We start from the raw sequence: 56945 nt of genomic DNA, 5'->3' as shown, positions 1-56945 counted from the left end.
GGCGGATCGCCCGCCACCGCTCGCCGTCCCAGCGCAAGTCCCAGCGGAACACGATCGGGCCGGTGGTGCGGGTCCCGTCGACCGCGGTGCCGGACAGCACAGCCAGCGTCAGCACGGTCGCCGTGGTGGTTCCCGGCTTGCCCTCGAACTGGTAACCCGCTGGCGTCAGAGTCAGCGTGGCCGACTCGGACGGGCCCACCGGCGCCAGACCGAGCGACGCCCGCTGGGCCGCGACCCCGTCGGCGATCGCGGTCCGCTGCTGGGCCAGCCATCCGGCCCTCGGTTCGGCAACCTGCTCAAGAGCGCGCAGGGTCGCGGCGGCGTCGAGGCCGGTCGCGATGCGGGTGTAGGCGTATGCGGCGGCGACCGCACCTGCGGCAGTCGCCGGGAACCCGATCGCGACGCCGTCCATTGTGCCGGTCGGTTGCGGCAGCAGCAGCGGCTCCCCGGCGGCCGGGATCCTCGGCGCCGGCGTGGTGCTGGGCATCGGCTCGGCGACGGCCGGGGCGGCGGCCGGCGCATCGTCGTTACCGGGCCAGGCGGCACGCAGGATCAGGCCGAGCGCGAGGACGGCCACGAGTGTCGAGCCAGTCAGGGCGATTACAGCGGACAGGCCGCGGCGTGGACGGTCGCCCAACAACGCCCGTGCGCCCGGGTCCATCGTCGTCCTCATGCCAGCGCGAAGCCGGTGTTGACGATGGTGACCGCGGACCCGACGACCACGGCACCCAGCACGGAGCAGATCAAGGCGACCTTCCCGCGTTCGGCCCACATCGGGCGTTGGCTGAGCATGCCCAGCGCGATCGCGGCACCGGCGCCGATGGCCGCGAGCACGCATGCGGTGAGCGCGAGGTACATCGCCCAGCTCATCAGGGTGTCGATGGCCTGTCCGCCGGGCATCCCGGAGCGGTCCGGGTCGACGGGCGGTAGCTCCGCGGCGAGCACCGAGAGGTCAGTTGCGATCATGATTTGCTCCTTCGCGCAGGCCCGGGTTCGGGCAAATGACGTGGCATCAGACAGCGTCGGGGAAGTGGGGTGGGGCCCAGCCGAGGTAGTACGCACCCCAGCGCTCCGCGATTTCGGACAGCGGGACGACGGAGATCGCACCGGGACGTAGGACGTCGTTGGACACGACCATCCCCTCGCCCAACGACAGCGCCACATGTCCGGCCGGATCATCGGTGGCCCAGAAGACCAGCGACCCAACCGGAGGCTCGGGGATCGGCGCGTACCGCTGCTCCGCAGTGACCCAGAAGTCAGCGGCGGTCAGGACCCCCGAGGCGCGGTAGCCGTAGGCCTGGGCGACGAAGTTCAGGCACCGTCGCTTCCAGACCGGCGGGCCCTGCGTCATCGCCACCGCCCAGCGCACCGCGTTCTGGCAGGAGCGCGGGTTCCCGCGCGCCAAGGCGAAGCCGCAGCCGGAGCCGACGTCGAGTGCCGGCAGGCAGTCGGCCGCCTGGATCTCCGTCGGGCCGGCCGAGCCGGTCTCATCGGCGGCAACGCTCTGGACCGGCCAGTCCGCGTCGGGGCCGTAGCTGGCCCGGCCCAGCGCGGCGGAGACGAGCTCGTCTGCCGTGCGTTCCCAGCGAGCATAGGCATCCGGGTAAGCGCTGCGCTGCACCGCCTGTACGACCCGAGTCAGGGGTCTGACCTGCCACCGCGGAACCTCGACAAGCCGGTCCAGGAAGGCGTGCGTGGCGTGGACCGGGTCGAGGACCTGGATCGGGGTGCCCCACCCCTGCGAGGGGCGCTGCTGAAACAGGCCGAGGGAATCGGCGTGGCCGTGGCGCAGGTTACGCAGCGAGGATTCCTGCAACGCGGCGGCAAGCGCGAGCACGGCAGCCCGGGCCGGCAGGTCGCGCTGCGCCACCGTGGCCACGATCGCGCGCGCATTGGCGGTCTGTTCGGTGTCGAGACCGGCGAGCCCCGTGCCTGAGGGAGTTTCAGATTCGATCGAGATGCTGCACGCGGGTGCGGCCTCGGCGAGTCCGCCCGCGGCGACAGCGGCTCCGAGCGGCATGGCCACCATCACCGACGTCACCGCCGCTGCGCACAGCGCAACTGTCATGACTCGCCCCCCGACGACTCATCCCCCGCCCGGTCCGCGCTCGGCAGACCGGGTGACGAAGCAGGCCTATCAGGGAATCCGCGACGTTCGCAGCGAAACGGACAAACTCGTCCGAACTCCGACGGCTCAGGCATCGGGCACGCCGCCGTCGGCTCGCGGGATGTAGGCGCAGACCTCGACCCGTTCACCGAGGAACTCGAACGCGACCCGGCACGAGCGCCAGGGATTGCCGCGCTCATCGGTGGCGGTGGAGCCGATGATCGTGCCGCCGAACCGGGCGGCCCAGTCGGCGAGATCGGGCAGGGCATCGACCTCCGGTCGGGTGTGCAGGACGACGCGGGGGCCGCTGGATCGCAAACGGGCGAAGGACAGGCTGGCGTGGAGGTCTCGGTTCTCATCGAGCAGGCGCCAGGCCAATTCGCAGGAGTCGGCAACCGGGCTGGTCGATCCGGGCGTGGTCATCAGCGGGGCGGTCATCATCGGGGCTCTCCTTGGAGGTCGAGGGATCGTCGGTGGGTCGTCGCCGTCGTCGTCGGCGGGAACGCATGCGCGGCTCCCGGTACCGAGCTCCGGTCCGTCGCGGATGGCCCGCCCACCACCGGCGGCTCCGCGGCGCCTCGCTGCGATGTGTGACGGGGCGTTGTGGCGGGCCGGGAATCGGTCGGAATGGCGGGTGGATCCGCACGGTGCCTCCGCTCATCGAGTGCGGCGATGGCCTCGATCTCAAGCCCGGGGTGCGGGTCTGTGGAAGGTGCCGGGGGGTTATCCAATCCGTGGATAACCCCCCGAAATGACCGGTTCGTGCGGCAAGGTGGCGGCCATCGAACCCCCGGGGGAGGGCGGCGATGGCCAAGAACAAGCTGCGAGCGGCGCGGGAGAACCGCGGCTGGTCACAAACCCGCTTGATGCGCGAGCTGACGCGGGCCGCAGGTGAGGTCGGGGTGACGTTGCCAGCCGACGACACGATGAGGACCGCGATCTCGCGGTGGGAGAACGGCCACCGGGTCCCCGAGGAGTTCTACCGCCAGCTGTTCCGAGCAGCGTTCGGGTTGACCGACTTCGACCTCGGGTTCGCCCCGATGGCGTTGCCCAGCCTGGGGCCGCCGGTCGAGGAGTGGCCCTCCGTACAGCCCGACGCGCTGGCTCAGTTCGAGACCATCCTCGCCGGCTACACCGCTCTCGATCATCTGGCCGGACACCGTCCGCTTCTCGTGGCCGTCACCGATCAGGCCGGCTTCCTCGAAGCGCGCGCTCGGTGGGCGAGCGGGGTTCAGCGGGAGGGGTTGCTGCGGCTGGTCGGCCGGTACGCGGAGTTCGCCGGGTGGCTGCACCAGGAGGCCGGGGATCACGACGCCGCAATGGCCTGGACCGACCGGGCTCTGGACGCGGCGCACGAGATCGATGACCTGCGGGCCATGGCGTACGTGCTGCACCGCAAGAGCAACATCGCGACCCAGGCCGGGCGTCCCGGCCGTGGAATCGGTCTGGCCGAGGCGGCCCTCCGCCGCCCGGCCGAGCTGCCGGGCACGTTGCGCGCGGTCGCGCTGCGGCAGCGCGCGAACGCGTTGGCGTTGCTGGGCGAGCGGCAGGACTGCGAGCGCGCGCTCGGGCAGGCGCTGGAAGCCGCCAGCGGGTCGGTCGGGGAAGGCCTAGGGGACCCGGCGGGCTACTGCACCCCGGCCTACGTGCAGTCGGAAGCGGGTGGGTGCTGGATTGTGCTGCGCGCTCCGGCCCGCGCTATCGCCCAGCTCGAGAGCGCTCTGACGCAGTGGCCGGCCGACCAGGAGCGGGACCGGGGCCTGTGCTTGTCCCGGCTCGCGCTGGCGCACGCGGTCGGCGGCGACCTGGACACGGGTGTGGCGGTCGGCCTCGACGCGACCAACGTGGTGCGGCAGGCCCCGTCGGCCCGGTCGATCGACCAGCTGCGTCAGGTGCGTGCCCTGTTGGCCGGGTCGCGTACGGTCAGGGGTGCTCAGAAGTTCGAAGCAGGCCTGGCCGATCTGACCGGCGAGGGCGCGGCATGAGGAGGGCCGGCGGGTGGATCACCTGCTCACCACCGCGACGACCGCGGACGAGCGCCGCCGCGCCGCCCGCATCGCCGTCCTGCCGGTCGGCAGCTTCGAACAACACGGCGATCATCTCCCGCTGATCACCGACACCGTCATCGCGTGCGTGATCGCACGCGAGATCGCCGCCGCGCACGATCTGCTACTGCTCCCGCCGATCACGATCTCCTGCTCCCACGAGCATTCCGCCTGGCCGGGGACGGTCAGCATCAGCGCGCGGACGTTGTACGCGGTGGTCACCGACATCGCCGATTCCGCCGCCCATACTGGCGCTGACAAGTTGCTGATCGTGAACGGGCACGGCGGGAACTACGTCCTCGGCAACGTTGTCCAGGAGGCGAACGTCGACGGGCCGCGGATGGCGCTGTACCCGTCCCGGTACGACTGGGATGCTGCCCGCCGCGAGGCCGGGATGGAGGCCACCAACAGCGAGGACATGCACGGCGGTGAGCTCGAGGTTTCGATCCTGATGCATGCCCATCCCGAGTTGGTGGGCGCCGGGGCCGGCGAGCTGGACCACCTGTCCGAGGACCGCTCGTTGCTTCACACCCTGGGAATGGCCGGTTACACACCACACGGCGTGATTGGCCGGCCGTCTCTCGCCACCGCCGATAAGGGAAAGTCCGCTTTGGAAGCGTTGCTTGCACGTTCGGCCGCGGCGCTCGAACTTCTCACGCCCGGTCGGCCGCAGGCTGGCTGACCGCCGTCGACATCTCTGTGGAGCCAGATGAGTAAGTGCGCGGGAGCTTCGCTGCCCTGTGCGCGGGGGGATGTGAATGTGCCGGTGCGCTCAGCGCGGTGAGGTGGCGGTCCGACTCCGGTGGTGCTGACGTGCCGTCAGCTTGGCCGTTTCCCGCCCACGTCCGCCAGGGTCCGTCAGCGTCCGCGCGTAGCCATGATGGTCCGTCAGGAGCGGCGGCGGTGACCTCGGAGCACACTGGGGGCTGTGTCGTCCGCAGACGTCGACTCCACTCTGGTGCAGGGAACTGCACGTGGGCCAGGGAGCGCTCGCGGAAGGCCTTGAGGTCGGTGTCGAGCTCGCCGCAGATCCGGGACACCTCGCTCCTGGAGATGCCGGTCCCGACCCCGAGGTTCTGGACCAGGTCATCGACCTTGCGGGTGGAGACGCCGTGGACGTAGGCCTCCATCACCACCGCGAACAGCGCCCGGTCGATGCGCCGGCGCCGCGCCATGGCATGTATGGCAAGGTTATCCCGGGCGGTCGGGCCAGGGCGGGCCACCCCGGCCAGGTAGAGCGGCGCGCTGTGATGCACGGACGGCAACGGCACGAACTCGGTGAACCCCCGGTCCGGTCCTGCCGCCAGGTCAGCAGCTTGAGGTACGTGACCCGGTGGGGCAGTGTCGACGTTGCCTTACCTCACAGCCAAGGACGAGCACCAACGGAATACATATGGATACGAGCTGACGTAGTGTCAGATACCTGACCCAACCTTCCATGGTTCGAGGGGATTTCCACGGCTCGTGAAGGCAGAGGCGTCGATCCGTCAGCGACGACGCGACGACGTCTGGGGTGGGAAGAGGTTCGAGGCGTTGCCGGCGAGGATCGCGCCGATGTCGGCGGGCGGCGGACCCGACTGCCGGATGTAGTTGGTACTGCGCGGGTAAGGCTCGAAGTACTCCAACGCGGGATAGTCGCTGCCGAGGAGCAACCGATCTGGTCCCAGAGAACGGCAGGCGGCGTGGAGGGCCACTTCCGAGCTGTGTGACACACTGTCGTAATACAGCAGTCTGGCGACGTCACCGGGGCGCAGTCCGGTGTCCTCGAGGGCGTGCGCGAGCTGGTTGTTCATCCGCTCCAGGTAGATCGGCATCACCCCACCCAGGTGCGGCACGATCATGGGGACCCGCGGGTATCTGAGCGGCAGCCGCCGCACCACGAGCTGGGCGGCAATCGTGGAGTCCTCCAGTAGTGCACCCAGGGGCCGGCAGCTTGCCCTTGGTCAGCACCCAGCGGACCTCGTCGTCGAGGATCTCCGCGGCGGTGCCGGGAATGCTGCCCAGACCGCCGGTTGAGCTTCCGTCAGCCACTCGCGGATCGAGACCCCGGTGCCGGGTCGCGCCGCGCCGTTGACGATCTCCATCGGGCTGAAGGCATGGACGTGCATGCCGGGACGCGCCGCTTGTCCTCCCGGGCCAGGTCGAAGTACGCCGTGCCGGGCGGGTCCGGGTCGATGCCGCCCTGCATGCACACCTCGGTTGCTCCGAGCTTCCACGCCTGCACCGCGCGGTCACCGACCTGTTTCACGGACAGGGTGTAGGCGTCGGCGTCGGTACGCCGCTGGGGGAACGCGCAGAACCGTCAGCCGGTGTAGCAGACGTTGGTGAAGTTGATGTTCCGGTTCACCACGTAGGTGACCGCATCACCGACGACGTCGCGGCGGATGGCGTCGGCCAGCGCGACCAGGGCCGCGAGCTCGGGATCGTCGCTGGCCATCAGCGCCAGGGCCTGAGCATTCGTCAGGTTCGCGGGGTCGGACTCCGCCGCCCGCAGCGCCGCGGCCACCTCGCCGTCCAGACGCGCCGAGACCGGACCGGTCCGTCCGGCGATGCGCACGGCCTGCTCGCGCACGCTGTCCCAGTCTCCGTAGGCGGCGTCGATGTCCGAGCGGGCCTCGGTGCGCCGGCCCTCGCCGTCGATGGCCGCGTGCAGGTGGAAGCGCCCGGTCCCCTCGATCCGGGTGCCCCACTGCGGGTCGGGCTCCTGCCACGGCAACCCGGTCGGGATGACGCTCGGCCGGGCCGGGCCAGGCCCGTGCCGGGATCGGCGAGCGCCTCGGTGCCGGGCGCACCCGGGGGTCAACCCGCAACCGGGCCAGCTCCTGGCGATCCGACTCGCAGAGCTCGGGCTCCTCGACCTCGCCGCGAGGCTTGCGGTTCCGGCTGATCCAGTTGCCCAACGTGCCTTCGTTGACCTTGGGGTCAAGTCCCGAGCTCGCGGGCCACCTCGGCGACGGGCCGGCCGCTCTCGCGCACCATCTCTACCGCCGCGTCACGAACTCCGGCGGGTACTTCGCTGGACGCCCCATCGGCTACTCCTCTCCTGGGCCAAAGCCCAAGATCAAAGTGTCCACGCAACCGGGTCAGCTCCACCGCGCGGCCGATCCGGCCGCCCTGCAGCACGACTGTGATGAATCCCGTGTCCGCTGAACCGGGTCAGCTCCAGGACGATCAACGACGTCGTTCCGATTCGGCGCTTGAAGAGCAGCGGCTGCGGATTTGCCATCCTCACAACAGTTCCAGAATGGTCGCGTTTGCCTGGCCTCCACCCTCACACATGGTCTGGAGGCCATACCGGATGTTCTCGTCGCGCATGTGGTGCACAAGGGTCGTCATCAGGCGGGCCCCTGAACCGCCGAGGGGATGACCCAAGGCGATCGCGCCTCCGAGCGGATTGAGCAGGGCCGGGTCTGCACCGATGTCCTTCAGCCATGCGAGTGGCACCGAGGCGAACGCTTCGTTGACTTCGAACGCGCCGATGTCCGTGAGTTGAAGGCCCGACTTTGCCAGCGCCTTCTCCGTGGCCGGCATTGGTGCGTGGAGCATCGGCATTGGAGAAAGGGCCGCCAGAACTGCGGTGTGGATCCGGGCCAGGGGGCGGAGTCCGAGACGCTCGGCGTTCTCGGAGCTGGTGATGAGGAGGGCGGCCGCTCCGTCGGAGATCTGGGAGGAGTTCGCCGCCGTGATGCACCCATCGGGTCGGAATGCCGGTGCGAGCGTGGCGAGCTTCGTGACGGTGCTGCCGCGTCGGATCCCCTCGTCGATGCTGATCAGGCCTTCCACTGTCGGAACCGGAACGATCTGGTCTTGGAATCGGCCCTCGTCGGTGGCACGCGCCGCCTTCTCATGGGACTCGAGCGAGAACTCGTCGAGTTGGGCCCGTGACAGTCCCCAGCGGTCGGCGATCTCCTCGGCACCGATTCCCTGGTTCGGGAACTCGACTCCGTAACGCTCGATGTACCTCTGCCCGAGTGGGTTGGCGATCATCGTCGAGCCCATGGGGACTCGGGTCATCGACTCAACTCCGCCGGCAACCACCATGTCGTAGTGTCCGGCGATGACACCCGCGGCGGCGAAGTGCACCGCCTGTTGCGAGGATCCGCACTGTCGATCCACGGTCGTGCCCGGTACTGACTCCGGCCAGCCCGCCGATAGCGCCGCAGTGCGGGCGAGGTCGAAGGTCTGCTCGCCGACCTGGTTTACGCACCCCCAGATCACGTCGTCCACGATGGCCGGGTCGATGCCGCTGCGCTGCGTCAGGGCGATCAGGACCTGAGCCGATAGGTCGGCGGGGTGAACACTCGCGAGCCCACCGTTCCGCTTGCCGATGGGTGTCCGTACTGCCTCGACGATCACGGCGTCGCGCATGATTTCTCCCAGGGTTCAGACGAACGGTTGAAGAGGTGAGGTGAAGGCCAAGGGTTCGAAGGACGAAGGGGTCAGGTCAGGTAGCGGTAAAGAACGCGCGCGACGCACGCCGGTTTTGCGCTGCCCTCAAGCTCGAGGATCACGTCGCTCGCGAGATGGATACCGCGCGCCACCGGCTCGGCGTGGGCGATCGTTCCGGTGAGACGGACGCGGGCCGGTAGCAGCACTGGCGCCGGAAAACGGACTCGCTCCATCCCGTAGTTGACGATCATGCTCTGGTCGTGAACTACGAGCACTTCGCTGAAGAGAGGAGTAATGAGTCCCACGCTCATGTACCCGTGGGCGATCGTCGTGCCGAATGGTCCCTTGGCGGCCCGTTCAGGGTCGACGTGGATCCACTGCCGGTCGGCCGTCGCGTCGGCGAAGGCATCCACCGCACTCTGCTCTACGGTGTACCAGGACGAGGGACCGAGGCCAAAGCCGATGTGGTCAAGGAGTTCCTGGGGCCGGTCGAGAATCAACCGACCCGGCGGGTCGGTGTTCAAATGCCGGCCATTTGTTGCGCGATCTCCAGGCGGGCCACGGTGAGGATGTGCACCTCGTCAGGACCGTCGACGATGCGCAGCGTTCGGGCGTGGGCGTAGTGGTGCGCCAACGGCGTGTCCTGGGACAGTCCGGCGGCGCCGAACGTCTGCATGGCGCGGTCGATCACCCGAAGGGCGGCTCGCGGTACTGCCACCTTGATCATGCTGATTTCCTTGCGCGCAGCTTTCGCGCCTACCTGGTCGATCAGCCACGCCGCGTGGAGGGTCAGCAGGCGGCTCTGGTCGATGTCCATCCTGGACTCGGCGATGTAGGAACGGATTAGGTCGCGGTCGATGAGCGAGGCCCCGAACGTCTGACGCTCCGCGGCGCGGCGGATCATCAGTTCGAGGGCGCGCTCGGATTGGCCCACGGCACGCATGCAGTGATGGATGCGGCCCGGCCCGAGCCTGCCCTGTGCGATGCGGAAGCCATCGCCCTCTTGCTGCAGCAGGTTGGAGGCCGGCACTCGTACGTCCTCGAACACGATCTCTGCGTGGCCGTCGCCTTCGTCATAGCCGAAGACACTGAGCGTTCGTTCGATCCGGATGCCAGGTCGGTCAAGCTCGACCAGCATCATGGAATGCCGCCGATGCTGAGGTGCCTCCGGGTCGCTGATCCCCATGAAGATCCCGATGGCGGAGTGCGGCCGGGGGCCGTTCGTGATCCACCACTTCCGGCCGTTCAGGACGTACTCGTCTCCGTCGCGGCGGATCGTGGCGCCCATATTGGTGGCGTCCGAGCTCGCCACTGCCGGCTCCGTCATGAGAAAACAGCTGCGGATCTCGCCTGCCAGCAGGGGCCGGAGCCAGCGCTCCTGCTGGTCGGGTGTGCCGAACATGGAAAGCACCTCCATGTTGCCCGTGTCCGGCGCGTTGCAGTTGAACACCTCGGGCGCGATCAGGCTGCGGCCCATCAGCTCCGCCAACGGTGCGTACTCGGCGTTCGACAGGCCAGGGCCCCATGCCGGATCCGGCATGAAGAGATTCCATAGTCCGGCGGCCTTCGCGTCGTGCTTGAGCTCCGCGATTACAGGCGGCTCGTGATGGCGGGTTGGGAGGGCGTTGAGCTGCTGTCGGTAGATGGCCTCGGCGGGGAGCACTCGCTCGTGCAAGAAAGCACGCACCTGTCCCTGCAGGTCACGGCTGCGCTCGGTATTTGAGAAGTCCACGGAGCTCCTTGTCGTCAAGGCATTATTTCATCCGACTGGAAGGTTGACAATATGCCGTGGGGGGTGGAGCCTGAGTGTGACGGTGTGGCTTGGTCAAACGCGGTGGAAGGGGACGGCTGTGACGCTGACGGTGGAGTCTGGGGTTGCCCCGGCGCAGGGGCGGGTGTACGCCGAGGGTGATCCGGAGATGCCGGCGGAGTTCCGTGAGCTGCTGGTGCGGATGTTGAGCCATCACCTGGAGAACTCGACGAATCCGCAGTACACGGCGTTGCTGAACCAGCTGTGGGAGCGGGGGATGACCCTGATCCCGGATCAGCGGTTGAAGGTGACGTTCGCGAAGTTGATGCAGCAGGAGGTCGAGCACGGGGCGATCACGGCGCGGATTCTGGAGGGTCTGGGGGTGGGCCCGATTGATGCGCCGATTCAGCAGTATTTTTTCCACCTGCCGATCGAGTCCTTCTGTGATCTGGCGTTCTTCAATGGCGTTGGGGACCGGGTGGGCTGTTACATCGGGGAGACCTGGGAGGGGGTGCCGTACCGGCCGTTGCTGGAGGTGGCGGACCGGCTGCACAAGGACGAGGTCTTCCACGCGACGTTCGGGATGAACAACTTGCGCCGGATCGTGGCCACGCCGGAGGGGTTGGCGGAGGCGAATGAGAGGATCAAGATCTGGTGGCCTGCCGCGCTGGACATGTTCGGTCGGTCGGACTCGTCCTTCTCCGACGCGTATGTGCGTTGGGGCTTGCGCAAGAAGAACAACGCTGAGCTGCGCGAGCAGTACATCGCCGATACCCGGCCGATGCTGGACAAGCTCGGCATCACCGTGCCGGATGACACCGCCAACCGGCGCTACCTCTGATGGTGGCTGCGCGGCTCGGGTCGTGGGCGGTCGAGGTCACGCGGCCCCATCCGCGAATGACGCTGTTCGACGTGAGCCTGTCCGACTATCGCGAGTTCTTCGCGGTGGCTGAAGGGGAGCATTCGCTGACGATCGTCATGCATGAACCGGACGCGATCTACAAAGAGGCGCAGGTCTTCGTCTTCCCGAAGCCCTATGGGTGGCGCGACGACCTTGACGATGACGAGGCCCTCCAGCAGGTGTGGCAGGCGGTCGGGGTCGTTCGATGAGCCCCGCGCATCCTTGCGCGATGCCGTTATGACTCGGACGGCACTGGTCACCGGCGGATCCCGCGGCATCGGGGCCGCCGTGGTGTGCCAGCTCGTCGCGCGCGGGATCGATGTCGCCTTCACCTACCGCGGTGCGCTTGATGCGGCAGAGAAGGTGCTTGCCGATTGCGAAGGCGCCCCAGGCCGCGCGACCGCCTTCCACTACGACCTGCTGGAGTCTGACCCGCAGGAGCTTGTCCGCTCGACCGCCGTGTGGGGGGGTGGACTGGACGCCCTCGTCCTCAACGCCGGGGTTTGGGCCGGCGGGCGGTTGACCGAGATGGACCCAGTCGATTGGTGGGCGGTCATTGAGGCGAATCTGCGCGGAGCCGGGCGGCTTGCCGCTGCCGCCGTGCCGATCCTCAACGCCCGCGAAGGTAGCTCGATCACCTTCGTCTCCTCCGCGGTCGCGTTGATCGGGTTTCCCGGTGACACCGCCTACGCGTCGGCGAAATCCGCGATGGTGGGGCTGGCCCGCTCACTGGCGAAGGAAGTGGGCCGGGAAGGCACGCGGGCGAATGTCCTGGCACCGGGCTTCGTTGAGACCGACATGACCGCGCAGATCCCCGATCGCAGTCGGGCGGGGATCCTGCACGCTACGCAGCTGCGCCGTTTCGGCACCGCCGACGAGATTGCGCAGGCCGCGGTGTTCCTCGCCATTGACGCGACCTATTGCACGGGTGCCGTGCTCACCGTGGACGGGGGCTGGTCATTGTGAGTACGTCTGCGCCGCCCGAGAAGAGAATCATGCCGCGGCGCCCGGCCGTGGTCATCATCCCTAGTGGGAGAGACATGAGGGACCGAACATGAGAGTCGATGCCGCCGGCACACTTGTTTATGAGGGTGAGGAGATCGTGTCGGCCACGCAGCTGCGTAAGTTGGCCGAGGCGATCGATACACCTGCTGCCACGGAGACCGCGACCCTAGTCCCGTGGTTCGGCCCCACGGTCGCCGGTGAGAAGCAGTTCGTCGAAGCATTGGACCTAGATCTGTCCCGCGCTCTTCTCGCGGGTCTCAGCTACGAGTGGGTGCGGCCCTTCGTAGCCGACGAATCGGTCGCCGTCCGCGTCCTGATCGCGAAAGTCTTCGACAAGGGCACAAACCGGTTCGGGGTGGTGGTCACCGAATTCAGCGACAAGTCAGGACAGCTGATTCACCGTCAGAACGCCACCTTCATTGAGTCGATCGGAGCCTGACGATGCCATTGGAATCTCGGACAACGGCTCCGATCAGCCGCCTCCAGATCGCGCGCTACGCCTGTGCGGTCGGCGACTTCAACCCCGTGCACGTGGACGAGGCCTTCGCGGCTAAACGCGGACTGCCGTCGGTGATCGCGCACGGTCCGCTCACCGCCTCCCTGATCCTCGACCTGATCGCGGACCAGGTGGGGCCCGACGCCATCCGAAAGTTTGACGTGCGCCTGGCGGCGCCGGTCTTTCCCGACGACGAGCTCACGGTCGACTTTGGCGGCGAGGGCATCATCGTGCGCAAGGCCGACGGCAGCGTGGCGGCGAAAGTGACCCTGGAGGTGGCCGAGTGACGACCTACCAGCACTTGCTCGAAGAAGATCTGGACAAGACGATCCGCATCCTCACCCTCAACCGTCCCGAGCGGCTGAACGCCTGGAACACCGCGATGCGCGCCGAGTTGCGGGACGCGGTCGAGCGCGCATCGGAGGATCCCGACCTGCGGGTGCTGATCCTTACCGGCGCCGGCCGGGCGTTCTCCGCCGGCGAGGACGTCAGTGACATGCCCGAACTCGCCGCGATCGGGACGCGGGGCTTCCGTTCAGTCGCACGGCGGATCCACGACGTGTTCGACACCATCGAGGCGATGGAGATCCCGGTCATCGCTGCTATCGACGGTGTCGCCGCCGGCGGCGGCTTCGAACTCGCCTTGTCCTGCGACTTCCGAGTGCTCGGAGAGAGCTCGCGGCTGGTGATGCCAGAGGCGAAGGTCGGCCTGATCCCGGGCTCGGGTGGCTGCTCACGGCTCGTCCGCTACGTCGGGCTGGGTCGCGCCAAAGAGCTGGTGATGCTCGGCGCCAACCTTGACGCGGCGGGAGCCACTGCCGCCGGGCTGGCGACCCGCGTCGTAGCTGGTGGGCAGGCACGCGAGGCCGCCATCTCCCTGGCGCAGGACCTCGTCGCGCGCGCGCCCCTCGCCATCGGCATGGCCAAGTTAGTGCTGAACACCTGCACGGACGTCGACAGTGAGACCGGTCGTCGGCTGGAACGCCTGGGACAGAGCGTGCTCAAGACCACGAACGACCACCGAGAGGGCGCGTCCGCGTTCATCGAGAAGCGGGCCCCGCAATGGAGCGCCACCTGATCTGCCCCGTCCGCCCGACCTTCAGGTGTGGAGAATACAGTGATCGAATCCCCGCAAGGCGATGACCGGTACTGGAACAAGCTGACCCAGACGGCGCCGCGAGAAGTGTTGGACGCACACCATCTCGGCCGTCTGCGCCGCATGGTGGGCTGGGCCTATGAGAACTCCCCGCTGCATCGACGGCTCTATGACGAGGCGGGCATCAAACCGGCCGACATCCGCACCTGGGATGATTACCACTACCGTCTTCCGTTCACGGACAAGCCCGATTACCTCCGCGATCAGGAAGAACACCCGTCCGGTTTCGGGGGGACGGCCCTGGGCCCGGACCGTTGGCAGCAGTACTTCCACACGACGGGCACGACGGGGCGCTTCCTCAACGAGACCTTCACCGAGTACGAGATGCAGAAGGCGGGGACCCAGTACTGCTACGCGCTCTGGGACTATGGAGTGCGGCGCGGTGACTCCATGTACTTCTGCTTCAACTGGGGCAGTTGGATCGGTCTCTGGAGCTTCTACTGGGGTGCGCGTACCCTCGGGCTCCGCGTCATCTCAGGCGGTGGGAGCAGCACTCTGGAGCGAGTCGAGCAGATCGTCAAGTACAAACCCACCATCGTCGTCGCGACCCCAACCTACTTGCTGCATCTCACCGAGGTCGCGGAGGCGAACGGCATCGATCTGCGGTCGGCCGGCGTTCCCATGGTCGCCGGCGGAGGAGAGGCGGGCCTCTCGATCACCGCTACCCGCGAGCGAGTGTCCGAGGCCTGGAACGTCGGGGATCGAGTGATGGATGCCTACGGTGTCGGGGAAGCCCTGTCGATCGCCCAGTCCTGTCGCGAGTGGGGTGGCGGGGTCCATGTGATCGAAGACAACATCCACTCCTACATCGTGGACCCCGAGAGTGGCGAGCCCCTTGCCGATGGTGAGGTGGGCGAGCACGTGATCACCAGCTTCTCCCGCTTCAGTCAGCCCTTCATCAAGTACCGCACGCACGACCTCGTGCGAATGGACCGGAACCCGGACCACGGCTGCGGATGGACGTTTGCCCACCTGCCCGGGGTGGTGCTGGGCCGCGCGGACTTCATGGTCACGATTCGCGGCGTCAACGTGTACCCCACCGCGGTGGAGAACCTCCTGGGGGAGGTGAGCGGCCTGTCCAACCATTACGAATTGCACATCACGCGGGAGGCCGGCTTCGACCGCATGCTGGTGAAAGTGGAGAAGGACGGGGCGTCGCCGCGGGCGGCGCAGGAACTGGACAGCGAATTGAGCGAGCTCCTCCGGAAGTCGATCGGGGTCCGGCTGGAGACGGAGATTCTGGCCCCCGATGCTCTACCGCGGTACGAGCTCAAAACGAAGCGGGTGTTCGACCACCGAGCCGCCGAGGAGCGTCCCGCGGCCAACCTGGGAGGAGCGACGCGGTGACGGCAAGTGGCGACGTGTCATTCGGTGCGGACGGCCAACTGACCCGGCTGCTCGACGTTCGTGAGGCACTGCGATCTGAACAGCAGGCCGCTACAAGCCCGGGTGTAGCCCGAGCTCTCGAGACCGCCGACTACTACCTGTTCATCGCCTTGAGTTATCTCGGCTACGTCGACCATCTCTTCCCGGAGCAAGACAGGGCTTTTAAGCCACTGACGGCAGAGGGGGCGTCGTAGCCCGGCTGCGGGCCTGGCTCCGACCGCTCGGTCGACCCCGGGGCCAGCGCCACGTACGCCTCGACCGCTCTCGTCTACCTGCTGTCGGAAGCTGCTGATGCAGGCAGACCGGCGCACACAGCGCCCGCCCTCGGCCTGATGCGCGTAACGCGTTGGAAAAGCCCGCACCGCCCCGATTGACATGATGAAAATCACCAACCATGCTACCTTCCAGTCGGTAGAACAAATTCTTCATGGGCGTGCCGCGCTCGATGTGGCCGCACCAGACCGCCCCCAACCGTGAAGGAACACGATGACAACCAACGCCGCTTCTCCGCTTGCGGAAGCCGCCGCGGCCGCGGGCTGCCCGTTCCGCCCGGATTTCGATCCGTTCGACGACCCGTATCTGTCCGATCCCTACAGCTGGCTTGCGGAAGCTCGAAGCCAGAGCCCCATCTTCTACAGCCCGGAGATCGACTACTTCGTGGTCACGCGCTACGAGGACATCCGGAATATCTTCCGGAACCCCGAGGTCTTCTCGCCTTCCCCGACCACCGAGCCAATGACCCCCCCGTGGCCCTCCACGATGGAGGAGTTCGCCAAGTGGGGCCGCGCCATCCAGTACGTGACCGGCCCGACGCTGGTGAACGAGGACGAGCCGGAACACATGATGCGGCGCCGGCGGATCACGCCACCGTTCCTGCCGAAAACGGTGGCGCTCCTGGAGGAGCATGTCCGCGAGTACACGACCGACTACATCGACCGTTTCGTCAAGCGCGGGCACGCCGATCTCGTGGACGACTTCGTCTGGGAGATCCCGGTACGCGTGCTGTTCCGGCTCATGGGGGTGCCGGACGAAGACGCGCACTACGTCAAAGAGTTCACGGCGGAGCGGGCGCTGTTCAGCTGGGGTCGCCCGAGTGAAGAAGTGCAGAACCGGATGGCCGGCGAGGTCGGAGCGTTCGCCCAATACTGCGAGCGCCACATCGCTCGCCTTCGCGAGAAGTTGGGCGACGACGTCACCAGCACCCTCATCCGCTTCAGCGACGAGGATCCGGAACTGTTCCCGGAACTCATGGTGCACAGCTACCTGCTGAACTTCATGTTCGCCGGGCATGAAACCACCACCTCAGGTTCCGCCAGCGGCTTCATCAACCTGTTGCAAGACCGAAAGCAATGGCAAATGGTGTGCGAAGACCGCTCGCTGATCCCCAACGCGATCGAGGAGATCCTCCGGTTCAATCCGCCGATCAACGCCTGGCACCGCCGCGCGCTGAAGGCCACCCAGGTCGGCGACATCGCCATTCCCGAGGGGGCGCGGCTGCTCCTTGTGATCGGATCCGCCAACCGGGACCCGGATCGCTTTCCCGACCCCGACCGATTCGACATCACTCGGCCCGACGCCAAATTCCACCTATCCTTCGGCGTCGGAAATCACACGTGCCTCGGTGCCCCGGTGGCCCGCCTCGAGATGCGTGTCTTCCTGGAAGAGTTGACCCGTCGGCTCCCACACCTGGAGCTGGTGCCCGACCAACAGTTCGAGTTCAGCCCGAACGCCAGCTTCCGCGGTCCGCGGCATGTGCTGGCCACCTGGGATCCCTCCCAGAACCCCCTTCCCCAAGACCGCCCGTAACACCGCAGGCGGCGCGCCCGCCGCCGATGCGGCAGCCTCACGCCCTCACGGCCCGATCAGGAGAAGTCATGCTGAACCTTAGATGGCGGAGCCCGCGGGTGACGCGGTCCGCGGCGATTGTGTCCGCCGGCGTCGTGCTGATCAGCGGCTGCTCCATGCGTGTGCCCGCGGACACGGTCGTGTCGCAAGGAGCGGCCCCGGGTGCGCAGACGACCGGGACAACCGGCGCGCCCGGTACCACCACGGCGGCCACGGACACCACAGGCGCGATCGCGCCAGCCCCGGGCGCCGCCGCGCCGGGAGCCTCGGATACTGCAGCGGGCGCGGCCGGCGCGGGCGCCGGTGCAGGAACCGCAACGACGGCCGGTCAGGGCGGCGGCAGCGGCGGTGCCGGCTCGGGGAAGCCCGCTGCCTCGGCCGGCCAGGGCGCGACGGCAGGCGGAACCGGCGGCGACATCGCGATCTCCGGGCCCAACTCGCAAGGCGTCACGGACACCGAGGTCAAGGTCGGCGTTCTGGCGCCCATCTCGGGTGCGGCGGGCTTCCTCGGGCAGAACGAGGTAGACGGCATCAACGGGTACTTCGGGATGCTCAACGCCAAGGGGGGCGTCAAGGGGCGGACGTTCCGGACGGTAGTTGTGGACACCGCGTTCGACCCGGCGAACGAGGCCACCGGCGCCCGCCGCCTGGTCGAGCAGGAGAAGGTGTTCGCCCTGATGGGGGTGCTCGGTGACTCCCCCGCCCCGTACGTGACCAGCAAGGGCATCCCGAACGTGGTGGTGGGCATCACCCCGCCCGCTTACTCCTCGAAGTACCCAACCACCTACCCGGTGACGCTCAACACCGTCGAATCCGTCGTCTCGATGGCCAACTACTTCATGAAGGTCAAGAAGGCACCGATCAAGACGGTCGGGATTCTCTACGACACCCAGAACATGGCGATCAAGCCCTGGCTGGACTTCATGGTGAAGGCGTGGGAGGTCCACGGCGTGAAGGTCGTGAGCACGGACGCCTTCAACCTCTCCGACGCCAACTGCGACCAGATCGTCACGAAGATGCGCAACCTCAAGATCGACTTCTGGCAGGCGGGCCAGTCGCTGGGCTGGCCGATCTGTCTTGCCGCCGCGGCCCGGCAGGGCTACAAGCCGCCGTTCGGCATCGGCGGACCGTACAGTGCCGACGCCAAGTTCGTCGGCGGGGCCGGCCAAGGGTCTAACGACGTCTACGCGCAGACGGTTGGGGTCCAGATCGCCATCAACACCGGGCAGCCCTACCCGCAGGCCAAGAACAACCGCGCGCCGGAGGTCGACAACTACGTCAGCTCGATGAAGACCTACGGGCCGAACAGTTCCGACATGAGCTCCCTGGAGAATATCTGGACCCAGACGAGCTGGGCGATGGCCAAGTTGGTTGCCGAGGCGGTGTCCAAGCAGTCCCAGGCGATCACCTGGAAGGGCGTGAACCAGTACATCCAGAGTTTGACGAACTGGGAGTCCGGTCTGGTGCAGCCGGTGTCGTTCAAGCCCGAGTGCAAGACTGGCGGCAAGACGTGGATCTTCCAGTGGAAGCGCCAGCCTGACGGCAGCCTCGTGCAGAGCGATTGGAAGCCCTACGGCGGCGTCGCGAACTATCCGGACTCCCTGGCCAACCAGATCCTGCCCGGCGCGGGTAAGTGCCTAACAGGCAAGATGGCTGACGCGGGCCTGCAGTGACGTCCTCGTCCTCGAAGCTGCACCGTTTCCGGGCCGCCCCGGCGGTCCGGAGACGCCCGGCCATCATCGCGGTCGCTGTCCTGGCGTCTGTCGTGGCGGTGCCTGCAGTGTTCGCGCTGCAGTCCGAGGGCTCGGCCCAGTCCGACGGGGACGATAGGGCGGCAACGGTGGCCTACTACCAATCCGTGCGTCAGTCGATGGCTCCGTTGGTTCAGCACCTGCGTGTATTCCCCGCGACCCTGCAGGGACTGGCCAGTTCGGACGCGGCGGTTTCGCCCGCACTCGCGACTTCCATCGCGACTTGGGAGGGCGACTACGCGACCGCCCGCGATCTGGTCCGGCGGTTGACTCCCCCGGCTCAGACCACGGGCGCCGTCGAGGCGGCCCGCCTCTACGAGACCGGCGCCATGCTCTATGTCGAGGCGGCGCGGGCCGCCTCCGCAGCGGTGAGCGCGGCCGCACCGGCCCCGCGGAAGGCGACTGCGATGCAGGGTGAGCGGCTCTACACGCTGGGTGATCGCATGTTCGACAGCGCGTTCCGCCTGTTGAACGCTGGTAGTGCGCTCTCGCCCAGCGAGTTCCGGTTCCCGCCGGCCGTACCCGGCGATGTCGAAGCTCCTCGGACTCCGGGTCCGGTGGCAGCTGCCGGCCCGGTGCCGGCGCCCGCTCCGCCCGATGTCTGGAGCCGGGCCCACGCGGCAGATCTGGCCCGCGTCGCGGAGATGACACGCGACGCGTCGACCACCAGGACCGTTTTCGATGATGCACAGCGTCAGCTTGCCGCTCCGGTGAGCGACCCGGTGGCACAGGAAGCGGTCAACGGTCTGCGCCTTGCGGTCCTCGTGCTCGGTGAAAGCGCCGAAGGGGACGCGGAGAACCATCGGGTGCCGGAGCAATCCGAGCGGCTGACACTGATCGGCACGCGGCTGTGGAACTCCGCGCTGGGCCTCCTGGGCTCGGCTTCGGGATTCGTGGATGCGTCCCTCACTCTCCCGGGCGCCGCGTCCGAGGACCTCCTCCTGCAGGGCGGTGCGTTCGACGGGCATCCCCCCACCCTCAACCCGGGTGATCCGGTCGACAAGGGTTTGCCGGGAGGACTCCCCGTGCTCGACCCCATGGCGTTGATCGGGCAATGATCGTGACTCCAGATCGCACCACGCGGGCGCCGAGGCCCCAGGCGCAGCCGCTGAGCCGGCGGACTGTTGACGACATTCGGGCAAGTGCCAGTCGCGTGCGTGCCTGCGGTCAGGTGCCCACGCAGGATGGAATGAGGTGGATGCCGTGACCATCGTGGTCCAGCTCCTCATTGTCGGCATCATGGTCGGCACGTTGTACGGCCTGATCGGGTCGACGCTCACGCTGATGTTCCGGTCCACGGGCATCCTCTCCTTCGCCCACGCGGGTTTCGCCCTCACCGGGGCATACCTGTACTCGGGGTTCTCGTGCCCGAGCTCGACGGGCACCGAGTGCGGGCAGCCGACCTTCCCGCATCCGTGGATCGCGGCCGGGGTCTGCATCGCGGTGACGACGGTGGCCGGGCTCGTGGTGGAACGGCTCGTCATCCGCCCGCTGGAGGGCTCGGACATCATTCGGAAGTCGATCGCGACCGCGGCGGTTCTCGGTCTCGCCTCGGGCATCATGTTGCAGATCTACGGCCCGCAGCCCCGCGGCGTGCCCCAGGACCAGGAGTTGTTCCCCTCCGGGTCCTTCACGATCGAGGGCGTGGTCGTCGACAACCAGCGACTGGGGATCCTGATCGTGTCTGCCTCGGTCATGCTCCTCATCGCGGCAGTCCTGTCGCGCTCCTGGTTCGGCCTTGGGGTCCGTGCAGCCGGCCAGCGACCCGACGTGGTCCAGCTCTTCGGTGTCAAGCCCGCCACGACCTCCCGTTTCAACTGGGCCCTCGGCGGCGCCCTGGCCGGGTTGGCCGGCGTCCTGATCGCGCCCGTCAGCGTGGTCAACATCGGCACCTTCTCCTTCCTGTTGGCGAAAGGCGTCGCCGCGGCGCTGCTGGGCGGCCTGGTCTCGCTGCCGCTCACGTTCGCGGGCGGGCTGCTCCTGGGCGCGGTTGAGGCCCTGACCCCTTATTACTTCGAGCAGACCGGCAGTGCCACCGTTGGCATCGCCGCAGTGACCCTGCTCAGCGTGGGGATCAACCGGCGCAAGATCGCGCAGCTGGCTGCCGTCGGCGGACGGTCCACCGCTGCTGCGCCCGGACCGGCGCGGCTACGCGCAGCCATTGCCATCGCCGGGGCCTCCAGCGTGACGCGTCGCGTGCCGCGGATTGTATGGTTCGTGGCCGGGCTCGCTTTCCTGTATTACCCGTTGACCAGCGCCTACTACGGGTCGATCGGGCTCGCCTGTGTCTTCTGGGCATTGCTGGCCCTGAGCGTGCTGCTGCCCGCCGGTGACGGCGGCCAGCCGACGTTCGTGCAGATCGGATTCGCGGGCATCGGGGCCTACACCGCCGCCTCGCTGCAGCAGAACGACATGCCGTTCGGGTGGGCGGCGCTCATCGCGATCGGCGCCGCGCTGGTCGCGGGCTTGGTTGTCGGCGCGCTGACGCTTCGGTTCCGCGGGGCGGCCTTCGCGATCCTCTCCCTGACCTTCGGGGCGATGATCAGCGACTACGTCCTCAATCTCAACTTCATGCGTACCAGCGCGGGGAACCCGACGTTCTTCGGTGTCGACCTGTTGGTGAGCAACTACGCCTTCGCCGTCGCCTTCGGACTGTTCGCGGTCGCCACTCTTCTGGTATTCAACTTCCGGCGGAGCGCGCTCGGCGTCAGCTTCCGAACCCTGCGATCGGGAACCAACCTGCTGTCCACCTTCGGCGTGAACGCCGCCCGGCTCGAGCTGGTGGTGTTCACCCTCTCGGCCGGTATCGCCGGTGCAGCCGGCGTCACCTACGGACTGCTCGTCAGCAGCTTCACCACCTTCCAATTCATCCCGCTGATCGGTGTCATCGTGCTGCTCGCCGCCTTCGTCGGTGGGCTACGCAGCCTGCTCGGCCCCGTGATCGCCGGGCTGATCTTCGGGTACGGCCCGGTGCTCGCCGCGAACCTGTCCTCCGCGGACGCCAACGCCTTCCCGCAGATCGCCAGCAGCGCGCTCGCATTGATCCTGGTCGTCGCGGCCCCGCAGGGACTGGCGAGCATCGGCGAGTGGGCTCGGGAGAGCCTGGTCCTCGCGGGCTCCACGAGCCCGTCGGCAACGTTCCGCGGCCGGAAGGTCCCTACGAGTGCCCGGCCCTCCGACCCGGTTTCAGCGACTCTGCGGCGCCCGACGGAGGACCGAGCGACACTGGCTGCGGGACTCGAACGACCCCCGGCTGTGCCGTCGCGGCCGCCCCAGCGACGGCTGGTCACCTCCGGGACCCGCACCTCCCTTGGTGACTACTCCGAGCAATCCATTACGCCCACCTCTTCCGCACAGGAGCGCAAATGAACGTCCAACGTGGACTCCGCCGCATGAGCTGGGGCACAGCCGGACTCGGTGCTGTGGTCGTGACGCTGGGCACCGGCATCGCCGTGCTCCCCGGCTCCGCCTCGGCGGCGACCGGTCACTACATCACCTTCGATAGCCGCGCATCGGGTGCGATCTTCGATTTCACGGCGCTCGTCCCGGACGTTCTTCCACTGGAGGCCACGGGCGGCATTCTCGCCGCCACCGCGTCGGCCCGGCAGGGCCCGCTCGCGCTGGGGATCGCCGGCGTGGCGCCCGTGCCCGCCCTGACCAGCCTCGGAATCATCGTCCCGCAGAAGGACCCCGTCACGGGGCAGCCCATCCCGCAGCAGATCCAGGATGGCGCACGCAGCGTCGACTACACGAAACTGCCCAACTACTGCCAGGCATCGTTCCCCGCGTCCGGGACCACAACCACCGAAGCCTCCTGCGGGGGCCCGGCCCAGGACGACCCTTCCCTAGGTTTCACCCTGGACGCGGCGTCGGGCCGTGTCTCGGCCACTGGCGATCCGGATGAGGCCTTGAGCGCGGTCACCGAGGCACTTTCTCGCGGAGCGGGTGCCGGGGTTTCACCGGTCGGAGTGAGGATCTCCAACTACGAGGCTAGGGCCGCCGCGGGCCTGAACACACAAGGCATACCCGAGGCTCTGTCGTCGGCGACCATCGCCGGCTTCCGGTTGCTCGGGGACACCGTGCGCCTCGACGGGATCCACTCCGAAACTGACATCGCCTTCGACGGCACCAAGGAGGGCTACGCCGGGACCTCCAACTTCTCGGTGCAGAAGGCATCGATCTTCGGGGTTCCGGTCACCATCGACTCCCAGGGCTTCACTATCGCCGGGGAGAACGCGGGTGACCCCGCCGCGACCAGGGCGCTGATCGACCAGCTCAACAGCGCCTTCAACGTCGAGCAGTTCACGCTGCGGACATTCCCCCCAACGGCGCTGACCCGCGACGGCTCGAAGGTCTCCATGTCCAGCGGAGGGATCGAGTTCAGCTACCTGACCGACGCCGTGCGCTACTCCGGCCGGATCGGTTACACCACCGCATCGGTAGTCGCAGTCCCCACTCCGGCCGCCGCCGGTGGCTCCACCGACACCGTCGCGGGCGCGAACGGGGGAACCGCACCCGCCATGTCAGGAGCCGGTGCCGCCAACCCTGTGGCGGCAGGTATTGACGGCGTCAGCGCAGCGGCCGGCATCGGCGCAGTACCGGAGGTCACCGGGACCGTGCCCACAGCAAACGTCCCGCCGCCGGACGGCGTCGCGGGGTTCGCCCAGCAGGCAGGCAATGCGGTGCTGCTCTCCGGGATCCCGGTCGGAGCGGTTGTCGCGCTCCCCGCCGAGGACCTAAACGACCTTTATGTCGCCTTCGCTGCCGTCGTCGCTCTGACCGCCGTCCTGTGCCGCGTCCGCGCGATTCCGTTCCTTCGCCGCGGCGATGCCGGGTAGCACCCGCCGCCGGGCGGAGGTCAGATCCATCCGTATCCGAGAAGTCAGGAGCCCCGACACATGAGCCAGCGAGACGCAACCCTCCGCCAGGACCACATACTGCTTGAGACTGAGCCACCGACCTTGCTTGAGTCCTCGAGTAGTTCGCGCGGCCGAAAGGCGCCCCTGAAGCTTGACTGGCGACAGGCGGCTGGCATCGGGCTCGCCATTCTCGGGCCATTGCTGATGATTCTGGGGTGGTACGGCCTCAGCGGAACCAACCGGACGGCGGAGCAGCTGTCGTATTTCCTGTCCGGAGGTGTGGGCGGAGCGGCACTGCTTGCCTGCGGGCTCGCGCTGCTCATCTCCTACGAGCACGTCGCCGACCGCGAGAGCATGGCTCGGCTGGTGGAGCGGCTGGACCGACTGGAGTTCGGGCTGGCGTCCGAGTTCGACGCACTGCGCGCCGACCTGAACGGCCGCCGGCACTCCACCGGCGTCTGACGTCACGTCAGGTTTCAACTCGCTCAGGAGGAAACCCATGTCCGTGCGGCAAAAACTCCGTGACTCGTTGGGACGGGGGCCAAAACACCGCCCGACAGGAGTGGCGGCCCGCCGGGTACCCGCCCCGGACATCGAGGCCGGGTCCTTGCTCGAGGTGGAGGGTATTACGGTTCGGTTCGGCGGTGTCGTCGCCAACAACGACGTCAGCTTCCACTGTCGCGAGGGGTCGATCACCGCGCTGCTCGGGCCGAACGGTGCGGGCAAGACCACCATGTTCAACGTCATCAGCGGTCAGCAACGTATCGCCTCCGGCTCGGTTCGGTTCGCGGGTACCGACATCACTAGCGCGCCGAGCCACGTCCGGGCACGTTTGGGGATGGGACGTACCTTCCAGAACCTCTCGGTCGTTGGCGAACTCACCGTGCTGGAGAACGTGCGCGTCGGAGCGAGCCGCTTCGCCTCCTATGGCGTCGGGTCGGCGATCCTGGGGCTGCCCCATGTCGCGCGCTCGGACCGCCGGACGACGAACGTCGCGCGGCAGGCGATCGAAGCCGTGGGCCTTTCGGAACTCTCCGACACCCCAGCGTCGTCCTTGCCATACGGCGATCTCCGTCGACTGGAGCTCGCGCGGGCCCTGTGCCTCAGCCCGCGCCTGTTGTTGTTGGACGAGCCGGCCGCAGGCCTGGACAACACCGAGAGCCGTGACCTGGTCCGCGCCATCCGCGGGATCCGGGACCACTGGGGCGTCACGGTGCTCCTGGTTGAGCACGACCTCGAACTCGTGCGCTCGGTCTCCGAGTACGCCTATGTCCTGGACTTCGGAACGCTGCTGGCCGGAGGGGCGACTCGGGACGTGCTGAATGATCCCGCGGTGGTGGCCGCGTACGTCGGCCACGCGGACACCAACACCCCGGCGGGGGTGTAAGTCGTGCTGGAACTGCGCAACGTGTCGGCCAGTTACGGCCAAATCGCGGCGGTGCGTGAGGTCTCGGTTTCCCTGGAAGCAGGTCAGTGCCTCGCGCTGCTCGGCCGCAACGGAGCGGGGAAGTCCACGCTCTTGAAGTTGATCGCCGGTGTGATGAGCCCCGGGTCGGGCTCGGTCCACTGGAACGGGGTGGACCTCAGCGCGGAACCCCCCGAGCGACGGCTGCACGCCGGGATTGTTCTGGTGCCCGAGGGTCGCGGCATCTTCCCCGCCTTGTCCGTCGAGGAGAACCTCCGGATGGGCGCTTATTGGGAACGACCGTCAGCCTCGGTCTACCGGGCGCGATACGACCAGGTCGTTACCTACTTCCCGAAGCTGAAAACTCTGCCCAAGCAGGCGGCTGGGAGTCTGTCGGGCGGGGAGCAGCAGATGGTCGCGGTTGCCCGGGCGCTCATGAGCGACCCGAAGCTGCTGCTGCTGGACGAACCAAGTCTCGGCCTGGCCCCGATGGTCGTCGAGCACCTGTACGAGGTGTTCGGCGCACTCGTCAAGACATCGATGACCATCGTCCTCGTCGAGCAGTTCGTGGAGTTCGCCCTCAAGCTGGCCGACGAGGTCGTCGCCCTCAACAAGGGCGAGATCGTGCTGACGGGCACCCCGGCCGAACTCATTTCCAACCCAGTGCTGTCGGAGGTGTACATGGCCGGGCACGTCGGCCAGGAAGCCACGCAGGCCGACCTGGCGCTCGACGGGCACTGACCCATGGGAGCCCGGACCGGCGATTCAAAGGGAGAAGCGATCCGCCGAAAAGAAGGCATGACCGTCGGTCCAGACGGCCTGCTCCTTCGTTGGGTTCCAGGACGGCCGCCGCGGCAACATCATGCTCGCGCTGGGCTATGCCGACCACTTGCCCTACCTGCGCCTCGCTGCGCATCTGAATGGACGTCAGTTTGACCGTCTGGATCCAGGACCACAGAGGCCTCGGCGGGCAGGGCCGACGGTTTCGGATAGCGACGCTCAGTTCGCGCTACGACGGGTGGGTCGGTCCGCCACGCGACCTGAACGAGCGCATCGCCAAATATCAAGAACTCCACCTCGCGACCCCCCAATAACTGATCTCCGTAGGGGCCCGCGCGCAAGCGAGCGCCCCTCGACGTCACTGCTTTGGGTCGAACTGAGAGCACCTACATGCACAGACGAAGCGGAGTCCGCATGGCAAATTCCTGGTTCGAGACGGTCGCTGAGGCGCAGCGGCGGGCCAAGCGGCGGTTGCCGCGGTCGGTGTACAAGGCGCTGATCGCCGGGTCGGAGCAGGGCCTGTCCCTGGAGGACAACCTGCGCGCGTTCGGTGAGCTGGGGTTCGCCCCGCACGTGGCCGGGGGGTCGGCCAAGCGTGAGCAGGGCGTGCGCGTGATGGGCCAGGACATCTCGATGCCGGTCCTGATCTCCCCGACCGGTGTGCAGGCCGTCCACCCCGACGGGGAGGTCGCGGTGGCCCGCGCCGCCGCCGCGCGGGGGATCGCGATGGGGCTGTCCTCCTTCGCGTCCAAGCCGCTCGAAGACGTCGCCGCGACGGGGGTCCCGACCTTCTTCCAGCTCTACTGGTCCGGGTCCCGCGAGACCCTGATCGGGCGGTTGGAGCGGGCGAAGGCCGCCGGGGCCGCGGGCATCATCCTGACGCTGGACTGGTCGTTCTCCCACCAGCGCGACTGGGGTTCGCCGTCGATCCCGCAGTCGATCGATCTCAAGACCGCGGTGAAGTTCGCCCCCGAGGTGGCGATCCGTCCGCAGTGGCTGCTGGCGTTCGCGAAGACCGGCAAGCTGCCGGACCTGGGCGTGCCGAACGTGCGCCCGCGGGCCGAGCCGTCGCCGGGGTTCTTCGAGGCCTACGGCGAGTGGATGATGACCCCGCCCCCGTCCTGGGAGGACGTGGCCTGGCTGCGCTCGCAGTGGGACGGGCCGTTCATGCTCAAGGGCGTGTGCCGGGTCGATGACGCCAAGCGCGCGGTCGATGCCGGGGTCTCGGCGATCTCGGTGTCCAACCACGGCGGGAACAACCTGGACGGCACCCCCGCGGCGATCCGCGCGCTGCCCGCGGTCGCCGACGCGGTGGGTGACCAGATCGAAATCGTGCTCGACGGCGGCATCCGCCGCGGCAGCGATGTCGTGAAGGCGCTCGCCCTCGGCGCCCGCGCCGTCATGATTGGCCGCGCCTACCTGTGGGGCCTCGCCGCCAACGGCCAGGCCGGCGTCGAGAACGTCCTGGACCTGCTCCGCGCCGGCATCGACTCCACGATGCTCGCGACCGGCACGTCCGACGTCTCGGAGGTCACGCGCTCCGACGTGCTGATGCCCGACGGCTTCGCCCGCACGCTCGGGGCGTGCTGACAGATTATTGTTCGGCGGTTCGGTTGAAATATTTGCTGGCACTATTAGAGTGAGGGACCCCAGGGGCACAGCCCGCTGGTCCTTCGTCCCGAGGATAGAGGGCAACGCGATGACAGAACGGTCGTTCACCGTCCGAGGGGCGCGGAACGGGAGCCAGGTGTTCGTCACCTGGACCGACGGCCTCGTATCGGGCGATCCACCTACCGTAGATCTGATCCAGGTCGAGGCCGAACTCGCAGCCCTGCACCCGTCCGACGCCCAATCGTGGAACCGAGTAGGGGGCTTCGGTGACCTCGGCGACAGCCCCTTGAACGATCCTGACAACGCCTGGAAGATCATCTCCAGCGTGCTCGACACCGTCTCGTCGGTCGACGGGCAGGCCCCCGAGGCGGCAATGTCAAGGGCGTCGCGGCGCCCAGAGTAGGGGCCGAAGAGAGGGTGGATCACGTGGCTTTGTCGACGCCTGAGCAGGCTGGACCCACCAAGCGTCCGCGAGGCAGGCCACGTCAGACCGAACGCAGCCCAGAGTACAAGGCCCGCCTTGACCAAATTGTCCAGGCCGCGGCCGATGTCTTCCACGAGGTGGGTTATGACGCCGGCTCCCTCGAGGATGTCGCTGCGTCGCTCGACCTGCGCAAGGCGAGCCTCTATCACTATGTCGGCAGCAAGGCGAAGCTGCTCTATCTCGTCTTCGACCGAGCCCTAAACCTTGCTCTCCGCAGGCTGACCGACATCAGCTCGCAGTACAACGACCCGGCCGAGCGACTCGCGGTTCTGGTGGCCCACCAGGTCTCGGTGCTCGCCCAGGAACGGAGCATGTTCTCCGCGTTCTTCGGGGCGCGCCCTCGTCTCGACGAGCAGTTCGAGCGCCAGATCCGAACACTGGAACGCCAATATCTGCGCCACTACGTCGATGCGGTGCACGCGGCGATGGACGCAGGCGTGATTCCGCGCGGCAACGCCTACTACACGGCCCAAGGCATCCTGGGCATGTCGAACTGGATCTACACCTGGTTCGACAGCGAGACTGACGACTGGGCGGAGGTTTCCGACCACTTCATCCGGTTGATCCTCGGCTCCTCGACGACGTCCACGCTCGCGTCCTCGACGGATCTGATTCACCGCCTCGCGGATTTGGACGAGGCGCCACCGCCCGCATAAGCAGCCGCGCCGAAGGTCGAATGCTGTGTTCTCACCTTCGGGAGTGCCGCGCCTTGGCGGAATCCACCGGGAAATATTTCATCCGACTGGAAGGTTGACAATATGCCGTGGGGGGTGGAGCCTGAGTGTGACGGTGTGGCTTGGTCAAACGCGGTGGAAGGGGACGGCTGTGACGCTGACGGTGGAGTCTGGGGTTGCCCCGGCGCAGGGGCGGGTGTACGCCGAGGGTGATCCGGAGATGCCGGCGGAGTTCCGTGAGCTGCTGGTGCGGATGTTGAGCCATCACCTGGAGAACTCGACGAATCCGCAGTACACGGCGTTGCTGAACCAGCTGTGGGAGCGGGGGATGACCCTGATCCCGGATCAGCGGTTGAAGGTGACGTTCGCGAAGTTGATGCAGCAGGAGGTCGAGCACGGGGCGATCACGGCGCGGATTCTGGAGGGTCTGGGGGTGGGCCCGATTGATGCGCCGATTCAGCAGTATTTTTTCCACCTGCCGATCGAGTCCTTCTGTGATCTGGCGTTCTTCAATGGCGTTGGGGACCGGGTGGGCTGTTACATCGGGGAGACCTGGGACGGGGTCCCGTACCGGCCGTTGCTGGAGGTGGCGGACCGGCTGCACAAGGACGAGGTCTTCCACGCGACGTTCGGGATGAACAACTTGCGCCGGATCGTGGCCACGCCGGAGGGGTTGGCGGAGGCGAATGAGAGGATCAAGATCTGGTGGCCGGCCGCGCTGGACATGTTCGGTCGGTCGGACTCGTCCTTCTCCGACGCGTATGTGCGTTGGGGCTTGCGCAAGAAGAACAACGCTGAGCTGCGCGAGCAGTACATCGCCGATACCCGGCCGATGCTGGACAAGCTCGGCATCACCGTGCCGGATGACACCGCCAACCGGCGCTACCTCTGATCCCCGCGGCGTAGCTGATGGGATCGACCTCGACCGAGGGCCTCCTCGATCTGGCTAGCCTAGAAGCCTGGCTCCGCGCTCAAGGTGTCGCACCCGAGGGCCCGCTGACCGCCGCGCAGATCCAGGGTGGCCGCTCCAATCTGACCTTTTTTGTCGCGGACGCCCGCGGTCGGCGTTGGGTGCTGCGCCGGCCCCCGCTCGGCCACGTGATGGCGACGGCGCATGACGTTGCGCGCGAGGTCAAGATCCTCCGTGCTCTGCGGGGCGTGGTTCCGGTCCCGGCCGTGGTCGGGTTGGATACCGACGCGTCCGGTGTGCCGTTCTACGTGATGGAAGAGGTCCCGGGGCGCGTTATTCGTACCGCGTCCGATGTGGAGGACCTTCCGCCAGGGGCGCGCGCCGAGTGTGGTCGCTCCCTGATCCGGGAGCTTGTGGCCCTTCACGCCGTCGTGCCGGAGTCGGTCGGGCTGGGTGACTTCGGCCGCGGCACCGACTATCTGCCGCGGCAGATCGCGTTGTGGCAGCGGATGGGCGACCAGTACCGTGCCGGGCCCTACGCCGAGGCGGATGCGGCGCGTGACCGGTTGTTGCGGGCCGCCCCGCAGCAGGAACACGTCGCCCTGGTTCACGGCGACTACCGGCTCGACAACATCCTGGTCGACCGGGCCGGAAGCCTGCAGGCGATCCTGGACTGGGAGCTGTGCACCCGGGGCGACCCGTACGTCGACCTCGCCGTGTGCTTGTTCTACTGGACGGATCCCGAGGACGTCCTCCACCCCTTCGGCAACCCTGCCACTGTCCTCCCGGGGTTCCTGACCCGCGAGGAACTTCTCGCGGAGTACGTCCAGGCCGGCGGGCGAGCTCTGCCGCGCCCCGACTACTACATGGGCTACGCCGCGTGGCGGCTAACCCTGGTCTTCGAAGGGGTACTCGGGCGATTCCGTGCCGGAGCCTACGGCGCGTCCGAGCCCGCCGAGGAGGAGCGGCTGGCTGGTGTGATCAAGCGTCTCATCGAGACTTCTCACGATCTTCTTGACCGGGACGAGGCGCGCGGTGCGGGTTGACCTCACGACCCGGCAGCTGGAGGTCGTCAAGGTTTGCGACCCCGCGGACCGGATCCGCGAGCTGCACCTCGCCGACCCTTCGGGGGTTGACCTGCCGTCCTGGCAGCCAGGGGCGCACATCGATCTGATGCTTCCCTCCGGCTTGGTGCGGCAGTACTCGCTGTGCGGTGATCCGGAGGATCGCTCGTTGTATCGGATCGCGGTTCTGCACGACATCAACGGCCGCGGCGGCTCCCGTGAGATCCATGAGACCAACTTGCTCGGCAAAGGGCTGGGGATTCGCGGGCCTCGCAATCACTTCGAACTGGTAGCGGCCCCGAACTATCTGTTCATCGCCGGCGGGGTCGGTGTGACTCCCTTGCTCACCCAGGTCCGTCAGGCCAGTCGAGCGGGTGCGCGCTGGATGTTCGCCTATGGGGCCAGGACGCGGCACGCGATGGCGTTCGTGGACGAACTGGAGCAGTTGCCCGGGGGCGCGCTCGCGCTTTATCCCGAGGACGAGGTCGGCTTGATCCCGGTGGACGACCTGCTGCGCGGATCACCGGACGGCCTGGTGTACTGCTGCGGCCCCGAACCGATGATCGGAGCCGTTGAAAGCGCGTGTGCGAGCCTGGGGCGGCGGGCAGACCTGCACTTCGAACGATTCGCCCCCGCGGCAGAGAAGGCTCCGCAGGTGGGTGGCCTGCATGAGTTCGAGGTCGAGATCAACTCCACCGGTGAGGTGTTTCAGATCCCGGCCGACCGCTCGATCCTGGACGTGCTCCGCGAGGTGCGGACGGACCTGATGTCTTCCTGCGAGGAAGGGTTCTGCGGCGCCTGCGAGGTAGGAGTCGTCTCAGGCCTTCCCGAGCACCGCGACACCATCCTCACCGACGAGGACCACGAGAAGAACGAGACCATGATGATCTGCGTGGGCCGGTCCAAGACGCCGCGTCTTGTCCTCGACCTGTGACAGCGGCACGACGACAGCCGCGGAATGGGTGGTCTGAATGACCAGCGACGAGGTGTTGGTGGAGGCGGCGGGTCCAGTGGTCCGGGTGATGCTGAACCGGCCGGACAAGCGAAACGCGCTCAACGAGAGCGTTGTCCACCGGTTGACGACGGTGCTGGATGACCTGGAGGCTGACCCGTCCTGTCGTGCGATCGTCCTGGGCGGGGCGGGGCGCTCGTTCTGTGCGGGCGGGGACATGGACGCAAACATCGACCTCGAACCCGACGCCGCGCGAGCCGAGAGCCGTCACCAGGCGTTCCTCGCCGCGGCGCGGCGCCTCCGAGACCTACGTAAGCCCACGGTGGCGGCGGTGCAGGGAGCAGCGATCGGCGCGGGTGCGTCGCTGGCGCTGTTGTGCGACGAGATCGTCGTCGAGGCCGAGACCCGGCTCGGCTTCGGGTTCCTGCGTGTCGGACTGCCTCCCGACCTGTTCTGCGCCGCCACGCTCCAGCGGCGGGTGGGTTGGACCCGAGCTGCCGACCTGCTCCACTCCGGCCGCCTGGTAGGGGGACCGGAAGCGGTCCACATGGGGCTGGCAACCCACCTGAGTAGCAGGCCCGCACAAGACGCGGCGATCGAGCGGGCCGCCGATCTCGCCGCGCTGTCGCCATACGCCTTCGCTGCGACCAAGGCGCTGCTGCGAGCGGCTTGGAACGGTGACGCAGGCGCCCACAGTGATCTGGAGGCGGCACTTGTCGGTGTGGCCACAACCACGCCGGAGTTCCGGGCCGCCACCGCGAAATTCCGTTCGTGAAAGGCCTCGACGAGCCGGCCGCTACGCGCGCAGCGGTCAAGCCGGCACGCCCGAGTGGCACCGACCGCCCGGTTAGCTTTATTTCGTCCGACTAGTCAGTTGACAAGCCGCCAGCGCCGCGAGACGCTTTTGGTCAGGACGTGAGCGAACTCACCTCAGTCTGGATCGACGCTGCGGCGTCTGCCTCGGGAGGCCCCGAAAGTGATCAACCACGAGACCCTGTTTATCGGTGGCGGGTGGGTCCGGCCCGCTGGTTCTGCCACCATCACCGTTCGCTCCGCCAGCACGGAGCAGCCGATCGGCTCGGTGCCCGAGGCCATAGCGGCCGATGTAGACGCGGCGGTGGATGCCGCGCGGCGGGCCTTCGACGACCCCACGGGTTGGGCGAGCTACGAACCGGCCCAACGGGCGGCGATCCTCGAAAAGTTAGCGGTGGGCCTGGGTGAAGCGTCCGAGGACATCACCCGCCTCATCAGCCAACAGAACGGCATGCCAATTTCCGTCGCTCGGATGATCGAGGGCGGCTTCCCGGGCGCGCTGCTCTCGTTCTACGCGAACATGGTGCGCGACCAGGCGGCTGAGGAGCGGCGCCCTGGGTTGCTGGGCGGTCGAACGATCGTGCGCCGGGAGCCGGTCGGCGTCGTCGCTGCCATCGTGCCCTGGAATTTTCCGCAGACCTTATTGTTCTCCAAGCTTGCCCCGGCACTCGCCGCTGGGTGCACCGTGGTCGTCAAACCCTCGCCGGAAACGGTTCTCGACATTTACCGCCTGGCGGAGGTCATCGCCGCGTCCGACATTCCTGCTGGCGTGGTCAACATCGTTCCAGGGGGACGTGAGGTCGGCGCCTACCTGGTCAAGCACCCGGGCGTCGACAAGGTGGCCTTCACCGGGTCGACGGCCGCAGGGCGTCAGATCGCGGAGGAGTGCGCCCGTCTGCTCCGGCCGGTGACCCTCGAACTCGGCGGCAAGTCCGCGGCCATCGTGCTCGACGACGCTGAGCTTGAGCACAGCATGCAGAACCTGTTCGGCGCCACCATGTTGAACAACGGGCAGACCTGCTTCATCAGCACTCGGATCCTGGCTCCGCGGTCCCGTTACGACGACGTGGTGGCGGCGTTCAGCGCCTTGGCTTCCAACGCCGTCGTGGGCGACGCCCTGGACGAGACCACGATGATCGGGCCCATGGTCTCCAGCAGCCATCGGGAGCGGGTCGAGGGCTACATCGAGCAAGGCAAGAACTCCGGGGCCCGCCTCACCGCCGGCGGCGGCCGCGTCGATCGCGCGGGGTGGTTCGTCCAACCAACCGTGTTCGCCGATGTCGACAACGCCGCAGCCATTGCGCAGGAGGAGATCTTCGGGCCTGTGCTGAGTGTCATTCCGTACAGCACCATCGACGAAGCGGTCGCGCTCGCCAACGACTCCAGCTACGGATTGGGCGGAACCGTCTGGTCCGCCGACGAGGAGCACGCGACCGCGGTCGCCCGTCGCATGCAGACCGGCACTGTCGGGATCAACCATTACGTTCCCGATCCCGCTGCCCCCTTCGGTGGGGTGAAGTCCAGCGGGCTCGGCCGCGAGTTCGGGCCCGAGGGCCTTGCCAACTATCAGCGCCTGCAGTCCATCTATCTGCCGCCGGCCAATTAGGCCGGCCCAAGATTCAGCCCGAGTGCACAAGGAGAGCAGAGCATGAAGACTCGCGCCGCGATTCTGTGGGACCGTCAGAAGGACTGGGTCGTCGAGGAGATCGAGCTGGACCCGCCCAAGCGGGGGGAGGTTCTGGTCAAGATGGGCGGCAGTGGGCTGTGCCACTCCGACGAGCACATCCGCAGCGGGGACCTGCCCTGGCCGCTTCCGATGATCGGCGGTCACGAAGGCGCCGGGACCGTCGAAGAGGTCGGCCCGGACGTCACCTGGCTCAAGCCGGGGGACCGGATCATCTTCGGGTTCATCCCGTCCTGCGGTCGCTGCGCGGCCTGCTCGGTGGGGATGCAGAACCTGTGCGAACTCGGGATGTATCTGGGCGACGGGACCCAGATCTCCGATCACACGGCGCGACACCACGCCCGTGGGCAGGACGTCGGCCTGATGTGCCTGCTCGGGACGTTCGCCGACCACACCGTGGTTAGCGAAGCGAACTGCATCAAGATCGACGATGACATCCCGCTGAACACGGCGTGCCTGCTCGGCTGCGGTGTCATCACCGGCTGGGGCTCCATGGTCAACACCGGCGAGGCCCGACCGGGAGACACTGCCGTCGTCGTCGGAGTCGGCGGCATCGGGATCAACGCTGTCCAGGGCGGAGTCTCCGCCGGTGTTGAGTACCTCGTCGCCGTGGACCCCGTCGAGTTCAAGCGAGACATGGCGCTGAAGTTCGGCGCGACGCACGCGGTCGCCACCAACGAGGAGGCGACCGAACTGGTCCGCGACCTGACCCAGGGCAGGATGGCCAACGTGGTGGTGAACACGATGGGTGTCGGCGAGGGCGACCAGATCGGCGCGAGCCTAGGCATGGCCGGCAAGCGCGGTCGGGTGGTCATCACCAACCTGCACCGCGCCGCCGAGACCTCGGTCGCCATGAGCGCGCTGGACATGGTCCTGTTCGAGAAGCAGCTGCGCGGATCGTGCTTCGGCTCCGCGAATCCACGCGTCGATATCCCGCGCTTCCTGCAGCTGTACCGCAACGGCAAGATCAAGCTCGACGAGCTGGTGACCAAGCGCTACACCCTGGACCAGGTCAACGAGGGCTACGACGACATGCTCGAGGGCCGCACGATCCGCGGCGTCCTCTCGCTGTAGCGGCGCCCTTAGCGGATCGAAGGTAGAAGTCATGGACGTCTTGCGCTACTACAGCGTCAACGTGCTCGTGGGGATCGCCATTCTCGGCTTCGCACTTGGCGGGCAGTGGGCATGGCTGGGCATCGGCGTCTTCCCGGTGCTCCTGCTGCTCGACACCGTTCTGCCGCCGGATACGCGAAGACGGCGGGTCGGGGTCCCCCGGTGGGTGATGGATGTACCGCTGTACCTTCACGTCGTCCTGATGTGTGTGATGTGGGGGCAGTATCTGTTCGCCCTGGCGGACTGGCAGGGCGGCGGCAGTGATGTCAGCGGCTGGGACGTGCTGGCCATGTCCGCCACGGTCGCCTGGGTCGGGGTTCTGCCGAACCTGCCGATCAATCACGAGCTTATGCACCGGCGTCATTGGTTCCCGTGCGCCGTATCGAAGATCCTCGGCACGTTCTACCTGGACCCCAACCGCGACGTCGGCCACCGACTCACGCACCACTTAGAGCTATGCACCGCGGCCGACAGTGATACGCCCTACCGCGGCCAGACGATGTACACCTTCCTGTGGCAGGCGACCTACGGCGCCTACAAGGATGCCGTGGTCACCAGCCTGCGCTCGCTGCGCAAGCGGGAAAAGTCCGTGTTGCACTACAAGAACGCCCTATACGTAGAGTTGGGTCTCCTGCTGACTCTGCTCGCGCTGGCGTGGGTGGCCGCATCATGGGCGGGGGTCGTTGTGGTCTTCGCCGCGCAGCTGGCGTCGAAGCTGATCTTCGAGGGCTTGAACTACCTCCAGCACTACGGGCTCGTCCGAGTGCCGGGAACCTCAGTGCGCAAGCACCACGCCTGGAATCACCTGGGCGCGGTCATGCGTCCGGTGGGGGTGGAGATCACCAATCACATCAACCACCACCTGGACAGCCGGCACCGGTACTACGAGCTCGAGCCGGAGACCGACGCCCCGCAGATGCCCAGCGCCTTCCTGTGCTACGTGTACGCCTTCGTCCCGCACCTGTGGTTCGAGAAGATCGCCAAGCCGAAGCTCGAGGACTGGGACAAGCGATTCGCCTCGCCGGCCGAACAACGCCTGGCGATGGAGGCCAACCGGCGCGCCGGCTGGCCGCAGTGGTTGGACTTGCCCGAGGCGCCGGCCGAGTCTCGGCTCACCACCAGCAGCGTGTAGCACCGGGCGGACGAGCCGTGCGGCGCTCTTGATGATCGCCGCACGGCTCCCGCCGGGCTGGATGGGCCACCCCATCGACCACAACATCTCACCGAATCGAGGGCAGCGGGCCATGGGGCGTCTCTTCGGGCGCAGCGACGTGCGGGACGAGCCCCGGCACGTCAGCATCGCGCAGGCCGGGAAGAAGTTCGTCGCGCCGGGCAAGGACTCGATCCTCAACGAGGCGCTCGCGGCCGGGGTTGCCTTCCCGCACAGCTGCACGGTGGGAACATGTGGCACGTGCAAGGCCAAGTTGCTGAGCGGCAAGGTCCGGGAGATCACCGACTCCGCGATCGCCCTGTCGTCCGAGGAACTCCGCGACGGCTACATCCTCGCGTGCCAGAGCATCGCGCGGCGGTCACTCGAGCTCGACGTGGCGGGGATGGCTGACCTCCCCGACCATCCCTTGAAGCATCTGGGCGCTGTCGTCGCGGCCCAAACGATGCTGACACACGACATCGTGCAGATGACGATCGAACTGGACGACCCGTTGGAGTTCACGGCCGGCCAGTACGTCGAGCTCAAGTTCGACGAGTTCTCTGGTCCGCGCTCCTACTCGTTCGCCGACGCCCCCTCCCGCTGCGATGGCAGGACGCTCAGCTTCTTCGTCCGTCACGTGCCCGGCGGAGAGTTCACGGACTGGCTGTTCGGAGGAGACCGATCCGGCGAGCGACTGACCGTCACCGGGCCGCTCGGCAACTTGTGGTTGCGGCCGTCCGACGCTCCGGTGCTGTGCGTCGCTGGGGGGAGCGGCCTCGCGCCGATTAAAGCGATCCTGGAGGATGCCATGGATGCGAGGACCGCCCGCTCGGTGGTGCTCGTGTTCGGCGCGCGCCAACAACGGGATCTCTACTGCCAGGAGCAACTCGATGCGCTGGCCAAGGGCTGGAACGGCACGTTCGACTACCAACTCGTTTTGTCCGAGGAGCCGCCAAACTCCACCTGGACGGGGCCGCGCGGTCTCGTGACGGACGTCGTGGCGGCCTTGCCGATGGAGTTTCTTCAGTCCTGCGAGGTGTACACCTGTGGGCCGCCGGTCATGATCGATGCTCTCGAGGAGGCGGTGATGTCGGTCCGCTCGGGGTCGGGATTTTTCCACGCCGATCGCTTCGTCACTCGTCGCGGCGGTTCCGGCTGATCCTTGCCCGCAACGTTGATGCGTTGTGTGATCGCTAGTGCTGAGCATGCTTGCTGAGAGGTTTCTCTTGTCTTCAGACGTCCTCGCGGGCGGCGGACCCCTGCGGGGACTGCGCGTAGTCGAGCTCGGCGGTATCGGCCCAGGCCCGCACGCGGCCATGTTGCTGGCCGATCTCGGGGCGGACGTGATCCGCGTCGAACGGCCAAGCGGCGGGCTTCAGATCATTCCTCCGGGGCAGCGGGACTGGTTGCTTCGCGGTCGGCGGCTGGTGGTGGCCGACATGAAAACCGACGTGGGTCGAGGGGCCATGTGGGGCATGCTCGACCGTGCCGACGTGCTGATCGAGGGTTTCCGTCCCGGAGTGGCCGAGCGTCTGGGTATTGGCCCTGAGGCCGTGCGCGTGCGCAATCCTGGGCTCATCTATGCCCGGATGACCGGGTGGGGTCAGGACGGCCCGATGGCGCTACTGGCTGGGCACGACATCAACTACATCGCCGTCACGGGAGCACTGAACGCCTTCCGAGTGCAGGGAAGTCGTCCCGTTCCCCCGCTGAACATGGTCGGTGACTTCGGCGGAGGGTCTACGTTCCTCGTGCTGGGAGTGCTGGCCGCGCTGTGGGAGCGCGAAAAGTCCGGGGCCGGGCAGGTCGTGGACGCGAGTATCGTGGACGGCACGTCAGCTCTGCTGCAGGCGATCTGGAGCCTGCGGGCGGCGGGGACGTGGACGGATACCCCGGCCGCCAACCTTCTGGACACCGGGACGCCCTTCTACGACACCTATGAGTGTGCTGACGGCAAATATGTAGCCGTTGGCGCATTGGAACCTCAGTTCTACGCCGTGCTGCTCGCCGGGCTCGCCCTGAAGTCCGAGGACTTGCCGGACCAGTACGACAAGGGCGGCTGGTCCATGCTGCGCCAGCGGTTCGCCCAGACGTTCGCCTCCCGAACTCGGGACCAGTGGGCGGAGCACTTCGCCGGCAGCGATGCGTGCGTGACGCCGGTGCTGAGTTTCGCCGAAGCCGCGAAGTATCCACACCTCGTGGAACGCAGGACCCTCGTCGAGATAGACGGCGTTGTCCAGGCGGCCCCCGCTCCGCGATTTTCCCGAACTGTGCCTGCGATCCCCGCCGCGCCCGCGACTGAGCCGTGCGCTGTGTCCGAGGTGCTTCGGGAATGGGTGCCGAGGTGAGGAACCGCCGTCCCGGCGGGCGTTGGTGCAAGTAGTACCGGCCGATGTAGCTGAGTAGATGCCGACGAAGGAGCACCGGTCCGTGGCGTCTGCGCACGAGAGGAATGGGAAAGCATGACGATAGCCAACGGTCGAACCGCCTTAGTTACCGGCGGAGGGCAAGGGATCGGGGAGACGATCGCCCTGCGTCTTGCGGCGAGTGGGGCGTCGGTGGCTGTCCTGGACCGTAATGCCGAGGCTGCTGATGACGTCGCGAGGTCGATCAATGCCTCCGGGGGCAAAGCCATCGCGGTCGAGGCCGATGTGACGGACCGAGGCGCGGTCGCCGCCGCCGTGGATCAGACGGTGGCGGCCTTCGGGGGCCTGCACATCCTGGTGAACAATGCCGGAGTCACTCGGGACAACTTGCTGTTCAAGATGACCGACGACGACTGGTCGCTCGTGGTGGACGTACACCTGCGGGGCGCGTTCCTGTGCACGCAGATCGCTCAGAAGCACATGGTCGACGCCCAGTACGGCCGAATCATCAACATGTCCTCGCTGTCAGCACTGGGCAACCGCGGACAGGTCAACTACTCCGCTGTCAAGGCGGGACTGCAGGGCATGACCCGGACCCTCGCGATCGAGCTCGGGCCCTTCGGCGTCACGGTTAACGCGGTCGCCCCCGGCTTCGTGGAAACCGCGATGACCGCAGCCACAGCCAAGCGGCTCGGGGTGTCCATGGATGAGTTCAAGAGCTCCGTCGCCGCCACGCTAGCCGTTCGTCGGACTGGGGGGCCCAGCGAGATCGCTCACGCAGTGGCCTTCCTCGCCGCCGACGAATCCTGGTACATCACCGGTCAGACGCTGTATGTAGACGGTGGTGCACGGCTTGGGTGAGAGGCCTCTGGGGGCTTCCCCCGTTTCGTGAGAGCAATGCTTGAGGCCTGTGGATCGGCCCGCCGCTTCGGGTGCGTGGTCAATGCACCCCGCCTCGTCGCCCAGGAGCGGCCCGGAGCGACTTTCTTCGACGGCAAGCGAGCTGAACATCCCGACGATGTGACGGCTAATCAGGAGGCAGCCTGAGATTTCTCATCCATAGTCTTGACGATTGCTCCCGCGCCGATCGGCGCCACGGCAGGAGTTAAATAGACCGCCCCAGGATCCCGTGGATCTCATACAAGTCGGCGATACGCACAGCCTGGTCTAACGGTGCGACTCAAGACCTCCAAGTGATGTGAATCCTTAGGCGGCTTCACCTTCCTCGGAGGGCGCGTCTTACCGCTTAGATCAAGCCGTCGCGCCGAAACGTCAAAACGTCCGTGGGCACCACAGCCAGCGAACCCAGATTTGCGGGCGTCGGCGTCGTCCGCCTACTACGGTTCAATAAGGGAGCGCTATGACCGCCGCCATTCTGCCATTCGGCAAGTACGAGCCCGAGATCGACGAGGGCGTCTTCCTGGCCCCGACCGCAACGATTATCGGCCGTGTTCGCATCGAGCGGGACGCGAACATCTGGTTCGGCGCTGTTCTGCGGGGAGACCTCGGCCCGATCCGGATCGGTGAGCGATCCGTAGTCGAAGACAACTGCGTCCTGCATGCTGATACCTGGTTGGCGGAGGACGTCCTCATCGGTCACTCCGCCGTGGTGGAGCAAGCCACCGTCCACGCCGGTGCTTTGGTCGGCAGCGGCTGCACGATTTTCGAGGGCGTCGAGATCGGCGCGGGGACGATGATCGCCGCGGGCTCGGTGGTGCGTGGCCCGCTGGTCATCCCGCCGGGGGTCCTCGTTGCGGGTGCGCCCGCCCAGATCAAGAAGCCACTCGGCGGCCGGGCGGCCTGGTGGGTGAAGAACGCGGCGCCGGCATACAGTCGGTTGGCTCGCGCCTACCAGGACGGATTCACTGATGAAGAGCTCGCTGAGATGTCCGAAGTTCCACGCGGGACATGAGAGGCGACAGAGGTCGCGGTCAATTCTGACGTGGTGTCATGCAATTAGAAGGTTGTCCGGTCATCGTTCAGCCCGTACCCGACCGCGCCTCGCCAGTGCTTTCGCCCGTAGTTTCGAGCATCTTGCTCAACCGGGCGACGAGGTCGCGCATCTCGCTGAGCTCGTCTTCGCGTGCCGCCGCGCCCGGGGTGGCAGCAATAGCTGGGCGTGATCGAAACGCGTCCAGCGCGTCGAGGGCGGCTTGGTCCGCGCCGGGGAGGGCGTGGAGGTATTTGCCGGTGGTGGCGATGCTGCCGTGGCCGAGTCGTTCTTTGACGACTTGGAGGTCGGCTCCGCCGGCGAGGAGCCAGGAGGCGTGGGCGTGGCGTAGGCCGTGGGGGGTAACTCGGAATCCAATGTCGGCGGCGGCGACGGCGGGGTCCCAGATGTTGGAGCGGAACCACCTGTTGGGGATGTGCCCGTCGGTGTGGACTTGCCGGGGTCGGCGTGGGCTGTCCCTGCCAGCGGCTCGTCGAGCGGCGCGGTAGGAGGCGACGGCGTCTTTGCAGTGCCGGCAGCGGCAGGGGGCGGACTGGTAGGCAGTGAGGGTGCCGTGCTGATACTGCCGGCCCATGACGTTGGGTTGGGTGAGTCCGAGAGTCTCGGGGTCGGGGAGTTGTGCTGGCCTGCGGTGCGGCGTTTCGGTGGGGGCCGGGCACGGGAACAGCAGGTCGCCCGGGCCGAGCCGATTGGACTTGATGTGCGCCCGGATCTGCTTGACGAGGCGGACGGTCAGGGAGAGCTGTCGCCACTCCTTGTCTTTGGGGTAGTCCTTGACGACGAACCGCACGCCGTCGGGCCGGCCTCTCGCTTTGAGTTCGACGACGGCCCGGGAGACCGTCAGGACTCGTGCCTTCGGGTCGAGGTCGCGGGGCCGGAGCTCGGTGAGTTCTCCCCAACGTAGCCCGGTCTCAATTTTCGTCTCGACCAGCAGGCGCATGGTGTCATCGTGGAGAGCGGCGTAGATCGCGTCGTACTGCTCGACGGTGATGATGCGTCGCGGCTTGCGCGCGACGGGAGGGGTCTTGACGCCTCGGCCGGCGTGGATCAGGACGACCTGGTCGTTGAGGGCGGTGGTCAGGATCGCGTCGAGGACGACCTTCGCCTCCCGGATCGTGGGTGGGCGGGCCCCGTGCTCGTTGTGCAGGTCGGCGATCCATTCGCGCACGTGATGGGGGATCAGCTCGACCATCCGGATGTGGCCGAGGCCGGGGAGCACGTACCTGTTGAGCAGGTACCGGTAGTTCTCGCGCGTGGTCAGCTCGATGACGTGGTTCGGGAACCACTCCGCTTCGGCGTAGCGGGCGAGGGTCTGCCGGCTCCGTTTCGGGTCGCCGACCTTCCCGACCGACAGGCCCTCTTCGGCTCGGTGCCAGGCCTTGATCGCCTCTTTCTCGCTGCGGTAAGTCCCGGCGGAACGCTTGGCTCCGCGGACGTCGCGGTACACGGCGATGAAGCGCGTGCCGCGCGGCCCCTGCCGTTCCTCGACCCACCCCATGAACCCGCCTCCCGAGATTACGTGTGGGCAATTTGTGGGCAGAGACTCTCACGGACGGCGGTGGACATCCCCGGACCGGTGTGCATTCAAAATGCCTATGACCTGCAATGATAGCCGGAACTGGGCCGCGCCGAAAGAGCGCACCTCGACGGGTGATCATCGTTCTTAGCGAGGGAACCGCAGGTTCAAACAGTCGCATCACATCAGCAGACACGTAACATGGGTGGTACGGTTGCCCCATGGGCAAGGCAGCTCGTACTGATGCGCCGACCGGCTTCTGGGACGACCTGGAAGGCGACCTGGCGGATCCTGGGTTCCGTCGGCAGTACCTGCTGGAGTCCGAACGCATCGCGACGATCGACCGGATCATCAACCAGCTCGAAGAGGTACGCGAGCAGCTCGGCATGAGCAAGGCCGACCTGGCGCGTGCGATTGGCCGGACGCCCGAGTCGATCCGTCGCCTGATGACGGCGAAGTCCGTCAACCCGCAACTGAGCCTGGTGACGGAGATCGCCAGCGCTCTCGGTTACCGCGTCACGTTATCGCCGATGTCGGCGGCGGAGCGGCGTGAGGTCGCGGAGCCGTTGCAGGAGCGAGTCAAGGCCGGCTGAACCTCGCGGCTCACGCCAGCGACCGGGGCTGCCGCGCCTTGTACTCCTCCGCCAAGCGCCTGACGTCGGCGTACACGTCCTCGCCGAAGGTGGTCCGGAAGGGCTTGTCGGCTCCCGCGATCACGACCAGAAGCGGCCCGAGGCCGCGGGCTTCGTTGTCCAGCAGGCAGAACAACCGATAGTGGCGGCGCCCGGGGCCGCCGACTCGAATCTCGTGGTAACCGGTCATGACGCCGTGCATGGCTTCCCAATAGCCGCCGCCGGAGAACCGGTGTGGTGGTGAGGCGGCGACCTGAGTGAGGACGGCGGACATGGTGACCCGCACCTTGTCTGGGCACCCGCGCAGGAAGTCGCGGCCCGGTGTGGACATCTCCGGGTCGTCGTCGGCGTGCCGGCGCAGATAAACGACCTGGTACGGCTCGTCACCGGTGCGCCGGGTGATGGCGGTCGGAGCGCGCCGCTTCGGCGTCTTCGGCCGCGGCCGCTTGTCAGGACTCACGACGTGCCCGGCCCGCGACCGCGGGTGCGCCGGAAAGCCGCCAGTGCACGGTCGTCGGCGTCGGGGAGGGTGTGCAGGTACTTCTGCGTCGTCTGGATCTGGCTGTGCCCCATCCGCTCCATCACGGTCTTCAGATCCGCGCCGCCGGCGAGCAACCAAGAAGCGTGCGCATGGCGCAAGTCATGAATGCGCACGTGATGGCCGAGCTGCGCCGTCTCCAGGGCCGGAAGCCACACCCGGGTGCGGAAGGTGTTGCGTGAGACGGGGTTGCCGCCAGCTACCTCGGTCGAGGGGAAGAGCAGATCGTCGCGGCTGAGCCCGAGCTTCTGGGCTCGCGCCGCGAGGACGTCGAGGAGGTCCTGGTCGACCCGGATGGTCCGCGGCTCGTCGTCCTTGGGGTAAGGCTTGACGATCATCCGCTCGCCCGTGGGGGAGAGCTTCTTGGAGACCTCGACGATGGTCTCCTCGACCGTGATGGTGCGGCGCAGGAAGTCGATATGCCGGGGCCGCAAGGCAACCAGCTCGCCCCAGCGCATGCCGGTCTCGATGCGGTGAGGACGAGCGGTTGCCACCGGGTGGGGATGGCGTTCAGCAGGCGGTCAAACTCGTCAGGTGCGAGCATCCGGGTCTTCCGCGCGACGACCTTCGGAAGCTCCGTGTCGGCGCAGGGGTTGAACGCGATCACCCGGTCGCGGACCGCGCGCTTGAAGATGCTGTGCAGCATCACGTGGTACTTCACGACGCTGCGCGCTGACAGACCGTGGGCGACGGCCAGGGTGACCCAGCCCTGCACCGTCGAGGGCAGGATCTTGGCCATCGGTAGGTCCCCGAAGTAGGGCAGGAAGTGCCGATTGAGGTTGGCGCGGTACCCGGCCTTGGTGCTGATCTCGAGATGGCGGCTGGGCCACCAGGTCTCCTCGACGTAGGCCCTGAAGGTGACCTTGCCGGCCGTGCGGTTGAACCACGCGCCGGACTCGACGCTGCTCTCCGCTCGGCGGGCAGCGTGGCGGGCCTCCCGCTCGGAGGTGAAGGTTCCGGCTGACCGGATGCGGCCGGTGGGATCCCGGTAGACGGCGGTGAAGCGGGCACCACCGGCGCGTTCGCGCCTCATCACCCACGGCATGCCGACACCTCCGCTGATCCCCGGTCAGCAGATGGTAAGCAAACGTCAGCAGACTCACGCGGAGGTTGGCGGACGCCGATGGACCCTGGATAGGCCTGTGACCTGCAACAACATGGAAATCTCATGCTCCCCTGTGTGCGCGATCAGGAGCAAGAATGCGGCTCATAACCCAGAGGTCGACCTGCGCTCGATTGGCATGCAAGGGCTCCTAACGCGGCATGCGAGGCCCAGACGCCGCCCGCCCACTGCGGGTTAGCCAGGGGGTCGGCAGGGGGTCGGCAACTGCCGCCGTGCAGCACCGGCGGGTGAGATCCGAGTAGTCCTGCTACCGGATCTTGGAGGCTCTCGTGGCTAACCAGACTGTCACCAATCTCGCCCATGTGCCCCGCCAGGCCGCGGGCCCAGCGTGCGCGGTGTACACCGTGAAGGAAGCGGCGACGATGCTGTCGCTCTCGCTCGGGATCACCTACGCGTTGGTCCGGGGCGGGTCCATCCCTGCGATCCGGATGGGCGGGCGATGGCTCATCCCGCGTCGCGCCTTCCACGCGTGGCTCGACTCGGTCGGGGAGGTCAACGACCCGGGTCTGCGCTGATGGCCTTCATCAAGCGGACGCCGGGTGGGAAGTACAAGGCCCACTGGCGCACGGCGGGCGGCACCCAGACCAGCAAGACGTTCGAGACCCGGCGCGAGGCCACCGCCTTCCTGGCAGAAACCCAGGCCGCGTTGAATCGCGGCACGTACGTCTCCCCGAGCGCCGGCCGCCAGCGGTTCTCCGTGTACGCGGAGCGGTGGATGGCGTCCCGCAGCGACGAGATCACGACGAAGGCGCGGGATGCGTCGATCATGCGGACGCACGTGCTCCCCCGGTGGGGGTCCACTCCGCTGAACAAGATCGACCACTCCTCGATGCAGACGTGGATCAGCGAGTTGAACACCCGGCTCTCCCCGGCGACGGTGCGCGAGTGCTCGCGGATCGCGTGCGCGGTCATCCGCCTGGCCGTCCGCGACCGCGTCATCGGACTGAATCCGTGCGACGACCTCCGCCTTCCGCGACGGCGCCGCACCGACAACGACGAGGTCGTCATCGCCCCCGACGTCCTCGTTCGCGTTCTGCTCCCGCAAATGCCCAACCGCTACCGCGCTCTCGTCGCGGTCGCGGGCGGGACCGGCCTGCGGTGGGGCGAAGTGGTCGGGCTGCGCTGGGACGCCGTTGACCTCGACCACGGGAGGGTCCGGGTGATCCGGACCGCCGTCGAGGTCGCCGGTACCGTCACCGCCAAGGCCTACCCGAAGTCCCGCGCCGGGCGGCGGGAGGTTCCCCTCCCACCCTTCGCGGTCGACGCGCTGATCGAGCACCGGAGCCGCTACCCGGCGGGCCCGGCCGGAGAGGTGTTCACCAACAGCGCGGGCGGCCCGGTTCGCCGCACCCTGTTCCGGACCCGCGTCTGGCGCCCGGCCCTGGTGCGGGCCGGGCTGCTCGGCGGCCTGGCCCAGCTCGCCGACGGCACCTGGCTGGGCACCTGGTCCGAGCCCTCGGGTGACGAGCAGTCCGTGATCCGGCGAACCCGTCACCAGGCGGTCATCGCCATCGCCCGCTCGAACGCCCGCGGGCTGCGCTTTCACGAGCTGAGACACTCCTACGCCACCTGGCTGGTGTCCTCCGGCGTGCCGATCAACGACGTCGCCGGCATGCTCGGGCACGAGCAGATGTCGACGACGCTGGACCGCTACACCCACTCCATGGCGGACCGAGAGAACCGGATCCGCGCGACGTTCGCTTCCTTTTCGCTTCCTACCGCGCTTCCGGCGACCCCGGAAACGACTCAGGGCCCCTCCGAAAAGGGGCCCTGACCTGGGATTTCTCGCTGTCGGGGTGGCGGGATTTGAACCCACGACCTCTTCGTCCCGAACGAAGCGCGCTACCAAGCTGCGCTACACCCCGAATTCGTGCCAGGCGAGTGTATCTGGCCCGGACCGGTGCTCCGAACCGGGATTCCCCCACCCCGTGACAGGGTTGAAACGGGAGGGGCATCGGGCGGCCGCTGCGGCGCCCCACCCGTTGCAACTCTGTCGCTCACTGGGGGAGCGGGGGACCGCTCAGGCGTCGCGGGCGACCAGGGTGAGCAGGGTGGCCTCGGGGCGGCAGCAGAACCGGATCGGGAAGAACGGGGAGGTCCCGAGCCCGGCGGAGACGTGGAGCCAGGGGGCGGAGGGGTCGCGCCACGACGGGTACCGGGACAGCCCCCGGGCGCGGGAGCGGTCGAGGTCGCAGTTGGTCACCAGAGCCCCGAAGCCGGGGACCCGGAGCTGGCCGCCGTGGGTGTGGCCGGCGATCAGGAGCTGGTGCCCGTCGGCGGTCATCGCGTCCAGCACCCGCCGGTACGGGGCGTGGACGATGCCGACCGAGAGGTCCACCGCCGGGTCCGCGGGACCCGCGACGACGTTGTACCGGTCCCGGTTCACGTGCGGGTCGTCGACGCCGACGACGTCGAGCACCCGTCCGTCCAGCTTCAGCCGGGTCCGGGCGTTGCCCAGGTACTCCCACCCGGCACCACCCAGCGCGTCGCGGAGCTCGGTGTGCGGCAGGTCGATCCGACGCGGCATCGGCTTCGACCGGCGCTCCCACAGGTACCGGGCCGGATTCTTCAGCCGCGGCGAGTAGTAGTCGTTCGAGCCGAACACGAACAGCCCCGGCCGCTCGAGCAGCGGCCCGAGCGCATCGAGCACGTGCGGCACCGAGTCCGGGTGCGCCAGGTTGTCGCCGGTGTCGATCACCAGGTCCGGCTCCAGCGCGGCCAGCGAGCGCACCCACGCCTTCTTGCGGGCCTGGTCCGGGGTCAGGTGGAGGTCGGAGACCTGCAGGACCCGCAGCGGGCGCTGCCCGGCCGGGAGCACGGGCACCGCCACCCGCCGCAGCGTGAAGGCCCGCACCTCGTAGCCGGCGCCGTAGGCCAGGCACGCGGTGCCCAGCGCGGCCGTTCCGGCGACCACGGCGGCGATCGGATGGCGCGAGGCGGCGGCGAGAGCGCCGGAGGGGAACACGCCTTCCATGGTGCGGCACGCAACGACGAAGGCGCCACCCGGGCCGGGTGACGCCTTCGTGCGGTGCTCAGTCTCGCCGGGCGAACCAGCTCAGCCAGGTCAGTTCTGCTGCCGGTTCGGGTTCGCCGGCTGGTCGCTCTGCTGGTTGTTCTGGCGGTTGTTGTTCTGGTTGTTGTTCCGGTTGTTGTTCTGGTTCTGGTTCTGGTTGTTGTTCGGCTTCGCGGCCGGGATCGGGTCGCCGGCCTTCGGGGTGTTCAGCTCGCCCGCCTTGTAGGTCATGCGACCCGGGCCGACCTCGCCGGCGCCCTTGGTCCCGCGCAGCCACTTGTTGGACGGCGGGTGGAAGTTGAGCTTCGGCAGACCCTTGTGGGCCGGGATCATCATGTCCCGCCAGATCGGGCCGGGGACGCGGCTGCCGGAGACGGCGGAGCGGTAGAACCCACCGATGCTGATGTCGTCCATCGTGAAGCCGTAGTCGTCGGGGTTGCCGACCCACACGGCCGTCGACATCTGCATCGTCATGCCCGCGTACCAGACGGCGATCTGGTTGTTGGTCGTCCCGGTCTTGCCGCCCGCGGCGCGGTCGGAGTTCGGGTCGCCCGCGATGCACTCCACCGGGTTCTTCAGCAGACACGGGTTGTTGTCCGACAGACGCATCCGGAAGCCGTAGCCGCCCTTCTCCATGACGGAGCGGAGCAGGTCGGCGACGACGTCGGCGACCTCGGGCTTGATCGTCTGCTGGCAGTTCGCCGACGGGACCGGCAGCGCCTTGCCGTCACGGCCGGCGATGGACTCGATCGCGATCGGGTCGCAGCGCTTGCCGCGGGCCGCGAACGTCGCGTACGAGTTCGCGAGCGTCAGCGGCGAGATCTCGTTGATGCCCAGCGTGTAGGGCAGGAACTCGAACTGCGGCTGGCCGTCGGCGCGGTGGATGCCCGCCGCCTCCGCCATCTTCACGACGTCGCAGAGGCCGACCCGCACCTCGAGCGACGCGTAGTACGTGTTGACCGAGCGGCGCAGCGCCTCGCGCTGGGTGATCTTGCCGAAGATGCCGTTCGTGTCCTCGTCGGTGAAGTTCTTCGGGCTCCAGCCGTCGGCCGGGACGCGCTTGCCGTCGCACCGCATCTGGTGCGGGAAGCCGCCCTTGCGGAACGGAGAGTCGATCTTGTACTCGGTGCCGTAGCCCTCGGCGATCGCGGCCGCGGACGTGAACACCTTGTGCGTCGACCCGTTCTGGAACCCGCGCGAGCCGCCGTACTTGTAGTCGGTGGCGTAGTTGATGACCGTCTTGCCCTTGCCGGTGCCGTACTCCCGGCTGTTGGTCATCGCGAGGATCTTGCCGGTGCCCGGCTCGACCGTCGCCAGCGACGCCGCGACCTTGTCGGTCGGGTTCGTGTGGAACTTCATCGACTCGTCGGCGGCCTTCTGCGCCTGCATGTTGAGCGTCGTACGGATCGTCAGACCACCACGGGACAGGACGTCCGAACGGTCGCGCTCCGTCTCGCCGAAGATCGGGTCGTTGAGGATGACCTTGGTGATGTAGTCGCAGAAGAACGGCACCGGGGAACGGGTGCAGCCGTTGAAGGTCGGCGACACGCGCAGCCCGAGGTCCTCGGCCTTCGCCTTGGACATCTGGTCGGTGGTGATGTAGCCGACGTCGCGCATACGTGTCAGGACGACGTCCCGACGGGTCTGCGCAGCCTCGGGGTACTGGGTCGCGTCGTAGCGACCCGGGCTCTGCACCGCGCCGGCCAGCATGGCGGCCTCGGTGAGCGTCAGGTTGTTCGAGCTCTTGGAGAAGTAGCGACGCGCGGCCGCCTCGATGCCGTAGGCACCCGATCCGAAGTAGGAGATGTTGAGGTAGTTCTCCAGGATCTGGTCCTTGGTCATGCGCTTCTCGATCTCCAGGGCGTACTTCAGCTCCTGGACCTTGCGCTTGATCGTGGGGGCGCGCGCCGCGGCGATCTTGTCCGGGTCGCCGTCGGAGAGCTGGATCAGCAGGTTCTTGACGTACTGCTGCGTCAGCGTCGAACCACCCTGCCGGCCACCCTCGCCGCCCTGGTTGTTCACGAGCGCGCGCAGCGTGCCCTTGGGGTCGACGCCACCGTGCTCGTAGAAGCGCGAGTCCTCGATCGCGAGGATCGCCTTGATCATGATCGGCGCGACCTTCGCCAGCGGGACGGCCACGCGGTTCTCGTCGTAGAACGTCGCGATGCGCGTGCCGTCCGCGGCGAGGACGACCGACGCCTGCGCCGGCGGCCGCGTCTCGATGTCGGACGGCAGCTCCTGGAAGTCCTCGGCGAGTTTCTTCGCCGCGACGGCGCCGGTCCCGACCAGCGGCAGCAGCATGCCGGCGACCATCGCGCCGGCGAGCACGCATGCCCCGAGGAAGCCGGCGATGTACGCCGACTTGGCTTCTTCCTTCGGCGCACCCCAGGTGCCGAGAGCCGGTGTGATGACGACCGGCGTGTCGGCCTTGTTCTTGCGCCGCCCCCACGGAAACTTCATGCGCGTAAGCGTACGGCGAAGAAGATCCGGATCCAGCTACTTCATGTAACCGTTAGCTGTGACTACTCGGGCCGACTACGCGAATCCGTCACGGCTCCCCCATGGCTCCGTCTACCGCGCTTGAGAAAGCAATGACATTCGCGCGGGGCGAATCGGACATATCGCCCGAGTCGGACCTTTCCTCCGCGTAAATCCGCGGGAACCAGGGGTGGGTGACCCGCGTCCAAGGCTGCACGAACGACTCGTGCCCACTGGCCCTTCCGGACTATGCGACGTTGGTCCGAACGGGGTCTGTTGGATACGGACCGTAATCTGAGACGGTCACGTTCGGCCCAACGCGACTGGGGCCCGTCCGGTCGTGATCGCCAGGGGGAAGGACGTGCGGAACATGTGGGACAACGAGTGGGCCCAGCGGGCCCGGTGCAAGCAGTCCGCTCCGGACGAGCTGTTTGTGCAGGGTGCGGCGCAGAATCGCGCCAAGGCCGTGTGCATGGGCTGCCCGGTTCGGACCGAGTGCCTGGCCGACGCTCTCGACAACCGTGTCGAGTTCGGCGTCTGGGGGGGTATGACGGAGCGTGAGCGTCGGGCGCTGCTGCGCCGCCGGCCGAACGTGACCTCGTGGCGTGGTCTCCTGGAGGCCGCCCGCGACGAGGCGCTCTCCGGTCACCCGGTCAAGCTGCCCGAGGCGATCTGACGCAGGCCCGGCGACTCTTCGGGGTCGCCAGAGATTTATCCGAAAGCGCACATCTGCCCGGCAATTCCCGCCGAGAAAAGCCGGCAGATGTGCGCTTTCGGCGTTTAACCGAGCGATAAAGGCACCAGTTACCCGGCGGCGGACAAATCGCTCCCGATCGACCGCAACGCATCGAGGTCGTGCACGTCGCCGGGCAGCGCCTGAACCGTGCCGACCGCGACGCCCGGGTGGGCCCCGGTGAACCGGGCCGTCAGCCGCTGCTCCCGGGCGATCACATTCATCCGATCGGCGTGCAGGCGCAGCAGCCCGGCGGCGATCCGGCCGGGGTCGTCGGCGCCGTCGGCCCCGTCGCCGCCGTTCAGGTCCTCCGCCGCCGCAAGACAACGGGACGCGGTCAGCGACCCGGCCGCGGAACGGTGGACGCGGTTCAGGACGAGACCGGCGAGCGGCATGCGCTCCTCCGACAGGCGCTCGACGAAGTACGACGCCTCGCGGAGCGCGTCCGGCTCCGGGGCCGCGACGACGAGGAACCGCGTCTCGGGGTTCTTCAGCAGCTTGTAGGTCGCGTCCGCGCGCTCGCGGAACCCGCCGAACATCGTGTCGAGCGCGGTGATGAACGCCGAGACGTCCTTGAGCAGCTGCGCGCCGAGCACCTTGGTGATGACGTTCGTGACGATGTTGAATCCGGCCGTGACGACCTTGAACATCCCGCGGCCGCCGGCCTTGGCGGGCGCGGCGAGGATCCGGATCACCCGGCCGTCGAGGAAGCTGCCCAGCCGCTTCGGGGCGTCGAGGAAGTCCAGCGCCGACCGGCTCGGCGGGGTGTCGACGACGATCAGATCCCAGGCGGGGTTGCGCCGCAGCTGCCCGAGCTTCTCCATCGCCATGTACTCCTGCGTCCCGGCCATCGACGAGGAGAGCGACTGGTAGAAGGGGTTGTCGAGGATCTGCTGGGCGCGCTCGGCATCCGAGTGGTCGAGGACGATCTCGTCGAACGTCCGCTTCATGTCGAGCATCATCGCTTCGAGCGATCCGCCCGCCGAGGTGTCGATCCCTTCCACCACGCGCGGGGTGTTGTCGAGCTCGGTCAGACCCATGGACTGCGCGAGGCGCCGGGCCGGGTCGATCGTCAGGACGACGACGTCGCGGCCGCGCTCGGCCGCCCGGACCGCGAGCGACGCGGCCGTCGTCGTTTTGCCGACGCCGCCGGATCCGCAGCAGACGAGGATGCGGACGTCGCGGTCGTCGAGCAGGGCGTCGATGTCGAGCACCGGCGCGGTCATGCGGTCCTCCCGGCCGTGGGCTCGTCCGCCCGGCGCACGCCCTGCGCGCGCAGGAGCGCTGCCAGGTCGTACAGGGCGGACAGGTCGATGCCCTCGACGAGCGAGGGCAGTTCGAGCACGGGGTGCCCGGTGGCGACGAGGTCGGCGCGCTCGGTGGTCTCGAGCGCGACGCGCTCCGCGTGCTCCGCGGCCTCGGCCAGCAGCGCGTCCAGCAGCGGGTCCTCGGCGGCCACGCCGACCTTGCGCAGCGCGGCTCCGATCGAGGCGCGGTCGAGCGTGCCGGCGCGGGCGGCCTCCAGCGCGGCCGGCGGCAGCGCGGGCGAGCGGACCATGTTCACCAGCACCGACCCGACCGGCAGGCCGATGGCCTTGATCTCGGTGATGCCGTCGAGGGTCTCCTGGACCGGCATCTCCTCCAGCACCGTCACGAAGTGGACGGCGGTCCGCGGCGAGCGCAGCAGCCGCATGATCGACTCGGCCTGGTTGTGCACCGGCCCGCCCTTGGCCAGCCCGGCGACCTCGGTGTTGATGTTGAGGAACTTGCCGATCCGGCCCGTCGGGGGCGCGTCCATGACGACGGCGTCGTACTCCTGGCGCCCGCCGCGCCGCGGGCCGACCGCCTCATAGGCCTTGCCGGTGAGCAGGACGTCCCGCAGGCCCGGCGCGATCGTCGTCACGAAGTCGACGAAGCCCAGCCGCCGCAGGCCCCGCCCGGCGCGGCCGAGCTTGTAGAACATCTCGAGGTACTCAAGAAGCGCCTCTTCGGGATCGATCGGCAGCGCGTAGACCTCGCCGCCGTTCGGCGCGACCGCGATCCGGGTCTCCGCGTACGGCAGGGGCGGGGTGTCGAAGAGCTGGGCGATCCCGCCGCGGCCCTCGACCTCGACCAGCAGGGTCCGGCCGCCCTCGGCGGCCAGGGCCATGGCGAGCGCGGCGGCGACGGTGGTCTTCCCCGTGCCGCCCTTGCCGGTCACGACATGGAGTTCCACTCCCGCCCACGGCGAGGGTGCAGCGGACGCCTTGGGCACCCCAAAAGCGTAGACAACGCCCGTGGGCCCGCACCGCCACCTGGCAGGTCGGCCCCATCACACCCCAGCTCTAGGCTGCTGCCATGCAGACCTGGGAGTACATGACCGCGCCGCTGCTCATCCACGCGACGAAGCAGATTCTCGACAACTTCGGGGCCGAGGGCTGGGAGCTGGTCCAGGTCGTCCCGGGCCCGAACGCCGAGCAGCTCGTCGCGTACTTCAAGCGGCCGAAATCGTGAGCGCCCGCCTGGAGAAGCTGCGCGAGCTCGGGCTCCACCTCCCCGAGGTCGCGAAGCCGCTGGCCGCGTACGTCCCGGCCGTGCGGACGGGCAACCTCGTCTACGTCTCCGGCCAGCTCCCGATCGCGGATGGCAAGCTGCTGATGACCGGCAAGGTCGGCGCGGACGTCAGCGTCGAGCAGGCCCACGGGCTCGCCCAGCGGGCGGCGCTCAACGCCATTGCCGCGGCCGCCGCCGAGGCCGGCGGGATCGACCGGATCAGCCGCATCGTCAAGGTGACGGGGTTCGTCGCCTGCGTCCCGGAGTTCACGGAGCACCCGAAGGTGGTCAACGGGGCCAGCGAGCTGTTCGGCCAGGTCTTCGGCGACGCCGGGGCTCACGCCCGGGCTGCCGTCGGCGTGCCCTCGCTGCCCCTGAATGCCCCGGTCGAGATCGAGATCGTGGCCGAAATCGGGTGATGTCCGGCTCTTCCCGGTAGCTCTCCGCCGAACGGTGGATGCGTCGGGTGACCCTTCCGAGGGGCGGAACCACCCCCCGGCGGGTGGCGTCATACCTGGGCACTGAAGACACCCAGGGCGCCGGCGACGGCGTTGCTGCATGCCCGATTGGCCAGGTTTCGCCCTATGTCGCTGACTGCGGATCAGGACCGTCGCGGGATGCCGCGGATCTCCCGGATGTTCCGCAACCCGGTGATCCCCGAGCAGGAGACGCCGGCCGGCGCGCGCAGCGTCGAGGACGACTTCGCGGGCGTCGACGTCCACGAGGCGCACGACTTCTTCCGGCGGTACTACGCGGAGAACCCGGACGCCCCGGGCTCGCTGCACCGGCGGATGGTCGAGGTCGCGGACGAACTGAACCGCTACGGCACCTACGCGCACACCGAGGACGAGCTCGCGTTCGGGGCGCGCGTGGCCTGGCGCAACAGCAGTCGCTGCATCGGCCGCCTCTACTGGAAGAGCCTCGTCGTCCGGGACCGGCGCGACGTGACCGATCCCTACGAGGTCTTCTCCGAGTGCGTGGAGCACCTGCGCAGTGCAACGGGCGGCGGCAAGATCCGACCGACGATCACGATCTTCGCCCCGCCCGCCCCGGGCCGGCGCGGCGTCCGGATCCGCAACGACCAGATGATCCGGTACGCCGGCTACCGCGCCGTCGACGGCTCGGTCATCGGCGATCCGGCCCAGGTCGAGTTCACCCGCGCCGTCGAGCGGTTCGGCTGGCTCGGTGAGGGCAGCGCGTTCGACATCCTGCCGCTGGTGATCGACGGTCCGACCGGCCCGCCGCACGTCTTCGAGATCCCGCGCGACGCGATCCTCGAGGTGCCGATCGAACACCCGCAACACGCGTGGTTCGCCGAGCTCGGGCTGCGCTGGCACGCCGTCCCCGCGATCTCGAACATGGATCTGCGCATCGGCGGGATCACCTACACCGCCGCGCCGTTCAACGGCTGGTACCTCGGCACCGAGATCGGGTCACGGAACTTCGGCGACGCCTTCCGGTACGACCTGCTGCCGGGCATCGCCCGCCGTCTCGGCCTCGACACCTCGACCGAGCGGACGCTGTGGAAGGACCGCGCGCTGCTCGAGCTCAACGTCGCGGTGCTGCACAGCTTCACGATGGCCGACGTGACGATCACCGATCACCACACCGAGTCCGAGCGCTTCCTGATGCACCTCGAGCGCGAGGAGAAGGCCGGCCGCCCGGTGCCCGGTGACTGGTCCTGGCTCGTGCCGCCGATGTCGGGCTCCGCGACCGGCGTCTTCCACCGGTACTACGACACGACCGAGCAGACCCCGGCCTTCGTGCCCCGGGGCGCGGGTTGCCCCGTCGCCCGGCAGACCGAGGCCCGACGCCTCGCCGCCGAGCAGGGCGTCTGCCCGATCACCGGCCACGGCCCGGCGGCTTGATCGTCCCCACGTAACATCTCGGGATGACCGTCGTGCCGCCCGAGTTCCGCGCTCTCCTCGGGACCCGGAAGCTGCCGACGAAGCGGGTCACCCAGGTCGAGGACCTGTGGGAGGGCCGGACCGAGATGGTCCCCGCCCGCGACGCCGCGACCGTCGTCCTCCTGCGGGACACCGCCGCCGGCCCCGAGGTCTACGTGCTGCGCCGACAGGCGACGATGGCGTTCGCGTCCGGGCACTACGTGTTCCCCGGCGGCTCGGTGGACGAGCGGGACACCTCCATCGACGTCGAGTGGATCGGTCCCGACCCGAGCTACTGGGGCAAGCTGTTCGCCGCGCCGGAGCCGCTCGCGCGTGCGCTGGTCTGTGCCGCCATCCGTGAGACCTTCGAGGAGTCCGGCGTCCTGCTCGCCGGCCCGGACGCCGAGACCGTCGTCGCCGACACGTCGGGCCCGGACTGGGAGACCGACCGGGTCGCGCTGATCAACCGCGAACTCTCGTTCTCGAACTTCCTCGCCCGCCGGGGGCTGGTCGTGCGGGCGGACCTTGTCGTGCCGTGGGCGCACTGGGTGACGCCGGTGTTCGAGCCGCGCCGGTTCGACACCCGCTTCTTCGTCGCCGCGCTGCCGGCCGGGCAGGTGACGCGCGAGTTTCACGAGGAGGCCGACCAGGTCGAGTGGGTCCGCCCGGCCGTCGCGATCCAACGCTGGCAGGACGGCGACATGTCGATCATGCCGCCGACGCTGATCAGCCTCGCCGAGATCGGCCGCTACGCCACCGTCGCCGAAGCGATGGCCGCGGCCGCCGACCGCGAGATCGCGCCGTTGCTGCCCCATGTCACGATGCGGGGCGACGAGCTGTTCATGGCCCTGCCCGGCGACGCCGACTACGTCTCCCCGTTGGACTGACCCCGTGACCGACCCGTTCGCGACTCCCTGGACCGGCGGCGTGCTCTCGCCCCGGGCCCGCTGCGTACTCGCGCCGAACCCGGGCCCGATGACGCTCGAGGGCACCAACACCTGGGTGCTCGCCGAACCGGGGTCGAGCCGCAGCGTCGTCGTCGACCCCGGGCCGGCCGACGAGGAGCACCTCGCCGCGGTGCTCGAGGCCGCGACCGCGGGTGGGCGCTCGGTTGCTGTCGTCCTCGCGACGCACCGTCACCACGACCACGTCGAGGGCGCGGCCAGGTTCGCCCGGATGGCCGAAGCCCCGGTCCGCGCCGCCGATCCCGACGTCCGCCTCGGCGACGGCGTCACCTCACTCGCCGAGGGTGACGAGATCACCGTCGACGGGCTGGAGATCCGGGTGCTCCACACCCCCGGGCACACCTCGGACTGCATGACGTTCCTGCTCCCGGCCGAGCGGGCCCTCCTCACCGGTGACATGGTCCTCGGCCGCGGCCCGACGGTCGTCATCCCGCCCGACGGCGTCCTACGTGACTACTTCGCCTCGCTGGAGCGCTTCGCCGCCCTCGCCGGGGATGCCGTCGACACCGTCTACCCCGGCCACGGCCCCGTTCTCCCCGACGCCGCCGCCGCGATCGACTACTACCTGACGCACCGTCGGCAACGGCTCGAGCAGGTCCGTGCCGCCGTCGACGCCGGGGACGTGACCCCGCGTCAGGTCGTCGAGCGCGTGTACGCCGACGTCGACCGGAGCCTCTGGCCCGCCGCCGAGTGGTCGGTCAAGGCCCAGTTGATCCACCTCGGCGTCCCGGTCCCCGACCCCGACGCCGTCCCCCCGAACCCGTACACCTGACCAGCCGGTCGCCGGACCGCCTGCGGACGGGACCGCTCGTGAGTCGATAAGGGGTGTCACCCCTTGTCGACGACGGTGCGGCCGCGGAGGATCTAGCGGGCGCGGCGGGA

58 protein-coding genes, 1 tRNA gene and 2 pseudogenes (2 of these 61 only partly in view) are annotated in these 56945 nt (G+C 68.1%); 41 read left to right on the top strand and 20 right to left on the bottom strand.

The genetic code is table 11. The features are described 5' to 3' along the window. The 4 genes from SPOPO_RS0106750 to SPOPO_RS0106735 form a co-directional block, all read right to left on the bottom strand. Positions 1–661 carry the 5' portion of a hypothetical protein gene (locus SPOPO_RS0106750; protein WP_156869635.1) on the bottom strand. 92 nt of this gene lie to the left of the window's left edge, so the window shows 661 of its 753 coding nt (coding positions 1–661); it begins with the start codon at positions 659–661; the stop codon falls past the left edge of the window. A gap of 8 nt (positions 662–669) precedes the next feature. Next, the gene (locus SPOPO_RS0106745; protein WP_019874030.1) at positions 670–966 is read right to left on the bottom strand and encodes a hypothetical protein; all 297 of its coding nucleotides are present in this window, start codon (positions 964–966) and stop codon (positions 670–672) included. Between the two features lie 46 nt (positions 967–1012). Further along, positions 1013–2068 (bottom strand): C40 family peptidase, encoded by a 1056-nt coding sequence (locus SPOPO_RS32470; RefSeq protein WP_051098290.1) that lies wholly within the window; start codon positions 2066–2068, stop codon positions 1013–1015. A gap of 126 nt (positions 2069–2194) precedes the next feature. Beyond that, a complete protein-coding gene (locus SPOPO_RS0106735) occupies positions 2195–2545 on the bottom strand; it encodes a hypothetical protein (protein ID WP_156869633.1) in 351 nt (116 codons plus the stop codon). A gap of 368 nt (positions 2546–2913) precedes the next feature. Between SPOPO_RS0106735 and SPOPO_RS0106730 the strand changes: the two genes are divergently transcribed. Then, entirely contained in the window at positions 2914–4092 is a 1179-nt protein-coding gene (locus SPOPO_RS0106730) for a helix-turn-helix domain-containing protein (RefSeq protein WP_019874027.1), read from the top strand. Positions 4093–4105: 13 nt separating this feature from the next. After that, positions 4106–4834 carry a creatininase family protein gene (locus SPOPO_RS0106725; protein ID WP_019874026.1) on the top strand — a complete coding sequence of 243 codons (729 nt, stop codon included), beginning with the start codon at positions 4106–4108 and terminating at the stop codon, positions 4832–4834. Positions 4835–5114: 280 nt separating this feature from the next. Here SPOPO_RS0106725 and SPOPO_RS33600 read toward each other — a convergent pair. The 6 genes and pseudogenes from SPOPO_RS33600 to SPOPO_RS0106695 all read right to left on the bottom strand — a co-directional run. Then, positions 5115–5327 (bottom strand): annotated as a pseudogene (locus SPOPO_RS33600) (transposase); the annotation flags it as partial. A 312-nt stretch (positions 5328–5639) separates the two neighbouring features. Continuing rightward, positions 5640–6029, bottom strand: coding sequence for an amidohydrolase family protein (locus SPOPO_RS28120; RefSeq protein WP_281168191.1), 390 nt, complete (start codon positions 6027–6029; stop codon positions 5640–5642). Between the two features lie 46 nt (positions 6030–6075). Further along, positions 6076–6939, bottom strand: a pseudogene (gene fbiC, locus SPOPO_RS36025) (7,8-didemethyl-8-hydroxy-5-deazariboflavin synthase); the annotation flags it as partial. A gap of 441 nt (positions 6940–7380) precedes the next feature. Beyond that, on the bottom strand, positions 7381–8520 hold the full coding sequence (locus SPOPO_RS0106705) for a thiolase family protein (protein ID WP_019874022.1): 1140 nt from the start codon (positions 8518–8520) through the stop codon (positions 7381–7383). A 71-nt stretch (positions 8521–8591) separates the two neighbouring features. Further along, positions 8592–9065, bottom strand: a complete 474-nt coding sequence (locus tag SPOPO_RS0106700; RefSeq protein ID WP_211210863.1) for a MaoC family dehydratase — start codon at positions 9063–9065, stop codon at positions 8592–8594. After that, complete coding sequence (locus SPOPO_RS0106695; RefSeq protein WP_019874020.1) at positions 9062–10273, bottom strand: acyl-CoA dehydrogenase family protein; 1212 nt, start codon at positions 10271–10273, stop codon at positions 9062–9064. Before SPOPO_RS0106695 ends, SPOPO_RS0106700 begins: the two co-directional genes overlap by 4 nt. A 118-nt stretch (positions 10274–10391) precedes the next feature. Here SPOPO_RS0106695 and SPOPO_RS0106690 point away from each other — a divergent pair, with 118 nt between their 5' ends. The 30 genes from SPOPO_RS0106690 to SPOPO_RS28090 all read left to right on the top strand — a co-directional run bounded on the left by SPOPO_RS0106690 (position 10392) and on the right by SPOPO_RS28090 (position 40608). Further along, positions 10392–11132: a Phenylacetic acid catabolic protein gene (locus SPOPO_RS0106690; RefSeq protein ID WP_019874019.1), complete on the top strand. Its 741-nt coding sequence runs from the start codon at positions 10392–10394 to the stop codon at positions 11130–11132. 56 nt (positions 11133–11188) lie between these two features. Next, complete coding sequence (locus SPOPO_RS0106685; protein ID WP_211210862.1) at positions 11189–11401, top strand: hypothetical protein; 213 nt, start codon at positions 11189–11191, stop codon at positions 11399–11401. 28 nt (positions 11402–11429) lie between these two features. Continuing rightward, positions 11430–12158 carry an SDR family NAD(P)-dependent oxidoreductase gene (locus SPOPO_RS0106680; protein WP_019874017.1) on the top strand — a complete coding sequence of 243 codons (729 nt, stop codon included), beginning with the start codon at positions 11430–11432 and terminating at the stop codon, positions 12156–12158. A gap of 88 nt (positions 12159–12246) precedes the next feature. Then, a complete protein-coding gene (locus SPOPO_RS0106675) occupies positions 12247–12636 on the top strand; it encodes an FAS1-like dehydratase domain-containing protein (protein ID WP_019874016.1) in 390 nt (129 codons plus the stop codon). Between the two features lie 2 nt (positions 12637–12638). Next, positions 12639–12980 (top strand): MaoC/PaaZ C-terminal domain-containing protein, encoded by a 342-nt coding sequence (locus tag SPOPO_RS0106670; protein ID WP_033384935.1) that lies wholly within the window; start codon positions 12639–12641, stop codon positions 12978–12980. Next, positions 12977–13771, top strand: a complete 795-nt coding sequence (locus SPOPO_RS0106665; RefSeq protein ID WP_019874014.1) for an enoyl-CoA hydratase/isomerase family protein — start codon at positions 12977–12979, stop codon at positions 13769–13771. The genes SPOPO_RS0106670 and SPOPO_RS0106665 overlap by 4 nt, the downstream gene beginning before the upstream one ends. Before the next feature lie 39 nt (positions 13772–13810). Then, positions 13811–15196 (top strand): phenylacetate--CoA ligase family protein, encoded by a 1386-nt coding sequence (locus tag SPOPO_RS0106660; protein ID WP_019874013.1) that lies wholly within the window; start codon positions 13811–13813, stop codon positions 15194–15196. Next, complete coding sequence (locus SPOPO_RS0106655) at positions 15193–15429, top strand: hypothetical protein (protein ID WP_019874012.1); 237 nt, start codon at positions 15193–15195, stop codon at positions 15427–15429. The genes SPOPO_RS0106660 and SPOPO_RS0106655 overlap by 4 nt, the downstream gene beginning before the upstream one ends. Positions 15430–15721: 292 nt before the next feature. After that, complete coding sequence (locus SPOPO_RS0106650) at positions 15722–17041, top strand: cytochrome P450 (protein WP_019874011.1); 1320 nt, start codon at positions 15722–15724, stop codon at positions 17039–17041. A 98-nt stretch (positions 17042–17139) separates the two neighbouring features. Beyond that, positions 17140–18753, top strand: coding sequence for an ABC transporter substrate-binding protein (locus SPOPO_RS0106645; protein ID WP_019874010.1), 1614 nt, complete (start codon positions 17140–17142; stop codon positions 18751–18753). 107 nt (positions 18754–18860) lie between these two features. Beyond that, on the top strand, positions 18861–19889 hold the full coding sequence (locus tag SPOPO_RS0106640) for a hypothetical protein (RefSeq protein ID WP_156869629.1): 1029 nt from the start codon (positions 18861–18863) through the stop codon (positions 19887–19889). A 145-nt stretch (positions 19890–20034) separates the two neighbouring features. Continuing rightward, positions 20035–22200 (top strand): ABC transporter permease, encoded by a 2166-nt coding sequence (locus SPOPO_RS0106635; protein WP_156869627.1) that lies wholly within the window; start codon positions 20035–20037, stop codon positions 22198–22200. 59 nt (positions 22201–22259) lie between these two features. Further along, a complete protein-coding gene (locus SPOPO_RS0106630) occupies positions 22260–23669 on the top strand; it encodes a hypothetical protein (RefSeq protein WP_156869625.1) in 1410 nt (469 codons plus the stop codon). A 225-nt stretch (positions 23670–23894) separates the two neighbouring features. Further along, positions 23895–24152, top strand: a complete 258-nt coding sequence (locus SPOPO_RS34230; protein ID WP_156869623.1) for a hypothetical protein — start codon at positions 23895–23897, stop codon at positions 24150–24152. 154 nt (positions 24153–24306) lie between these two features. Continuing rightward, the gene (locus SPOPO_RS28115) at positions 24307–25077 is read left to right on the top strand and encodes an ABC transporter ATP-binding protein (RefSeq protein ID WP_245541770.1); all 771 of its coding nucleotides are present in this window, start codon (positions 24307–24309) and stop codon (positions 25075–25077) included. Positions 25078–25080: 3 nt separating this feature from the next. Then, a complete protein-coding gene (locus SPOPO_RS0106615) occupies positions 25081–25836 on the top strand; it encodes an ABC transporter ATP-binding protein (RefSeq protein ID WP_019874004.1) in 756 nt (251 codons plus the stop codon). Between the two features lie 453 nt (positions 25837–26289). After that, entirely contained in the window at positions 26290–27465 is a 1176-nt protein-coding gene (gene mftD / locus SPOPO_RS0106610) for a pre-mycofactocin synthase MftD (protein ID WP_019874003.1), read from the top strand. A gap of 157 nt (positions 27466–27622) precedes the next feature. Further along, positions 27623–27889, top strand: a complete 267-nt coding sequence (locus SPOPO_RS0106605; protein ID WP_211210861.1) for a hypothetical protein — start codon at positions 27623–27625, stop codon at positions 27887–27889. 23 nt (positions 27890–27912) lie between these two features. After that, positions 27913–28626 (top strand): TetR/AcrR family transcriptional regulator, encoded by a 714-nt coding sequence (locus SPOPO_RS28110; RefSeq protein ID WP_211210860.1) that lies wholly within the window; start codon positions 27913–27915, stop codon positions 28624–28626. A 169-nt stretch (positions 28627–28795) separates the two neighbouring features. Further along, complete coding sequence (locus tag SPOPO_RS0106595) at positions 28796–29536, top strand: Phenylacetic acid catabolic protein (protein ID WP_019874000.1); 741 nt, start codon at positions 28796–28798, stop codon at positions 29534–29536. A gap of 17 nt (positions 29537–29553) precedes the next feature. Further along, positions 29554–30600, top strand: a complete 1047-nt coding sequence (locus tag SPOPO_RS0106590) for a phosphotransferase family protein (protein ID WP_019873999.1) — start codon at positions 29554–29556, stop codon at positions 30598–30600. Further along, on the top strand, positions 30590–31552 hold the full coding sequence (locus SPOPO_RS0106585; RefSeq protein WP_019873998.1) for a PDR/VanB family oxidoreductase: 963 nt from the start codon (positions 30590–30592) through the stop codon (positions 31550–31552). The genes SPOPO_RS0106590 and SPOPO_RS0106585 overlap by 11 nt, the downstream gene beginning before the upstream one ends. A 37-nt stretch (positions 31553–31589) precedes the next feature. After that, on the top strand, positions 31590–32345 hold the full coding sequence (locus SPOPO_RS28105; protein WP_019873997.1) for an enoyl-CoA hydratase/isomerase family protein: 756 nt from the start codon (positions 31590–31592) through the stop codon (positions 32343–32345). Positions 32346–32546: 201 nt separating this feature from the next. Next, a complete protein-coding gene (locus SPOPO_RS0106575) occupies positions 32547–33989 on the top strand; it encodes an aldehyde dehydrogenase (RefSeq protein WP_019873996.1) in 1443 nt (480 codons plus the stop codon). 42 nt (positions 33990–34031) lie between these two features. Then, positions 34032–35141, top strand: coding sequence for an NDMA-dependent alcohol dehydrogenase (locus SPOPO_RS0106570; protein WP_019873995.1), 1110 nt, complete (start codon positions 34032–34034; stop codon positions 35139–35141). A 31-nt stretch (positions 35142–35172) separates the two neighbouring features. Next, positions 35173–36312 carry a fatty acid desaturase gene (locus SPOPO_RS28100; protein ID WP_019873994.1) on the top strand — a complete coding sequence of 380 codons (1140 nt, stop codon included), beginning with the start codon at positions 35173–35175 and terminating at the stop codon, positions 36310–36312. A gap of 31 nt (positions 36313–36343) precedes the next feature. Continuing rightward, entirely contained in the window at positions 36344–37489 is a 1146-nt protein-coding gene (locus SPOPO_RS28095) for a 2Fe-2S iron-sulfur cluster-binding protein (protein WP_019873993.1), read from the top strand. A 46-nt stretch (positions 37490–37535) separates the two neighbouring features. After that, entirely contained in the window at positions 37536–38678 is a 1143-nt protein-coding gene (locus SPOPO_RS0106555; protein WP_051098514.1) for a CaiB/BaiF CoA transferase family protein, read from the top strand. A 114-nt stretch (positions 38679–38792) separates the two neighbouring features. Further along, positions 38793–39557, top strand: coding sequence for an SDR family NAD(P)-dependent oxidoreductase (locus SPOPO_RS0106550; protein WP_019873991.1), 765 nt, complete (start codon positions 38793–38795; stop codon positions 39555–39557). Positions 39558–40056: 499 nt separating this feature from the next. Continuing rightward, on the top strand, positions 40057–40608 hold the full coding sequence (locus SPOPO_RS28090; RefSeq protein WP_019873990.1) for a gamma carbonic anhydrase family protein: 552 nt from the start codon (positions 40057–40059) through the stop codon (positions 40606–40608). A gap of 67 nt (positions 40609–40675) precedes the next feature. On the opposite strand, the gene SPOPO_RS0106540 is transcribed toward SPOPO_RS28090, so the two are convergent. Further along, complete coding sequence (locus SPOPO_RS0106540; RefSeq protein WP_019873989.1) at positions 40676–42145, bottom strand: tyrosine-type recombinase/integrase; 1470 nt, start codon at positions 42143–42145, stop codon at positions 40676–40678. Positions 42146–42384: 239 nt separating this feature from the next. Between SPOPO_RS0106540 and SPOPO_RS0106535 the strand changes: the two genes are divergently transcribed. Further along, positions 42385–42756, top strand: a complete 372-nt coding sequence (locus SPOPO_RS0106535) for a helix-turn-helix domain-containing protein (protein ID WP_019873988.1) — start codon at positions 42385–42387, stop codon at positions 42754–42756. 10 nt (positions 42757–42766) lie between these two features. Here the strand turns inward: SPOPO_RS0106535 and SPOPO_RS0106530 are convergent, their stop codons facing one another. Genes SPOPO_RS0106530 through SPOPO_RS35535 form a run of 3 tightly spaced genes read right to left on the bottom strand, consistent with a single transcriptional unit; the run spans position 42767 to position 44378 of the window. Continuing rightward, positions 42767–43255 (bottom strand): hypothetical protein, encoded by a 489-nt coding sequence (locus SPOPO_RS0106530; protein WP_019873987.1) that lies wholly within the window; start codon positions 43253–43255, stop codon positions 42767–42769. Next, positions 43252–43767: a tyrosine-type recombinase/integrase gene (locus SPOPO_RS35540; RefSeq protein ID WP_245541769.1), complete on the bottom strand. Its 516-nt coding sequence runs from the start codon at positions 43765–43767 to the stop codon at positions 43252–43254. The genes SPOPO_RS0106530 and SPOPO_RS35540 overlap by 4 nt, the downstream gene beginning before the upstream one ends. Next, positions 43668–44378 carry a tyrosine-type recombinase/integrase gene (locus SPOPO_RS35535; RefSeq protein WP_084670910.1) on the bottom strand — a complete coding sequence of 237 codons (711 nt, stop codon included), beginning with the start codon at positions 44376–44378 and terminating at the stop codon, positions 43668–43670. Before SPOPO_RS35535 ends, SPOPO_RS35540 begins: the two co-directional genes overlap by 100 nt. A 347-nt stretch (positions 44379–44725) precedes the next feature. Here SPOPO_RS35535 and SPOPO_RS35055 point away from each other — a divergent pair, with 347 nt between their 5' ends. Further along, a complete protein-coding gene (locus SPOPO_RS35055) occupies positions 44726–44971 on the top strand; it encodes a helix-turn-helix domain-containing protein (protein WP_211210859.1) in 246 nt (81 codons plus the stop codon). Continuing rightward, complete coding sequence (locus SPOPO_RS0106515; RefSeq protein ID WP_019873983.1) at positions 44971–46230, top strand: tyrosine-type recombinase/integrase; 1260 nt, start codon at positions 44971–44973, stop codon at positions 46228–46230. Before SPOPO_RS35055 ends, SPOPO_RS0106515 begins: the two co-directional genes overlap by 1 nt. Before the next feature lie 17 nt (positions 46231–46247). Here SPOPO_RS0106515 and SPOPO_RS0106510 read toward each other — a convergent pair. From SPOPO_RS0106510 to SPOPO_RS28080, 3 genes are all read right to left on the bottom strand, one after another. Continuing rightward, positions 46248–46321, bottom strand: a tRNA-Pro gene (locus tag SPOPO_RS0106510). A 155-nt stretch (positions 46322–46476) separates the two neighbouring features. Continuing rightward, positions 46477–47430 (bottom strand): metallophosphoesterase, encoded by a 954-nt coding sequence (locus tag SPOPO_RS0106505; protein ID WP_051098288.1) that lies wholly within the window; start codon positions 47428–47430, stop codon positions 46477–46479. Between the two features lie 90 nt (positions 47431–47520). After that, a complete protein-coding gene (locus SPOPO_RS28080) occupies positions 47521–49929 on the bottom strand; it encodes a transglycosylase domain-containing protein (protein WP_019873981.1) in 2409 nt (802 codons plus the stop codon). A gap of 388 nt (positions 49930–50317) precedes the next feature. Here SPOPO_RS28080 and SPOPO_RS0106495 point away from each other — a divergent pair, with 388 nt between their 5' ends. Then, positions 50318–50623 (top strand): WhiB family transcriptional regulator, encoded by a 306-nt coding sequence (locus SPOPO_RS0106495; RefSeq protein ID WP_019873980.1) that lies wholly within the window; start codon positions 50318–50320, stop codon positions 50621–50623. 128 nt (positions 50624–50751) lie between these two features. On the opposite strand, the gene bagB is transcribed toward SPOPO_RS0106495, so the two are convergent. Both bagB and bagA read right to left on the bottom strand, forming a co-directional pair. Beyond that, a complete protein-coding gene (gene bagB / locus SPOPO_RS0106490) occupies positions 50752–51906 on the bottom strand; it encodes an ATPase BagB (RefSeq protein WP_019873979.1) in 1155 nt (384 codons plus the stop codon). Continuing rightward, positions 51903–52934, bottom strand: coding sequence for an ATPase BagA (bagA, locus tag SPOPO_RS28075; protein ID WP_156869621.1), 1032 nt, complete (start codon positions 52932–52934; stop codon positions 51903–51905). Before bagA ends, bagB begins: the two co-directional genes overlap by 4 nt. 83 nt (positions 52935–53017) lie before the next feature. On the opposite strand from bagA, the gene sp36 reads away from it, so the two are divergent. From sp36 to SPOPO_RS0106460, 5 genes are all read left to right on the top strand, one after another. Beyond that, the gene (sp36, locus tag SPOPO_RS34745; RefSeq protein WP_019873977.1) at positions 53018–53173 is read left to right on the top strand and encodes a Sp36 family protein; all 156 of its coding nucleotides are present in this window, start codon (positions 53018–53020) and stop codon (positions 53171–53173) included. Beyond that, positions 53170–53631, top strand: a complete 462-nt coding sequence (locus tag SPOPO_RS0106475; protein ID WP_019873976.1) for a RidA family protein — start codon at positions 53170–53172, stop codon at positions 53629–53631. Before sp36 ends, SPOPO_RS0106475 begins: the two co-directional genes overlap by 4 nt. A 198-nt stretch (positions 53632–53829) precedes the next feature. Beyond that, entirely contained in the window at positions 53830–55080 is a 1251-nt protein-coding gene (locus SPOPO_RS0106470) for a nitric oxide synthase oxygenase (RefSeq protein WP_019873975.1), read from the top strand. A gap of 23 nt (positions 55081–55103) precedes the next feature. Beyond that, the gene (locus SPOPO_RS0106465; protein WP_019873974.1) at positions 55104–55985 is read left to right on the top strand and encodes an NUDIX hydrolase; all 882 of its coding nucleotides are present in this window, start codon (positions 55104–55106) and stop codon (positions 55983–55985) included. Between the two features lie 4 nt (positions 55986–55989). Further along, complete coding sequence (locus SPOPO_RS0106460; protein WP_019873973.1) at positions 55990–56835, top strand: MBL fold metallo-hydrolase; 846 nt, start codon at positions 55990–55992, stop codon at positions 56833–56835. Positions 56836–56927: 92 nt separating this feature from the next. Here the strand turns inward: SPOPO_RS0106460 and SPOPO_RS0106455 are convergent, their stop codons facing one another. Then, a protein-coding gene (locus SPOPO_RS0106455) for a cyclic nucleotide-binding domain-containing protein (protein WP_019873972.1) crosses the window boundary here: on the bottom strand, positions 56928–56945 show its final stretch. 657 nt of this gene lie beyond the right edge of the window; 18 of the gene's 675 nt are visible here — the last part of the coding sequence; its start codon lies beyond the right edge, outside the window; it ends in the stop codon at positions 56928–56930.

This window comes from Sporichthya polymorpha DSM 43042 (assembly GCF_000384115.1).
Classification (GTDB): Bacteria; Actinomycetota; Actinomycetes; order Sporichthyales; family Sporichthyaceae; genus Sporichthya; species Sporichthya polymorpha.
This window is presented reverse-complemented; position numbering and strand designations above follow the sequence as displayed.

Excerpts from the sequence above, each read along its gene's own strand:
- SPOPO_RS0106735 (WP_156869633.1), bottom strand. The coding sequence starts at position 2,545 with ATGACCGCCCCGCTGATGACCACGCCCGGATCGACCAGCCCGGTTGCC.
- SPOPO_RS28105 (WP_019873997.1), top strand. The coding sequence starts at position 31,590 with ATGACCAGCGACGAGGTGTTGGTGGAGGCGGCGGGTCCAGTGGTCCGG.
- SPOPO_RS0106470 (WP_019873975.1), top strand. The coding sequence starts at position 53,830 with ATGCCGCGGATCTCCCGGATGTTCCGCAACCCGGTGATCCCCGAGCAG.
- SPOPO_RS0106570 (WP_019873995.1), top strand. The coding sequence starts at position 34,032 with ATGAAGACTCGCGCCGCGATTCTGTGGGACCGTCAGAAGGACTGGGTC.
- SPOPO_RS0106590 (WP_019873999.1), top strand. The coding sequence starts at position 29,554 with ATGGGATCGACCTCGACCGAGGGCCTCCTCGATCTGGCTAGCCTAGAA.
- SPOPO_RS0106555 (WP_051098514.1), top strand. The coding sequence starts at position 37,536 with ATGCTTGCTGAGAGGTTTCTCTTGTCTTCAGACGTCCTCGCGGGCGGC.
- SPOPO_RS0106465 (WP_019873974.1), top strand. The coding sequence starts at position 55,104 with ATGACCGTCGTGCCGCCCGAGTTCCGCGCTCTCCTCGGGACCCGGAAG.
- SPOPO_RS32470 (WP_051098290.1), bottom strand. The coding sequence starts at position 2,068 with ATGACAGTTGCGCTGTGCGCAGCGGCGGTGACGTCGGTGATGGTGGCC.
- SPOPO_RS0106650 (WP_019874011.1), top strand. The coding sequence starts at position 15,722 with ATGACAACCAACGCCGCTTCTCCGCTTGCGGAAGCCGCCGCGGCCGCG.
- SPOPO_RS0106745 (WP_019874030.1), bottom strand. The coding sequence starts at position 966 with ATGATCGCAACTGACCTCTCGGTGCTCGCCGCGGAGCTACCGCCCGTC.
- SPOPO_RS0106550 (WP_019873991.1), top strand. The coding sequence starts at position 38,793 with ATGACGATAGCCAACGGTCGAACCGCCTTAGTTACCGGCGGAGGGCAA.
- SPOPO_RS35535 (WP_084670910.1), bottom strand. The coding sequence starts at position 44,378 with ATGCCGTGGGTGATGAGGCGCGAACGCGCCGGTGGTGCCCGCTTCACC.
- SPOPO_RS28095 (WP_019873993.1), top strand. The coding sequence starts at position 36,344 with ATGATCGCCGCACGGCTCCCGCCGGGCTGGATGGGCCACCCCATCGAC.
- SPOPO_RS0106705 (WP_019874022.1), bottom strand. The coding sequence starts at position 8,520 with ATGCGCGACGCCGTGATCGTCGAGGCAGTACGGACACCCATCGGCAAG.
- SPOPO_RS0106730 (WP_019874027.1), top strand. The coding sequence starts at position 2,914 with ATGGCCAAGAACAAGCTGCGAGCGGCGCGGGAGAACCGCGGCTGGTCA.
- SPOPO_RS0106540 (WP_019873989.1), bottom strand. The coding sequence starts at position 42,145 with ATGGGGTGGGTCGAGGAACGGCAGGGGCCGCGCGGCACGCGCTTCATC.
- SPOPO_RS0106495 (WP_019873980.1), top strand. The coding sequence starts at position 50,318 with ATGTGGGACAACGAGTGGGCCCAGCGGGCCCGGTGCAAGCAGTCCGCT.
- SPOPO_RS0106675 (WP_019874016.1), top strand. The coding sequence starts at position 12,247 with ATGAGAGTCGATGCCGCCGGCACACTTGTTTATGAGGGTGAGGAGATC.
- SPOPO_RS0106685 (WP_211210862.1), top strand. The coding sequence starts at position 11,189 with ATGACGCTGTTCGACGTGAGCCTGTCCGACTATCGCGAGTTCTTCGCG.
- mftD (WP_019874003.1), top strand. The coding sequence starts at position 26,290 with ATGGCAAATTCCTGGTTCGAGACGGTCGCTGAGGCGCAGCGGCGGGCC.
- bagB (WP_019873979.1), bottom strand. The coding sequence starts at position 51,906 with ATGACCGCGCCGGTGCTCGACATCGACGCCCTGCTCGACGACCGCGAC.
- SPOPO_RS28090 (WP_019873990.1), top strand. The coding sequence starts at position 40,057 with ATGACCGCCGCCATTCTGCCATTCGGCAAGTACGAGCCCGAGATCGAC.
- SPOPO_RS0106515 (WP_019873983.1), top strand. The coding sequence starts at position 44,971 with ATGGCCTTCATCAAGCGGACGCCGGGTGGGAAGTACAAGGCCCACTGG.
- SPOPO_RS34230 (WP_156869623.1), top strand. The coding sequence starts at position 23,895 with ATGATTCTGGGGTGGTACGGCCTCAGCGGAACCAACCGGACGGCGGAG.
- SPOPO_RS0106505 (WP_051098288.1), bottom strand. The coding sequence starts at position 47,430 with ATGGAAGGCGTGTTCCCCTCCGGCGCTCTCGCCGCCGCCTCGCGCCAT.
- SPOPO_RS28080 (WP_019873981.1), bottom strand. The coding sequence starts at position 49,929 with ATGAAGTTTCCGTGGGGGCGGCGCAAGAACAAGGCCGACACGCCGGTC.
- SPOPO_RS0106670 (WP_033384935.1), top strand. The coding sequence starts at position 12,639 with ATGCCATTGGAATCTCGGACAACGGCTCCGATCAGCCGCCTCCAGATC.
- SPOPO_RS0106680 (WP_019874017.1), top strand. The coding sequence starts at position 11,430 with ATGACTCGGACGGCACTGGTCACCGGCGGATCCCGCGGCATCGGGGCC.
- SPOPO_RS28100 (WP_019873994.1), top strand. The coding sequence starts at position 35,173 with ATGGACGTCTTGCGCTACTACAGCGTCAACGTGCTCGTGGGGATCGCC.
- SPOPO_RS0106535 (WP_019873988.1), top strand. The coding sequence starts at position 42,385 with ATGGGCAAGGCAGCTCGTACTGATGCGCCGACCGGCTTCTGGGACGAC.
- sp36 (WP_019873977.1), top strand. The coding sequence starts at position 53,018 with ATGCAGACCTGGGAGTACATGACCGCGCCGCTGCTCATCCACGCGACG.